Source organism: Bradyrhizobium cedriense, from assembly GCF_054602315.1.
Genome location: NZ_JBTSWB010000009.1, coordinates 230687 through 288357 on the forward strand (window position 1 = coordinate 230687; position 57671 = coordinate 288357).

Annotated in this window: 42 protein-coding genes, 3 pseudogenes and 2 riboswitches (2 of these 47 running past the window's edge); of the genes and pseudogenes, 35 read left to right on the forward strand and 10 right to left on the reverse strand. The window is 58.9% G+C overall.

Going from position 1 to position 57671, the window contains the following annotated elements; translation table 11 throughout:
• From ACYCVF_RS31540 to ACYCVF_RS31560, 5 genes and pseudogenes are all read left to right on the forward strand, one after another.
• A protein-coding gene (locus tag ACYCVF_RS31540; protein ID WP_459606800.1) for an NADPH:quinone oxidoreductase family protein crosses the window boundary here: on the forward strand, positions 1-857 show its 3' portion. 121 nt of this gene lie to the left of the window's left edge; only the last 857 of its 978 coding nucleotides appear in the window; its start codon lies off the left edge, out of view; the stop codon is at positions 855-857.
• Positions 858-892: 35 nt separating this feature from the next.
• Entirely contained in the window at positions 893-1564 is a 672-nt protein-coding gene (locus ACYCVF_RS31545) for a nitroreductase (RefSeq protein WP_459606799.1), read from the forward strand.
• Between the two features lie 1173 nt (positions 1565-2737).
• Positions 2738-4564, forward strand: a complete 1827-nt coding sequence (glmS, locus tag ACYCVF_RS31550; RefSeq protein ID WP_459607001.1) for a glutamine--fructose-6-phosphate transaminase (isomerizing) — start codon at positions 2738-2740, stop codon at positions 4562-4564.
• A gap of 252 nt (positions 4565-4816) precedes the next feature.
• Positions 4817-5388 (forward strand): annotated as a pseudogene (locus ACYCVF_RS31555) (efflux RND transporter periplasmic adaptor subunit); the annotation flags it as partial.
• A 43-nt stretch (positions 5389-5431) separates the two neighbouring features.
• Positions 5432-8542 (forward strand): multidrug efflux RND transporter permease subunit, encoded by a 3111-nt coding sequence (locus tag ACYCVF_RS31560; protein WP_459606798.1) that lies wholly within the window; start codon positions 5432-5434, stop codon positions 8540-8542.
• Between the two features lie 240 nt (positions 8543-8782).
• Here ACYCVF_RS31560 and speD read toward each other — a convergent pair whose 3' ends face one another.
• A complete protein-coding gene (speD, locus tag ACYCVF_RS31565; RefSeq protein WP_459606797.1) occupies positions 8783-9175 on the reverse strand; it encodes an adenosylmethionine decarboxylase in 393 nt (130 codons plus the stop codon).
• 698 nt (positions 9176-9873) lie between these two features.
• Here speD and ACYCVF_RS31570 point away from each other — a divergent pair.
• Entirely contained in the window at positions 9874-16338 is a 6465-nt protein-coding gene (locus ACYCVF_RS31570) for an amino acid adenylation domain-containing protein (RefSeq protein WP_459606796.1), read from the forward strand.
• Between the two features lie 40 nt (positions 16339-16378).
• Entirely contained in the window at positions 16379-17758 is a 1380-nt protein-coding gene (locus tag ACYCVF_RS31575; RefSeq protein WP_459606795.1) for an MATE family efflux transporter, read from the forward strand.
• Between the two features lie 467 nt (positions 17759-18225).
• On the opposite strand, the gene ACYCVF_RS31580 is transcribed toward ACYCVF_RS31575, so the two are convergent.
• The 3 genes from ACYCVF_RS31580 to ACYCVF_RS31590 all read right to left on the reverse strand — a co-directional run bounded on the left by ACYCVF_RS31580 (position 18226) and on the right by ACYCVF_RS31590 (position 22603).
• The gene (locus ACYCVF_RS31580; protein ID WP_459606794.1) at positions 18226-19908 is read right to left on the reverse strand and encodes an outer membrane beta-barrel protein; all 1683 of its coding nucleotides are present in this window, start codon (positions 19906-19908) and stop codon (positions 18226-18228) included.
• A gap of 380 nt (positions 19909-20288) precedes the next feature.
• Complete coding sequence (locus ACYCVF_RS31585; RefSeq protein ID WP_459606793.1) at positions 20289-21242, reverse strand: methyltransferase domain-containing protein; 954 nt, start codon at positions 21240-21242, stop codon at positions 20289-20291.
• Positions 21243-21250: 8 nt separating this feature from the next.
• Positions 21251-22603: a coproporphyrinogen-III oxidase family protein gene (locus tag ACYCVF_RS31590; protein WP_459606792.1), complete on the reverse strand. Its 1353-nt coding sequence runs from the start codon at positions 22601-22603 to the stop codon at positions 21251-21253.
• 1173 nt (positions 22604-23776) lie between these two features.
• Between ACYCVF_RS31590 and ACYCVF_RS31595 the strand changes: the two genes are divergently transcribed.
• The 6 genes from ACYCVF_RS31595 to ACYCVF_RS31620 all read left to right on the forward strand — a co-directional run bounded on the left by ACYCVF_RS31595 (position 23777) and on the right by ACYCVF_RS31620 (position 29130).
• On the forward strand, positions 23777-24388 hold the full coding sequence (locus ACYCVF_RS31595; RefSeq protein ID WP_459606791.1) for a hypothetical protein: 612 nt from the start codon (positions 23777-23779) through the stop codon (positions 24386-24388).
• Positions 24389-24414: 26 nt separating this feature from the next.
• A complete protein-coding gene (locus tag ACYCVF_RS31600; protein ID WP_459606790.1) occupies positions 24415-24816 on the forward strand; it encodes an SxtJ family membrane protein in 402 nt (133 codons plus the stop codon).
• A 7-nt stretch (positions 24817-24823) separates the two neighbouring features.
• Positions 24824-24976, forward strand: a complete 153-nt coding sequence (locus tag ACYCVF_RS31605) for a DUF5989 family protein (RefSeq protein ID WP_459606789.1) — start codon at positions 24824-24826, stop codon at positions 24974-24976.
• A 3-nt stretch (positions 24977-24979) separates the two neighbouring features.
• On the forward strand, positions 24980-26815 hold the full coding sequence (locus ACYCVF_RS31610) for a carbamoyltransferase family protein (protein WP_459606788.1): 1836 nt from the start codon (positions 24980-24982) through the stop codon (positions 26813-26815).
• A gap of 96 nt (positions 26816-26911) precedes the next feature.
• On the forward strand, positions 26912-27919 hold the full coding sequence (locus ACYCVF_RS31615; protein WP_459606787.1) for an SGNH/GDSL hydrolase family protein: 1008 nt from the start codon (positions 26912-26914) through the stop codon (positions 27917-27919).
• On the forward strand, positions 27916-29130 hold the full coding sequence (locus tag ACYCVF_RS31620) for an SGNH/GDSL hydrolase family protein (RefSeq protein WP_459606786.1): 1215 nt from the start codon (positions 27916-27918) through the stop codon (positions 29128-29130). Before ACYCVF_RS31615 ends, ACYCVF_RS31620 begins: the two co-directional genes overlap by 4 nt.
• A gap of 472 nt (positions 29131-29602) precedes the next feature.
• Here ACYCVF_RS31620 and ACYCVF_RS31625 read toward each other — a convergent pair whose 3' ends face one another.
• Positions 29603-30451 (reverse strand): AraC family transcriptional regulator, encoded by an 849-nt coding sequence (locus ACYCVF_RS31625; RefSeq protein ID WP_459606785.1) that lies wholly within the window; start codon positions 30449-30451, stop codon positions 29603-29605.
• A 127-nt stretch (positions 30452-30578) separates the two neighbouring features.
• On the opposite strand from ACYCVF_RS31625, the gene ACYCVF_RS31630 reads away from it, so the two are divergent.
• From ACYCVF_RS31630 to ACYCVF_RS31655, 6 genes and pseudogenes are all read left to right on the forward strand, one after another.
• A complete protein-coding gene (locus ACYCVF_RS31630; protein WP_459606784.1) occupies positions 30579-31898 on the forward strand; it encodes a tetratricopeptide repeat protein in 1320 nt (439 codons plus the stop codon).
• Positions 31899-33125 carry an MFS transporter gene (locus ACYCVF_RS31635; protein ID WP_459606783.1) on the forward strand — a complete coding sequence of 409 codons (1227 nt, stop codon included), beginning with the start codon at positions 31899-31901 and terminating at the stop codon, positions 33123-33125.
• A 160-nt stretch (positions 33126-33285) separates the two neighbouring features.
• Positions 33286-33501, forward strand: a pseudogene (locus ACYCVF_RS31640) (c-type cytochrome); the annotation flags it as partial.
• 73 nt (positions 33502-33574) lie between these two features.
• Positions 33575-34501, forward strand: coding sequence for a LysR substrate-binding domain-containing protein (locus tag ACYCVF_RS31645; RefSeq protein WP_459606782.1), 927 nt, complete (start codon positions 33575-33577; stop codon positions 34499-34501).
• Between the two features lie 147 nt (positions 34502-34648).
• On the forward strand, positions 34649-34804 hold the full coding sequence (locus ACYCVF_RS31650) for a hypothetical protein (RefSeq protein ID WP_459606781.1): 156 nt from the start codon (positions 34649-34651) through the stop codon (positions 34802-34804).
• Complete coding sequence (locus ACYCVF_RS31655) at positions 34797-34931, forward strand: hypothetical protein (protein ID WP_459606780.1); 135 nt, start codon at positions 34797-34799, stop codon at positions 34929-34931. Before ACYCVF_RS31650 ends, ACYCVF_RS31655 begins: the two co-directional genes overlap by 8 nt.
• A gap of 7 nt (positions 34932-34938) precedes the next feature.
• On the opposite strand, the gene ACYCVF_RS31660 is transcribed toward ACYCVF_RS31655, so the two are convergent.
• Entirely contained in the window at positions 34939-35460 is a 522-nt protein-coding gene (locus ACYCVF_RS31660) for an Lrp/AsnC family transcriptional regulator (RefSeq protein ID WP_459606999.1), read from the reverse strand.
• A gap of 93 nt (positions 35461-35553) precedes the next feature.
• On the opposite strand from ACYCVF_RS31660, the gene megL reads away from it, so the two are divergent.
• The 7 genes from megL to ACYCVF_RS31695 all read left to right on the forward strand — a co-directional run bounded on the left by megL (position 35554) and on the right by ACYCVF_RS31695 (position 43068).
• Positions 35554-36744, forward strand: a complete 1191-nt coding sequence (gene megL / locus ACYCVF_RS31665; RefSeq protein WP_459612950.1) for a methionine gamma-lyase — start codon at positions 35554-35556, stop codon at positions 36742-36744.
• Positions 36745-36784: 40 nt separating this feature from the next.
• A complete protein-coding gene (locus tag ACYCVF_RS31670; protein ID WP_459606779.1) occupies positions 36785-37591 on the forward strand; it encodes a CoA transferase subunit A in 807 nt (268 codons plus the stop codon).
• On the forward strand, positions 37588-38334 hold the full coding sequence (locus tag ACYCVF_RS31675) for a CoA-transferase (protein WP_459606778.1): 747 nt from the start codon (positions 37588-37590) through the stop codon (positions 38332-38334). The genes ACYCVF_RS31670 and ACYCVF_RS31675 overlap by 4 nt, the downstream gene beginning before the upstream one ends.
• A gap of 116 nt (positions 38335-38450) precedes the next feature.
• Positions 38451-39596, forward strand: coding sequence for a flavin monoamine oxidase family protein (locus ACYCVF_RS31680; RefSeq protein WP_459606777.1), 1146 nt, complete (start codon positions 38451-38453; stop codon positions 39594-39596).
• A gap of 25 nt (positions 39597-39621) precedes the next feature.
• Positions 39622-40662, forward strand: a complete 1041-nt coding sequence (locus tag ACYCVF_RS31685; protein ID WP_459606995.1) for an alcohol dehydrogenase — start codon at positions 39622-39624, stop codon at positions 40660-40662.
• The gene (locus tag ACYCVF_RS31690; protein WP_459606776.1) at positions 40649-41326 is read left to right on the forward strand and encodes a cupin domain-containing protein; all 678 of its coding nucleotides are present in this window, start codon (positions 40649-40651) and stop codon (positions 41324-41326) included. The genes ACYCVF_RS31685 and ACYCVF_RS31690 overlap by 14 nt, the downstream gene beginning before the upstream one ends.
• 116 nt (positions 41327-41442) lie before the next feature.
• Positions 41443-41531: riboswitch (glycine riboswitch) on the forward strand.
• A 109-nt stretch (positions 41532-41640) separates the two neighbouring features.
• Positions 41641-43068, forward strand: coding sequence for an L-serine ammonia-lyase (locus ACYCVF_RS31695; RefSeq protein WP_459606775.1), 1428 nt, complete (start codon positions 41641-41643; stop codon positions 43066-43068).
• Positions 43069-43177: 109 nt separating this feature from the next.
• On the opposite strand, the gene ACYCVF_RS31700 is transcribed toward ACYCVF_RS31695, so the two are convergent.
• Positions 43178-44101, reverse strand: coding sequence for a LysR family transcriptional regulator (locus tag ACYCVF_RS31700; protein ID WP_459606774.1), 924 nt, complete (start codon positions 44099-44101; stop codon positions 43178-43180).
• A 224-nt stretch (positions 44102-44325) separates the two neighbouring features.
• On the opposite strand from ACYCVF_RS31700, the gene ACYCVF_RS31705 reads away from it, so the two are divergent.
• The 3 genes from ACYCVF_RS31705 to ACYCVF_RS31715 all read left to right on the forward strand — a co-directional run bounded on the left by ACYCVF_RS31705 (position 44326) and on the right by ACYCVF_RS31715 (position 48450).
• Positions 44326-45309, forward strand: coding sequence for an ABC transporter substrate-binding protein (locus ACYCVF_RS31705; RefSeq protein ID WP_459606773.1), 984 nt, complete (start codon positions 44326-44328; stop codon positions 45307-45309).
• 340 nt (positions 45310-45649) lie between these two features.
• Positions 45650-47329: a methyl-accepting chemotaxis protein gene (locus ACYCVF_RS31710; RefSeq protein ID WP_459606772.1), complete on the forward strand. Its 1680-nt coding sequence runs from the start codon at positions 45650-45652 to the stop codon at positions 47327-47329.
• A 155-nt stretch (positions 47330-47484) separates the two neighbouring features.
• The gene (locus tag ACYCVF_RS31715; RefSeq protein ID WP_459606771.1) at positions 47485-48450 is read left to right on the forward strand and encodes a PDR/VanB family oxidoreductase; all 966 of its coding nucleotides are present in this window, start codon (positions 47485-47487) and stop codon (positions 48448-48450) included.
• 67 nt (positions 48451-48517) lie between these two features.
• Here the strand turns inward: ACYCVF_RS31715 and ACYCVF_RS31720 are convergent.
• The 3 genes and pseudogenes from ACYCVF_RS31720 to ACYCVF_RS31730 all read right to left on the reverse strand — a co-directional run.
• A pseudogene (locus tag ACYCVF_RS31720) lies at positions 48518-48889 on the reverse strand (IS66 family transposase); the annotation flags it as partial.
• A 192-nt stretch (positions 48890-49081) separates the two neighbouring features.
• Positions 49082-50101 (reverse strand): Rieske 2Fe-2S domain-containing protein, encoded by a 1020-nt coding sequence (locus tag ACYCVF_RS31725; RefSeq protein ID WP_459606770.1) that lies wholly within the window; start codon positions 50099-50101, stop codon positions 49082-49084.
• 215 nt (positions 50102-50316) lie between these two features.
• Positions 50317-50622, reverse strand: coding sequence for a hypothetical protein (locus tag ACYCVF_RS31730; protein ID WP_459606769.1), 306 nt, complete (start codon positions 50620-50622; stop codon positions 50317-50319).
• An 80-nt stretch (positions 50623-50702) separates the two neighbouring features.
• Here ACYCVF_RS31730 and ACYCVF_RS31735 point away from each other — a divergent pair, with 80 nt between their 5' ends.
• The 6 genes from ACYCVF_RS31735 to ACYCVF_RS31760 form a co-directional block, all read left to right on the forward strand.
• On the forward strand, positions 50703-51926 hold the full coding sequence (locus ACYCVF_RS31735; protein ID WP_459606993.1) for a mandelate racemase/muconate lactonizing enzyme family protein: 1224 nt from the start codon (positions 50703-50705) through the stop codon (positions 51924-51926).
• A 36-nt stretch (positions 51927-51962) separates the two neighbouring features.
• The gene (locus tag ACYCVF_RS31740; protein WP_459606768.1) at positions 51963-53141 is read left to right on the forward strand and encodes a M24 family metallopeptidase; all 1179 of its coding nucleotides are present in this window, start codon (positions 51963-51965) and stop codon (positions 53139-53141) included.
• Positions 53142-53262: 121 nt separating this feature from the next.
• Complete coding sequence (locus ACYCVF_RS31745) at positions 53263-54702, forward strand: amidohydrolase family protein (RefSeq protein ID WP_459606767.1); 1440 nt, start codon at positions 53263-53265, stop codon at positions 54700-54702.
• 51 nt (positions 54703-54753) lie between these two features.
• Positions 54754-54856, forward strand: a riboswitch (glycine riboswitch).
• Positions 54857-55004: 148 nt separating this feature from the next.
• Positions 55005-56270 carry a D-amino acid dehydrogenase gene (locus tag ACYCVF_RS31750; protein ID WP_459606766.1) on the forward strand — a complete coding sequence of 422 codons (1266 nt, stop codon included), beginning with the start codon at positions 55005-55007 and terminating at the stop codon, positions 56268-56270.
• A gap of 127 nt (positions 56271-56397) precedes the next feature.
• Entirely contained in the window at positions 56398-57486 is a 1089-nt protein-coding gene (locus tag ACYCVF_RS31755; protein ID WP_459606765.1) for an NAD/NADP octopine/nopaline dehydrogenase family protein, read from the forward strand.
• A protein-coding gene (locus ACYCVF_RS31760) for a dipicolinate synthase subunit DpsA (RefSeq protein WP_459606764.1) crosses the window boundary here: on the forward strand, positions 57483-57671 show its 5' end (the start). The gene runs 702 nt beyond the window's last position; the window shows 189 of its 891 coding nt (coding positions 1-189); the start codon lies at positions 57483-57485; the stop codon falls past the right edge of the window. Before ACYCVF_RS31755 ends, ACYCVF_RS31760 begins: the two co-directional genes overlap by 4 nt.

Consider the following 57671-nt stretch of genomic DNA (forward strand, 5'->3'; position numbering starts at 1 on the left):
TCGTGGACGGCTTAAAGGTGCAGGGCTTGTACCAGACCAAAGACCCTTTGCCGTTTACGCCCGGGTCGGAGTTTGCGGGCCTCGTCGACGAAGCGGCTGCAGATGTTGAGGGTTTTGCGCCCGGCACGCCAGTCATAGGCATGGTGAGAAATGGAGGCTTGGCCGAATATATTTGTGCACCGGCTGCGGACCTTTTCGTCATGCCAAAGGATATGGAGCCGGAGGTCGGCGCCTCGTTCTTCGCCAATTACTTGACGGCACTGTACGCACTCAGCGCTCGGGCAAAGCTGCAATGCGGCGAGACACTTTTGGTTCTGGGAGCCGCCGGCGGCGTGGGAATAGCGGCTGTTCAGGTTGGGAAGTTGTTGGGAGCCCGCGTCATTGCAGCCGCCTCGACTGAGGAGAAGCGACAATTTGCGGTTAAATATGGGGCAGATGCGGGCCTGGATTACACGCGTGAAGGGTGGCGTGACGAACTCAAGGAGCTTACTGGCGGTCACGGGGCGGACGTGATCTATGATCCCGTCGGTGGAGATCTGAGCCTGCAGGCATTCCGTTCGATCGCCTGGAATGGCCGGCACCTGGTGATCGGCTTTGCTTCCGGAAATATTCCAGCGCTGCGGTTCAATCTGCCTCTTCTAAAAGGCGGGGCGCTTTTGGGTGTCGACCTGGCGCAGATTGGTCGTCGTGAACCGGATGTGCGAGATCAAGTCATCGCTCAGCTATTCGGTTGGTTGAGCGAGAAGACACTTGTTCCGGTCGTAGGAAAGGTCTTTGCGTTCGAGGAATTCCACGAAGCGTTCAACGCGATGACGACCCGCTCGGCCCTGGGAAAGATGGTCGTCAGGATCGACTGACGATGCTCCTCGATTAGGTCTTCAGAGAAATCCTCATGAAAGTATCAGACGCGCTGAACTCAAGAACCTCTGTGCGGGCATTCTTGGACTTCCCGGTCCCTATGGAGACCGTCCACGAGATCCTGCTCACGGCCAGCCGCTCACCCTCCGGCGGAAATCTACAGCCGTGGCATGTCTGGGCGCTAAGCGGCCAAGAGCTCGCACGCTTCAAGGCGTTGATGGCTGAGCGGATCAAGATCAACCCGATGGGCGAACAGCCAGAATACAACATCTATCCGCCAGAACTGAAGGAGCCCTATAGAACTCGACGATTCAAGAATGGCGAAGATCTCTATCGCACCATCGGGGTTCCGCGCGAAGACAGGCCTGCACGTCTCAATCAGCTTGCAAAGAACTTTACATTTTTTGGTGCGCCTGTCGGCCTGTTTTTCGCCATCGATCGCCAGATGGAGCCCGGGCAATGGGCCGATCTCGGCATGTACATGCAATCCATTATGTTGCTCTCTTTGGAGAAGGGATTGAATACCTGTCCGCAAGAGGCGTGGGCGCTCTGGCACAAGACCGTTGCGGAATTCATCGGGTTGCCTTCACATCTGATGCTCTTTTGCGGCATGGCTCTCGGCTATATGGACCCGGAACATCCGATCAACCGTCTGCGCGCAGATCGTGCTGGCCCAACGGAATTCATGACGTTCCGTGGATTTTGATTAGGCGGGCTCGGCCACGACGGAAGTCGCCCGATATCGAGCGTCCGTAAACTAATCAGCGGCTTCGCCAGGACTATGCAATATCCATTTTTAGCAACCGTTTAATGTACTACGCCACATAAGACGGCGAAGCACTCTGCATGAACATGGGAGGCAGCCCCGTGAGGGACATTATGCAATCATCGCAATCAACAGGGCAAAGCCGCACAACACCTTGAACGAAGCTCGCCATACCGAACCTCAAAACCTCTTTGATTGATTCGCGGCCTTACCTAGCTCGCACGGAGGTCGGCGATCTCGAAACCGCGACATCGCCATGGCAACCGGCCGTGATCCGCATTTTGACAGCTATCCATGGTGTAGATGCGGCCCATCAACATAATCGATTTTACCAATCCTAGAAGATCACGCATAAGCAGTCGTCTCGGTTTAGAGAAAAGCCTTCGGCCAATCAGAATGGTGCTCGATCTTTGCCTAGAGCCGAGGGAATATTTCGGTGATTGCCGAGCATCAACTCAAGCGCATTTTCAGTCCGGTCAGGTGCTTGGGCGGTTACATCGGTTGGCCGGCCCTGCCACTGTCGACGGGAGCCGGCGAAATGTAACAGCGTCGTTCCTCCGAGACTGACTTCTGTCCGGTCACCCCAGGCGGCCGGGGTTCTTTTGTGTGCCATATGCGAGCGACAGCTTTGAGATGGAAAATCCTCTATCCAGCTATCCGCTTTGCGAACCTCTTGAGAAGGGGGCAGGGCCATCGTGCTTGGCACTCAATCCAGCCGACGATGATGAAGTTCATGCCGAAAGATAGCTGGACTCCCCGCGAATCATCGATCTGCATCGAGTGTCATCGATCTGTGAGTTGCAACTTACGTGATGTGTCCACACGCCGGCCCTGCCGCGACTACGACGTTGTTTCCTTGCCCGGAGAAGAGTCTGCGCATGCGATGGCGCTCTGTTCACCACGCGCTCGCGCCTTACTACCTCCTGCTGCCGCAACATGCTGGCATTCGATGGTGCTCGCCCTAACCGCGCCTCGGCTGGGGATGCTTGTTCTGCCCCGCAGAATCCGAACGACCCAGATCCACAGCAATCTGAGAACCTTCAATCGAAGGTCTCAAGAGAAGCCTAGCTGTTCTAAAAGTATTTTTCTTGAACTTGGGGGATGTTGACCCGCATGTGTGGGATTGTAGGCATTTTAGGGCGCGAACCCGTTGCGGAGCGGCTGATCGAAGCGCTCACTCGGCTGGAATATCGCGGCTACGATTCAGCGGGAGTCGCAACGCTCGACGGCAATCATCTTGAGCGCCGGCGCGCCGAGGGCAAGCTGAAGAACCTTGAGGCCAGCTTACGCCGCAATCCGCTACCGGGTCACACTGGTATTGGTCATACCCGCTGGGCCACGCATGGCAAGCCCACGGAGTCCAACGCGCATCCGCATACGACGGAGAATGTCGCGGTCGTCCATAACGGAATCATCGAGAATTTTCGTGAGTTGCGCGCCGAACTTGAGCAGAATGGCGCTAGATTTGTTTCCGACACTGACACCGAGGTGGTGGCACATCTGGTCGAATCCTATCTGAAGATGCGCTACTCGCCGCAAAAGGCAGTGAAAGAATCCCTACCGCGACTGCGCGGTACGTTTGCCCTGGTATTCCTGTTCAAGGAGCACTGCGATCTCATGATCGCTGCCCGGAAGGGATCTCCGCTCGCGATCGGCTATGGCAATGACGAGGTGTATATCGGTTCGGATGCCATTGCGCTCGCGCCGTTCACCGACACCATCACTTACCTTGAAGATGGGGACTGGGCCGTGTTTACCCGCAAGATCGGCGTCATCTACGATTCCGAAGGCTCAGTCGCACACCGCGAGACGCTGAAATTGGGTGTGTCGTCGTTCCTGGCTGACAAGGCGAATTATCGACACTTTATGGCCAAGGAGATCCATGAGCAGCCGGAGGTGGTCGGACAGACGCTGGCGCGCTATATCGACACAGCCTGCGAACGCGTTGCGCTGCCGGTCGAGCTGCCGTTCGACTTCAGAGACGTCCGGCGCATCACGATCACCGCTTGCGGCACAGCGAGCTACGCAGGCAACGTCGCAAAATACTGGTTCGAGCGCTTTGCGCGCGTGCCGGTTGAAGTCGATGTCGCCTCCGAGTTCCGCTACCGCGAATCTGCCGTGCGCAAAGGTGATCTCGCGATCTTTGTTTCGCAGTCGGGCGAGACCGCGGATACGCTCGCTGCGCTCCGCTACGCCAAGGCGGAAGGCGCAAGCACGCTTGCCGTCGTCAATGTTCCAACATCGACCATCGCTCGCGAGAGTGAAACCGTGCTGCCGACGCTGGCCGGCCCGGAGATCGGCGTTGCCTCGACCAAAGCCTTTACCTGCCAACTGATAGTGCTAGCCGCACTTGGAGTCGCGGCCGCCAGGGCGCGCGGCGAATTGTCCGAGGATGAGGAGATCGAGTTGGTGCGTGGCTTGGTTGAAATTCCTCGCCTGATGTCGGTAGCGCTCAGCACCGAGCCGCAGATCGAGAGGCTTGCATGCGACATCGCCAAAGCGCGGGACGTACTCTACCTCGGTCGCGGCACGAGCTTCCCGATCGCGCTAGAGGGCGCATTGAAACTGAAGGAAATCTCCTACATCCATGCAGAGGGGTATGCTGCAGGCGAGCTCAAGCACGGGCCGATCGCGCTGATCGACGAGACCGTCCCAGTAGTGGTGATCGCACCGCATGACCGCTTATTCGAGAAAACGGCCTCGAACATGCAGGAGGTGGCAGCGCGCGGCGGGAACATTGTTCTCATGACCGATGCCAGGGGCGCTGAAGAGGCGACACTGGATACGTTCGCCACCATCGTGCTGCCCGACATGCCGGCCGCCTTCACGGCGATGGTCTACGCGATCCCCTTGCAGTTGCTCGCCTACCACACGGCCATCGTGAAGGGCACTGATGTCGACCAGCCGCGGAATCTCGCCAAATCCGTGACCGTCGAATAGGGACCCGGTCGGTCGCTTCTGGTCCTCAAACTGGCCTAGACAATTATGCCCGAGCATTCACGACTGGCCAGTGCCGCCAAGGTTGGTGCTGACAAAGACGCCAGCGTCTCACGCTCGCGGGTTGGAAGCTGCGGCGATGTCGGACAGGTCCGCGACACGCGCATTCAGGAAGCCATCCGCATGCTAGGTGCGCTGGCATCCCGTTTTGAACGTCCGCCGATAAAACTGGCGCCCCGCCAAATTATCACTTCGCTGACGTCGCGCCAGTTCAGTCCGCAGGCGACGGTCGACCAGGCGCAGGCGGGCATCGCCAAGCTGTTAGGTGTCGTGCTCGGGCGATCTCCGCCTGCGCCAGGCCGCGGTTGGCCAGTACCTCACCGCTGGCACCGCGATCGTCTCGCTGACCGATCTCTCGCAGCTGTCGACCAATTTCACGGCGACGCGAAAGGATGCCGTCAACCTCGAGGTCGGCCAGGTCGTCCGGCTCAGGTCGGTTGCCTGTCCGGGCCGCGTCTTCGAGGGCAAGGTCACGACCACCGAGCCGCAGATCGCCAGCGAGACGCGCAACATCCGTGTGCAGGCGACGATCGCGAACCGCGACAAGATCCTGAGGCCCGGCATGTCCGTGACCGCAACGGTCGTGCCGCCCGGCAACCATGTTGAAGGATGTGCCGAAGGGCCTGAAGCCGGGCGACAATGTCGTCGCCGTCGGCCAGCTCAAGCTGCATTCGGGGGCGGCTGTAGCGATTTTGTTCGATTCGGCGCCGTCCATTCCAGCCCAACCGGCGCGTTACAGATTAATGCGCTCGCGTCATCCGGCGTGAGGCCGGTCACACCACTCAAGCAAACGTATTCGAGATCGCAGCGATGACCTTTACCGATATCTTCATCAAGCGACCGGTTCTGTCGGTCGTCGTCAGTCTGCTGATCCTGCTGATTGGCCTGCGCGCGGCGATGGTACTGCCGATCCGGCAATATCCGAAGCTTTCGAACACGGTCATCAACATCACGACGGTCTACCCCGGCGCGTCTGCGGACCTGGTCCAGGGATTCATCACGACGCCCATTGAGCAGGCGGTCGCTTCCGCCGAGGGCGTCGACTACATTACCTCGTCTTCGGTGCTCGGCACCTCGACCATCCAGGTCTACATCAAGCTTAACTTTGACCCGAACCAGGGGCTCACCGAGGTGCTAGCCAAGGTGAATTCGGTCAAATATCTGATCCCGAAGGAATCTAACGATCCGGTCGTCACCAAGACCACCGGCCAGACCACGGCCGTGATGTATATCGGCTTCTCCTCTGAGGAGCTCTCGGGCTCGGCAATCTCGGACTATCTGACACGCGTCGTGCAGCCGGTGCTGTCGACCGTCGATGGTGTGGCGTCCGCCGATATCCTGGGCGGCCAGACCTTTGCGATGCGGCTGTGGCTTGATCCGGTGAAGATGGCCGGCCACAACGTGTCCCCGGCTGACGTCGCGGCCGCGATCACCGCCAACAACTTCCAGTCCGCGGCCGGCCAGACCAAGGGCTACCTCATCCTCTCAAATATCACGACGAACACAGGCCTGACCGATGTCAACGAGTTCAAGAAGTTGATCGTCAAGGCCAAAGACGGCGGCTTCGTACGGATGGAGGACATCGCGACTGTTGAGCTTGCAGCCCAGAGCACGGATGCGAGCGTAGTCTTTAACGGCGAGCACGCGATCTTCATCGGCGTGAACGCAACGCCGCAGGGCAACCCGCTAACCCTTGTGAACGGTGTGCGCGCGCTGTTCCCCGAGCTCGAGCGCAATCTGCCACCGTCGATGAAGATGAAGGTCGCCTACGACTCGACCAAGTTCATCCAGTCCTCGATCGACGAGGTCGAGAAGACGCTGGGCGAAGCCGTGGTCATCGTCATTATAGTGATCTTCCTGTTCCTGGGCTCGTTCCGCTCGGTGATCATCCCGGTCGTCACCATCCCGCTGTCGATGATCGGCGTTTGTACGCTGATGCTGGCGTTCGCATTCAGCTTCAACCTGCTGACGCTGCTCGCCATGGTGCTCGCGATCGGCCTCGTGGTCGACGACGCCATCGTGGTGGTGGAGAACGTCCATCGCCATCTGGAGGAGGGTGAGACGCCGGTGCAGGCGGCGCTGCAAGGCGCACGCGAGATCGTCAGTCCGGTCATCTCCATGACAGTTACGCTCGCCGCGGTGTACGCTCCGATCGGCTTCCTCGGGGGCCTCACCGGCTCGCTGTTCCGTGAGTTCGCCTTCACGCTGGCAGGTTCGGTGATCGTGTCGGGCGTCATCGCGCTGACGCTGTCGCCGATGATGTGCTCGGCGCTGCTGAAGAACACGGAAGAGAGCCGGTTTGCAAAGCTGGTGAACAGGTTGTTCGGCGCCGTCACGCGCTGGTATGGCCGCAGGCTCGACCGCTCGCTCGACTATAAGGCCATCACCGGGCTGGTCGCGGTGACGATCCTTGGAGTCGTCGGGTTCCTCTACATGCACACATCGAAAGAACTCGCGCCCGAGGAGGATCAAGGTATCGTGTTCGCGGTGGTCAAGGCGCCGAAATATGCGAACATCGACTATCTCGATTTCTATGGCGACAAGCTCGACAAGAAATTGCAAGGCTTTCCTGAGACCGATCTGCGCTTCGCGCTGAACGGCATCAACGGTCCCCAGAACGGTATCGCCGGCATGCTGCTGAAGCCGTGGGAAGAACGGAAGCGCTCTTCGATCAAGTTGGTTCCGCTGGTTCAGGCCGAGCTCTCTAAGATCGATGGCGTCCAGGCGTTCGCCTTCAACCTGCCGCCGCTGCCCGGTGGACCCGGCGGGCTGCCGGTGCAGATGGTGATCAATTCGACCGCAGGCTTCCAGGCCGTCTATGAGCAGATGGAGAAGCTGAAGGGCGCCGCGCGCCAGAGCGGCATGTTCATCGTCTCCGATAGCGATCTCGCCTTCAACCAGCCGACCGTGAAGGTGAACGTCGACCGCGCCAAGGCTCAGGATCTCGGCATCAACATGCAGAACATCGGCAGCGCGCTCGCGATCCTGGGCGGCGGCAATTACATCAATCGCTTCAACCTGGAGGGCCGTTCCTATCAGGTGATCCCGCAGGTACCACGCGCCCAGCGGCTCTCGCCGGAAGCGCTCGGCAATTACTACGTAGCGACCAGCAACGGCCAGCAAGTGCCGCTATCGACGGTGGTGTCGATCGAAACGTCGACCGCTCCGAATGCATTGACCCACTACAACCAGCTCAACTCGGCGACTTTCTCGGCCGTGCCGATGCCCGGCGTGACGGTCGGCCAGGCTGTCGACTTCCTTGAAGGCGAAGCCAAGAAGCTGCCGCAGGGCTTCAGCCACGACTATCTGGCCGATAGCCGGCAGTACGTGCAGGAAGGCAACCAGCTCGCGATCACCTTCGGCTTTGCGCTGATCATCATCTTCCTGGTGCTGGCGGCGCAGTTCGAGAGCCTGCGCGACCCGCTGGTGATCATGATCTCGGTGCCGATGGCGATCGTGGGGGCGCTGATCCCGCTGTTCTTCGGCGTGGCCACCATGAACATCTACACCCAGGTGGGGCTGCTGACGCTGGTCGGCCTGATCACCAAGCACGGCATCCTGATGGTGGAGTTCGCCAACGAGCTCCAGGTCAACCAACGGCTGGATCGTCGCTCGGCGATCGAAATGGCGGCTCGCACCCGGCTGCGGCCGATCCTGATGACGACGGCCGCGATGGTCACCGGCCTGATCCCGCTTCTGACCGCGACCGGCGCCGGGGCGGCCAGCCGCTTCTCGATCGGGCTCGTGGTCGTCGCCGGCATGTCGATCGGCACGCTGTTCACCCTGTTCGTGCTGCCGGCGGTCTATGTGGTGCTCGCGACCGACCACCGTGCCTCAGGCCAGGTCAGTGCGGAACAAGCGGCTCAAAGAGCTGATTCTCGGCTCGAAGGTGGTGCGGCTGAGCTGAGGGCGCTCGATTGAAGATTCAAAACGGCAATGGTTTGCCAACGCGCATCCGCGCCAAAGCAAGTGCTAACTGTAGGAGAGGGGCCGCTACCATCGGGCAGGCGTTGCGCCATAAGTCCGTGCAATCTTTCATGATGGTCGATATTGACGGCCAACAAGTAAGCATATGTGAGGAAGCCCCGCGGTCGAGCTTTGATATTTCTTTAATTGAGGCAGCGAGCTCGATGCCCTCACCCAAGGAATCGACCATCTGCTTCAACCGGTTGGCTTGATTGACACACCTCTCCGGAAGCTGCGAACGTCCGACCGTTCGGGCTGAAAGGCCTCAACTAGAACTGGAACCGCGCTCGCAGGATTGCTGTCGCCACATACGAATACATCAACAGCTGCATAGGACCTCTCAGGCCAAGTATGTAAGGTCATGTGCGATTCAGCCAACAACGCTATTGCCGAGACACCGTGGCCCGGACAAAACTTATGAACATGAAGGTGGAGCAATGTCGCACTCGCCGCATGGATGGCTTTTCGGATGGCGCCTTCCGCAACGTCCGGATCGTCGAGGTTTTTCGCTCCCCATAGCTCGATGAGCATATGCGTCGCACCGGTTGACAGAACCGGTGGTACTTCCTCTTCGTTATCGATAATCATTAAGCAATCTCCGTTGAATTGACGGCTCAATAAGATGAGCTATTCGGGGGTTAGGTAACGAGGCGATCAGGCCGGGTTTGTTGCCGGACGTGCATGACCTCAATACCGCCGTCGTATCCGACAACTGCGATGACCTTCAGCAACTGATTTGTGCCTTTGAGCCGAGGTCAAGTCCTTGATGTGGCGATCAGCAGCTTGAGCACCATCGGCCTGGCAGTGACCGGCGACTGTCCTTCGTCCGCCTTTGAGCGCTCGACGACTGCTCTCCAGAGGCTGTGAAAACGATGCTGGTCTCGTGGAAACGGTAACACGTGTCTGTATTGGTTCTTGCACAACCGATGTTACCGCTTGAGCGCCATAGAAATCCCGCAGCCCAGCGAGGGTCAAGTCCGCTTTCATGAGGAGACGACCAAACCATAGTCCAGGCACCCGTTGGTTGCGGGTGCCATGCAGACCCACGCGTGTCGACTACAAGATCCGGTAGGTGCCAACGCCAAATCGGGGACCTAGGGTCCGGCCGCGTTCCCCTGACGATCATCGAGATAACAGTAGTGAACGCAAAGGACGGCAGGTTAAGAAACGGACAAACCGGCACACTATGACCGGCCGATACCGGGGGCTACGCACCGCATACCCTCAATCAGGATCGTCGGTGTTCTGATTTAAGGGCCCCAGAAGGCGATCAATGGGGGACGCGTATGCCTAGCCGAGATCTATCCAAAAAAAATCAGTTTGTGGAACGTGAGCCAATTGAGGCGATCACGGCGATCGATCGCCTTGCAAAATCGGATCCGGAGAGGATTGCGCTGAGAAGCGGCGCAGACGAACTCACCTACGAGGCGCTGCGACTACGATCGGATGCCCTCGCAAGGAGGCTACGAGCGCATGGCGCTCAGGGTGCGGTCGTCGGATATCGGGGCGAGCGCGGCTTCGACTGGGCGACAGCGGTCGTCGCAATTTTGAAGGCCGGATCAACGTACCTACCGCTCGATCCATCGTTACCGGCTTCACGCACATCGTTCATAATTGAGCAGAGCCGCTGTGCTCTGATTATTGGCTCAGACCAGCAGCATTCGCTTAGCATGGCCCCGAGCCGCAAAACCAACACTCAATTGATGCCAATAGAGGCGGCACTGCGTGAGGGCCGGCCTTCATCTTTCGTGCCCTCATCGAGCGCGGATGGACTCGCCTACATTCTGTTTACGTCTGGTTCGACGGGCCAGCCTAAGGGCGCAATGATTGCGCATGCAGCCTTAAACAATCATTTGGCAGCAAAAATTGATGCCCTAACCCTCACTCGGGCGGATTGCATCGCGCAGACGGCATCGCATTGCTTTGACATCTCGTTGTGGCAACTTTTGGCAGGGCTTTGCGTCGGAGGCAGTATCGCGATCATTGATGATGCGACACTGAAATCGCCAGTATCTCTTCTTAAAGCAATTCAAGGGCACGGCGTGACGGTTGCGCAATTCGTCCCTTCAATGCTTGCAGTATTTGTTGAATATCTTCAGCCCCTCGCGGCGGCAGAGAGAGCTCTGGACGGTTTGCGCGTTATTTCTACGGTTGGAGAACCCCTGACACCCGGACTGGCGCGCGCATGGCTTGCCTTATATCCGCAGGTCGCCATTCTAAACCACTACGGGCCGACCGAGTGCGCCGACGGCGTTACGCACAATCTGGTTTCAGTACCGCCCGCGATGGCTGACACTTATGTGCCGATCGGCAAGCCGATTACGAATCTTGAGGTCTATGTCACCGATGGATCTCGTCTGTGCGACACGGGAGAGGTCGGCGAAATCTGTGTGAGCGGCGTTGGTCTCGCTGTTGGTTACGTCAACGACGATGTTCGCACCAAGGATGCCTTTGGGCCAAACCCCTTCTCCAACAACCCGGGGTTCCGGCGCCTATACAGGACAGGTGATCTCGGGCGCGTCCGTTCCGATGGCCTCTTGGAATGCCTCGGTCGACGGGATCGTCAGGTCAAAATCCGTGGGCACAGAATTGAGCTGGGAGAAATAGAGGCCCGCCTCTGCGCTCATCTTTCGGTACATGGCGCTGTCGCGGTCGCCTCCGTCTGCGCAGGCGTAAAGCTTATGGCGCGAAACATAACAAGTGCGGAGCGGGAAACTGGATCGAGACGGCTAATCGCGTATGTGTCAGCTCCGGCTGAAGTGACGGAAACCGAGCTCCAGAACTTTGTTGCCGAAACGCTTCCTACCTACATGCTCCCGGAAAGGATCATCCACGTCGGCGGTATTCCGCGGACCAGAAACGGAAAGGTCGATTTTGGAGCATTGCCGGACCCGACCAGTGTTCGTCCTTTATTGCCGACGCCATTTGAGGCGCCGCGAACAGACCTCGAAGCCCAGCTGTGTCAAATTTGGGCAGGCGTTCTGCGCATTGAGAACATTGGCGTGAATGACCAGTTCGTAAGCCTCGGCGGCGACTCGCTCCGAGCAATGCTCATATTGGGTCAATTGCAGACCGAGCTCGGAGCGAGAACGGATTTCAGGCTGGTCCTGAATGGAACGATAAGGTCTCTTGCGGCTTCGATCGCATCCCGAGGCGAATCCAAACCGTGCACAGCCCCAGCGCACGGAAAGCTTGCGCGAGCACCCCTGACGAGAGTTCAGGAGCACCTCTGGTTTCTTTCCCAGCTCGATCCGTCTGCCAGGAACTACATCATTCAAGGCGGCCTGCGAATAAGAGGCTTCATCGATCCGGCCGCATTCAACCGTGCCTGGACCGATGTCATTCATTTCCATCAGGCACTTTCTGCGCGCTTTATCGACGAGGATGGTCCGGTTCAGCTTTTTGATGATCCGCAAAGCGAAAATCTTGGATTGACTGATGCATCTCATCTCACGGCGCAGCAAGCCGAGGAGCTGATCACAGAGTTACGGCAGACAGAGCTGAGCGGTAGCTTTGATCTCAGCCAAGGTCATCTGTTTCGCGCGCGCATGATCCGTTTTCGCCCTGACCACCATCTGATACTGATCACCGCTCACGAAATCATTATCGATGCCTGGTCGATCTCTGTTCTGCTCAGAGACCTTCGAAAAAGGTACCTACATGCTGAAGGGTCGTTGCCAAAGAACCGCGCCTCCCTTTCGACCTACGCGGTCTGGGAAAGGCAGCACGCGACCCCAGAGGCGATGGCCAACCAACGCAGCTATTGGCGCCGTCAGATTGGTGATGATCCGCCGGTGCTTTCGCTTGGAACGGGACAAGCGCGACCGCGGGCAAATTCTCACCGCGGTGCCTCGCATGCGGTGCTGCTAGGCAGCGAGCTCTCCAATCAGGTGCGGGAGTTTGCGCGCCGACATAGGTGCACCACGTCGACAGCCCTCCTCGCGTGCTTCAAGCTGCTGCTACGGATGTACAGCGGTCAGGACGACGTTATCGTCGGCATACCGCACGTTGTACGGGATCAACCCGGCAGTGCCGACATTGTCGGCTTTTTTCTGAATATGCTGCCAATCCGTTCCGCGATCGATGTCGGTCAGTCCTTTGCGGTTTATGCCTTGCGCGTTCAGGGTTTGGTCAGCGATGCCATCGCAAATTCGGCATATCCGTTCGGCTGGATGGTCAGGGATAGCCGGCTATATCGCGAAGCGGAACGATCGCCGATCTTCCGGGTCATGTTCAACATGTACTCCGAGGCCGCGGAGCCACCGGGTCAGCATGAGCTCGATCTGACTTTCCGCGAGTACGATACCGGTTACGTAAAATTCGATCTTACCTTGTACGCACAGGATCACGGCGATGAAATCGCCCTCCAGCTAGCATATGCCGAAGACATCCTTTCCAGCGATCTCATCGCCCGTATGGCTGATAATCTGCGCTGTCTGATTGCAGCCTGCGTTGAGAATCCACTTGCGCCCGTTAAGGATCTGAGCTGTCTCAGCGGGGCGGATGTCGTTATGCAGGACTCGCTGCACGGCTCGGCGCAGTCATACCCGACTGAATGTCCACTTGTCGAAGCGTTCGAGCAAATCGGCGCCTCTCATCGCAACCAAGTGGCATATTTTGGTGATTTCGGTGAGATCACGTTCGGCGATCTGCGTGAGCGCGTAGCAGCAATTAGGTCCTTGCTGGAGGCGTCTGAGGTGGGGGCTGGCGACAGAGTCGCCATGGTGGTCGACCGGTCGCCTGACGTGGCCGCTGTTATTCTTGCGGCACGAGCCTTGCAATCCATCGTTGTCCCCATATCGCCGGATTATCCACGTGACCGGATCGACCATATCCTGCGAGATAGTCGGGCAAAGCTTTTGGTTCACGCAACTACCACTGACGTTGGTTTTGACCTGCCGTCGATTTGTCTGTTGACCCTAGAACGGTACGGCACGCTCGCGCGCGAGTCTGAGTGTGGCGACAAACCATCAGATCAGGGAATTACGAGCCTTATATACACGTCATCCTCGACCGGAAAGGCGAAGGGGGTTCTCATACCTGAGTCGGCAATTCTTAATAGACTGAACTGGATGTGGCGAACCGCTCCGTTCGAGAGCACCGACGTGATGGTCGTCCAGAAGTCCGCATCACTCGTTGCGTCCGCTTGGGAATACTTCGGTGGACTTCTAAGAGGTGTGCCCGCGCTGATCCTGACCCGAAGGCAGTTGCTCGATCCAGATCTGCTGTTGAGCACGTTGGCGGAACGTCGTACGACACACTTATTTGCCTCGCCGGCGCTCCTGGCCGGCCTCATTGCCTCCCAAGAGCGGCAGCCAAGATCCACTTCCTTGCGGTTCGTCACAAGCAGCGCTGAACCGATGCCACCTTCGCTCCCAGTTCGCTGGCGTACCCATTTCCGGGACGTGCCGTTGTGGAACTTCTATGGCGCTACGGAATGTGCGTCCAACGCCGCAGTCTACAAAACGTCGGATGCCGACGACGGCGTGTCGCTCGTCCCCGTTGGGCGCCCAATCGATAACGTCAAACTCTACGTGCTCGATGCCGCGTTGAAGAGAGTCCCTGTCGGAGCCGCCGGTGAGCTCTGCATCGCGGGACGCTGCGTAAGCGCTGGGTACTGGAGGGATCAAGAGCGGACAAAACGTTGCTTCGTGCCAAATCCTCATGGTGATGGACAGTACAGCGTCCTTTATCGAAGCGGCGATATTGCCCGCATCTCAACCAGCGGCCTTCTCGAGATTTGCGGCCGATCGGACAACCAGATCAAGGTACGGGGCTATCGGATTGAGCTGGAGGAGGTGGAAAAGGCTCTTGAGTCTCATCCCGCAATCACAAAGGCCGCGGTCGCTGCAGATGGCATGGTTGGCGATCGTCGTTTGATCGCCAGCGTGATTCCCGCGCGCGACAATCTAAGATCGGAAGAGATTGTCGCCCATCTTAAGCAGTCATTGCCGTCCTACATGATTCCCGCCGTCTTCCGCTTTGTTGACAATATCCCCCTCACGACAAGCGGAAAGACAGATCGTGCGGGCTTGTCGTCCGTTCCTTACCGCGAGGTCGGGCCTGCTCCATCTGCCGAGCCCAGCACGAGGAAGGAGCGTATTCTTGTTGGGATCTGGCAGGATCTATTGGGCATCGAGCGGGTCGGAATTGATCAGGCCTTCTTTGATGTGGGCGGAGATTCTCTTCTAAGCGTGCGCTGCGTCACGTTGGCGCGCAAAGCCGGGCTGAAACTTACTGTTGACCAACTCTATCGAACGCCGACAATTAGGGAATTGGCGGCAGATGCAGCGACGATTGCACTCCATGCCGCCCCTTCGGTGGACGGGGCGTTGCCGGTTACCCCCGCAATCGCATCTTGGAAGCCTCTTGTCGGCTTCGATGAGCATTACAACATAGGCGATCTGTTCTTCGTGCCCGGCGGGATGCTGGATATCCGGCTGCTGGAGCGGGCCCTTGCTCATGTCATGGAGAGGCACGAAGGCCTCAGGCTCCGCATCGGCCGAACCGACGATGGTCTACGTCTGACGATCGCAGCTTCCGTGGCCGGATGCCTCGTGGAGGAGATCAATCTCGGCGGAGTGACCAGCCTGCGGCAGCGTAAGGCAATCGAGAACATCTCAGCAAGACGTCAGCATATGTTTCGTTTTGACGGCCAGACGCCTCTTGTTAACGTCACCGTGTTCCGCACGTCGGAAAGCGGCGATTACTATCTGCTGGTCCTGATGCATCATTTTGTAGCGGACGGGATAGGCTATCGACTGTTCCTCGAAGCATTGGATGCGGCCTACGACGCCCTTGCCTCAGGCCACGCCGTCAGTGGCCCCGAGAACATGCAAATGCTCTCTCCATGGTTGAGGCGCCTTGAGCACTACGCGAACAGCGAGGCGCCAGCCGAACTCGAATACTGGGAGAGGATCGACTACGATCAGTTCAATTTGCATGTCAGCCCCACGTCGGCGGGTCGCGCTAGCTTTTCGCAAGTGACCGCGAAAGAGCTTCACTATGCACGCCTTGAAGGTCGCGCGGATGACGCGAATTGCCGGGTGTTTTGGGAGGATCAGGCCAAGCATCATCTGGAGATTGGCAAAGAAGCGACAGCTGATCTGCTCAATATTGCAGCCAGATCGACGCATTGTAAGGACATCGACGTATTTCTTGCCGCGATATCCGGGGCCTTTGGGCGTGTTTTCGGCAACTATTCGCTCTGGATTGATAGCCTTACCTCGACCCGAGGTCGGCTGTTTGGAGATATCGATCCATCGCAGATCATTGGCCATATCAGCGAGCTCGTTCCGCTTTCCTTGAGTCTCGCCGGAACGGAGACTCGTCCCGATCGTGCTCGTTCAATAAACCGCCAGCGCAATGCCCTGCCGCGCAGGGGAGTAGGATTTCGGGTTTTGAAATTTGTAAGCCGAGATCCAGCCGTGCGGAGCCGGATCGATCGTCTGCCCTTACCTAAAATCGGACTGAATTATCGAGCGGGTTTGCAGCGCCATTTTCCGCGCCGCCTCCTAGCCCAGGCCCCGTCTCCAATCTGGATCGGCGAAGACATGGATGAAGCCGCCGCGAGCCACCTCTTCTGGTTCGACGTCGGATATCAAGCCGGCCGTCTCCAGATTGAAACAAGGTATGATCCAACCCAGATCGGTTACGAAGTGACCCGAAATCTTTGCACGGTCTTGCAACAGGAGCTGTTGCTGACGATCAGCGAATTCGGAAGAGAAGGCGACACCGTCATCCATGGATGAGCGGGATGCGGAAGTAGCGGTCGGGTGCGATCGAGATGTGATGGCAAAGAAGAAGCAGAACATCGATCTATCGGATCCCAATCTGGCGAGCCTTATCTTGCGGCTCGCAATTCCGTCTATTGTTGGCCTATCGATCAACGCGGTACAGCAGGCCGTCAATGCGATCTTTGTTGGTGCACTTGGTGCGCAAGCGATCGCAGCTGTCAGCATGACCTTGCCAGTCGTCGTCCTGCTGACGGCAGTCGGTCAGGGAATTGGTGTTGGAACAGCCTCGTTCATATCTCGTCATCTTGGTGCCGGTGAGTACCTGGAGGCAAGTAGGGGCGCGAGTACCGCACTGGCCCTGGCCGCTCCGATCGGGATCATGTTTACGGTTCTCCTACTGCTAAACTTGCGACGGATCTTCGTAACGCTCGGGGCAACTCCAACCATCATGCCCGTGGCGCTCGACTATGCGGCGACGCTATTGTTCGGGTACACGCTGATGCTTCTAAACATCGTCAACGGCTTCATCGTGAGAGCCGAGGGCAACACACGTTTCAGCATGTGGACGATGCTTACCGCCTTCATACTGAACGCGGTGCTCGATCCGGCCTTCATCTTCCTGCTGGACCTCGGTGTGCGAGGCGCAGCCCTCGCAACCCTGGTATCTCAGATCGTTGCCATTAGTCTCTATATCACGCATTTTTCGAAGCTGAGCGGGATAGTCCTCATCAAGATATCTTACGTCTCATTGCGAACTAGTCGCATCAGACAGCTGGCGTTCATAGGAGCGCCAGCCACCATGACCGGCATTTTGTCTGCCATTGCCTCTATGCTCTTGTACGGAGCTGCTGCGCCGTTCGGGGACGACTGCATCGCGGCCATAGGAATAGCTGTGCGATTGCTGACGATCGGCGCACTGCCTGTCACCGGCTTTTGTATGGGCTCTCAAGCTGTCCTGGGTTTCGGTTGGGGCGCACGCGATGTTCCCCGCGTATGGAAGGCCGCAAAGCTCATGCTGTCCATGACTATTGCGCTCTCGGTTGCGTATTCTGCGGCCGTTGTGACTTTTGCCCGACCTTTGGTCAAACTGTTCAGCGATGACGAGAACGTCACGGAAATTGCCGTCCTGACCTGCATCGTTTTCCATCTCTTTTTTGGGCTCTTTGGTATTGAGAGTTTCGTGACGATGATGCTTCAGTCGTTCGGGAGAGCACGCCTCAGTGTGATTGTGTCCTTGGCGAGGCACGGCTATTTCTTCATACCGGCCGTACTGGTGTTGCCAGTTATATCGGGTTTCAACGGACTGTTGGCCAGCCAAGCAATCGCTGAGCTGGGGGCTGGACTGATTTCAATGATTGTCATGTTCCGGCAGTTTTCTGAGCTCAGACGAGCACTCGGGCGGCCTACTTCAAGCGGGATCGATATCGCGGGTTGACCTGACCACGCACATGATCGCGGTCCGGAGGATTGAGGCTACAGAACTGTGGAGGTGGTGCTCTCCAAGAAGTGACGCTCGTCATGTGCGGGAGCCATGCAGCATGGTGTTGGCGATGTCGTCTTCTCCTCTCAAGGATGGCGGATTTGAAGCGCGATGCGTCTGATGACGGACACAAAACGCGTGCCGCATGCTCGGCGATTCCGAATTGAATACGTCGCCGCTCTCTTGCGAATTGGTTCTCAAGGCCGGCGGGCGCTCTGACAACAAAGATCGGTTGGAATAACGCAGCGCCGCCCCAATGGCGGCTTGGCCGTCACCTTCAGTAAATCGATGCAAGCTTGCGGGCTTGAAAGGCCCGAAAGCTTGCAGCTTTATTCCTGGTCTCCACCTGAATCGAATCCTGGGATCAGCGATTTCGTCATGTATAGTCGCGGCTTCCGAAGCTTAGAGCGGTGAGCGAACAGTCAGTCAAACCTGTAGGAGGCCTGCATGAACGTGCCCCATCGCTCCATGCGATAGTTCGCAGGAAAGACCCCCAAGGCAACAGGAGAGCTGCCCTCCTGTTGGGCTTGATTGGGGAGTACCTCGCTGGGTTTTGGAGTCCACATGGCCCAATACCGGGCGCCGACGCCGACGCTGAAATTGTTGGTGAGGAAATATGAGAGGGTACCTTCGACCTGCACACCACCGCCACCGCTCCCGCGTTGATCGCTGAAGTACGTCAAGTCTCGCAACAGATGGTTGTCGCGCCCCTGGAAATCTGTCCAGGGCAGGTAAGCAACATCGGCGGTCACGCGCCAGCGGTCGAGCAACATGGTCTCGGCGCTGAGGCCGATGCGCAACGCATTCCAATCAGTGTCTTGGCTGCCGATAATCCGTGTATCGCCCCGCGCAAGGCATGGAAAGTCGGGGGAGGCGATCTGCGTGCATCCTGTTGTGTCAGATTTCTGACCGTAGTAGGTCCAGCCCATAAACCCACCGACCTTGAAGGTGGCGCCGCGCAAGAAATCGTAGCCCGCGTCGGCCGTGTAGTACATGAACCTTCCGTTCGTTTGGCCCGATGTCGTGTTGGAATAGGCGAAGGCCGCGCCCCAATCTTCATCGTTCATAGTTCCGTTGTTGAAGCGGCCGAAGCCGATATTGCCCTTCAGGAATATCCCCCACGGGCTGTCCACGCGTTCGAACAACTCACCGGAGATCCCATCCAGTTCGTGATAGGTGAGCCTTGACACGAGCTCCCTCCCGGCGCCCCATTGAAGCTTTCCTCGGCTCAGCCATAACCGTGTGCCGCTTTCCAGTGACCAACCCCGAGTGAAGGCAATCGGCGACGCGCTGACAGTCGGCCTTGCCCCGTATGGCGGCGTATCGAACCAGCCCGGCGTCCTTGGATCGGCATCGAAATGATAATTCAGAGCAATTTTACCGATATGATAGCTGCTGGACGGGTGGGTGATGTTGGCTGGGACCGTTGCCAACGGAAGCCGTGCGGTCGGTGGGGTTGCCACACTTGGTCCACCAAACCACAGATAATTGTACTCAAGTCCAACGGACCATGCAGGCGTGATCGCCTGCTCGACGCCGGCGCCGATTGTGCCACCGACCCGACCATACTCGAAATGAGTTGCATTCTGCGGTGCGCAGCTAAATTCGTGGTTGTTGACGACATCGCCCTGATTGTGTTGCCAAGCCACGCCTCCCTTGAGATACACCAGCGTATGGCCGTGCGGGCCAAACGCATAACCCAGGCGACCGGTCCCGGTGATAAAGACGTTTGGATTCGCATTGCAGTTTGCGCTTACGACAGATCCGGAGGCGGCAAGACAGGTATTTGTGCCGTCCGACGCGGCGCCACTGGCATCCACTTCAACGCCAAAGACCCAGCGGTCCTTCTGCCAATTGTAGCCGACCTGGCCTCCCAGCAGGAACGCCGGGGTATCGACGACATCCCCGTAGAGTGACGGACCGTACGGATCACTGAATGATGTCCGGCCGTAGCCCCCACCAACGTGCGCGCCGAAATATCCACCGGTCCAGCTCCACCGCACCGGGGGGACTTTTACTGCCGGCTTAAGATCTGCCGAATTGACAGCTCCGCTTGCAACGAGCGCTGCTGTTGCGGCCCCCCAAGAAAGAACTTCAGATCGCATGTCACCTCACGAAACACAACGCGCGCGCCAGCTTGGAACGAGGCCCGGTTGGCCAATGTTGTTGGCGCCGCTTCCGCGCTGCTTGTAGTGTGCAGGATTGAGGCCAGAAGACGCGATGCGCACCGCCTGCGGTTTTCGCTGGTGATGTCGTATTCTCCTCTCAGGGATGGCGGATTTGAAACGCGATGAGTCTGATGACGGACACAAAGCGCACGCCGCAGGCTCGGCGATTCAGGATTGAATACGCCACCGCTCGCTTGCGAAATAGTTCATCGCTTGCTCCAATGGCCTCGCAAGCTTGCAATTACTGTTCTTTGAGGTGGAAGGGCAATGCGAACGCTCAGCGGCCAAGGCGGCCAGTGAGAACTTACGTTCGAGGATCACGCATCTCGAATGATTAAGCGCGTCAGGGGCGTAAAGTATCGATACTTGCCGGCGAGAGTGCCGTTAACGAACTGCAAGCCGTGATTGCCATAAATCAAATCCTCACGCACGTATCCGTCGGAGATGGCTTCTTGATTATTGCCTCCAACTGTCTTCTGGGCGATTGTCATCATCTGCCCGCCTGATGGCCAGCCAAACATTTCAATTGCAGCAGCGCGTTGTGTGCCAAGTTTCAAGTTATCAAACTGTTTGACCGGGATTACTCCGGCTGCCTTAACGGGCTCAGCTCTCATTCGCGAGAGAATTTCAGATCCAATTGGCCTACGAGCCACAACTTTCTCGATGCAGTGAGAATGAATTGGAATGCCGGGGTGCGAGTCCCATTTGATGTAGTGATCGGACCGTAAGATCTCCCAGCCGCCTTGCGCATAGATTTCCGCAAGCTCTCCACGCGAGAACGATTTCTTGTGACCGCATGCCAAACTCTCCTCAGGGATAGGATGATCTGCTTGATCAAGCGTATTGGTGAAGCAGTGGAACCCTCCAGGCCGTGTCCGATCCATCAATTCCGTCAGGAGCGGCCTCCAGATGGTCCGTTCCGTAAAATGCAACACGCAGTGCGCTATAAAGACGTCGAGGTAAGCAGGCGACTGAAATGTTTCAACAGGAGCGACAGCGCTCGTTATATTCACGCCAAGAGCGCCTGCGAGCCGATTCAGTTTGCAGATAGCGGCTTCAGATATATCGCTCGCGACGACCTGATGACCAAGCTGGGCCAAATAGAGGACGTTGCGTCCCTCGCCGCAACCGAGCTCGACAATCACGCTCTTGGGGCGCAGAGCCGGGGTTATCTCGAAGATTTCGGGACTCGGGCCACCCATGCACGACACAGCGTGGTCGGCGTAGCCCGAATCCCACCAAAAGGGTGAGTCCTCCGCCATCTTTTGCATGCCGGGCCTTACGCTGCCTGATATTGCTGCTCGAGGGCCGCCATCCTGGCGGAGTAAAACATCCGAGCTATGATGCTGGAGTACTTGAACCCCGTTCGAGTCAGTTGATAAGCGTCACCCTCTGCCAAATTCACGAGTTGCAAAGATTCAAGCGCCTCGAGTTCTTCGCCAAAATCAGCCGCGAGCGCTCGTCCGAATTCTGCAGCGTAATTACTTCTGCTCAAAGCTGACAACGTGAGGCCAAGCAGAACGTAACGACACCGAAGATCTTCCTGCGTCAGCCTGATTCCGTGCGAGGCTATCGCGTCGGGATCGAAGGGGCGAGCCGAGAAGGCGTTGATGATGGGCGAAGCCGCACTCGAGCCTACGGCGTAGTCCGTGCTACAATGATATTGGCCAAAATGGCTTCTGGCGCCGGCCCCCAGTCCTAGCAGGGGCGTTCCCTTAAAATCCGACACCTCCTGCCGGTAGGCATGATCGCCAGCAATCCTGGTGAAGCGTGTGAAAGATTCCTGGCGGTAACCTTTGGACGCCATCAGTGCAACGTTCTGATCGTAGACCTCATACTTTTCGGCCTCAGAGAGGAACAGTTCAGGATTGTGCGCCTTCGAGATAGTGATGCTCGTCATCGGACGAACAACAACGGGATACAGAGAGAGTGTCTGCGGCTCATAGTCGAGCACCCGGCCAAGCGAAGAGATCAAAGAGTCACGGGTTTGGCCACGCAAGCCGTAGATCAGATCAAGATTGACGTGAGAGAAACGCGCGATAAGGGCGCTGATTGCCGATTTTGCAGTCTGGAGCGAATACGGCCTGCCAGAGTGCGCAAGCTCGCCTGGCTCCATGCTTTGGATACCCATGCTCATTCGGTCGACGCCAAGTGCCTTCAGGCAATCCAGGAGGTTGTTGTCGAAGGAGTCTGGCGTGCTCTCGACCGTCGTCTCACATCGCGGGCTTCGTTTTGGAAAGGCTGCATCGAGGGCGGCGAAAAGCGCGCCGAATTGATGCTGCGTCAGAAGAGTTGGAGTGCCGCCGCCGAAATAGATACTCACAACCTCCCGATCTCCGAAGTATTCTCCATATCGAGCGATGTGCTCCACCAGTCGAGCAACGTAAGACTCCCCGGTCTCTCCTCCATGGCGCGTTGTAAGAAAGAGCGTGCAGTAGGTGCAGCGATAGCGACAGAACGGAATATGGATATAGATGTTGATTTGTTTTGAGCGATTGGCCTGCTCGACGAGATCAGTTATGCGGAGTGGCTGGGAAAAAGCCCGATATGCTCGCTTCGAAGGATAGCCGTAGACATAGGTTGGCAGCTCCTTGTTCGCTATGTTTGTCCGAAGAAAGTCTAGACGATCCATGACTTAACCCGTTGATTGCCAAGCAGATGAATGCCCGAACGCCGTCTTCTCGAACGCCGTGGAAGCTTCCAATCCGCATTCATGATGGCGTTTAAGCAACTTATGTTCTTCAGATCCAACCGTGCGGCTTAGGTGCAAGGGACCAAGCGCGCGCATATGTGGCTACAGCGGCTGCTACACCAATCCTTCAGCAGCGCCCACAAACGGTCAAAGACCCCTTTCGAAGTTGCGATCGCATTTTTCAGGAGTTAGTTCGGTCACACCATCGGGTGGCATATCGGTCTTCATTGTTAGCTCCTTTTCAAATGCGAAGGTCAGTAAGTGAGGCCGGTTGGCAGCTTCTGCCGCCGCGCAATGAGCGAAACTCAAGAGTCGTGCCAATTCCGCAAGACGAGCCCCCAAAAAAAAGTCGTTCTGTATTGTGCTAAGCAGATTAGCTGCGAGCGCAGCGGCACGCCGGCCGAACATCACTGTCGTGGATGCGGCGCGATCGGATCTACTTGGCCTCAGGATTAAGCACCCAGGCACTCCAATCACCCGACGTAGCGGATCATGTACGATTTGCCCGAGAAGTTCCGTCGCTCTCAAGCTGCCGCCTTGAGATATTGAGTGCGGTAGGTCCAGGTCGGTAGCCGGTCGACGCGATTTGGCCGTCCGTTGATGATACCTATCAGTACATCGATGAACCAGGCCACAGGATAGGCGCCGAGCGCCTCAGGTTAAGCGGTCGTCCTTGTTAATCGCTCTTAAGAACAACAGTCGATTCCGCGTGCCGCCCGCCAGGGGCGGCGCGATGCCGGCGCTCCTGCGGCTGCTTTTGCTGGATGAAAAGCTGAGGCATCCGTCTTGTCCATTCACATTCGAGCTTTATCGGGCGACCTCGATCCGAACAGATCGTTTCTGCGATCGCGGACTCGGTGCTGTCCTGGTGAGCGCGCGCTGGTGACTGTCATCACGACCAGCAAACGCAGGCTCCTGTTGATGTCCGACGTTGTCGGGTTTGTAACAGCGGTCTGCGGCCAGGTCGGGATTACAACAATGTTCGGAGAGGCCGCTCGCGCGCACTATCTGCTTTCAAACGCACGGATTTGTTTCCCTTACGCAGTCTTGGCACGATCATTGCCAAACCTTGGCTGAGCGTCGCCAACGCCAACAGGGAACTCGGAGGGGAGCATGAGTACCGTCACCGCTCGCAAGGTCGCAGACGTCACAGGCTGCGCTAAGCAACCTATCCGGAATAAGCTGCGTCTCGCGCGGGCGCTAAAGGGCGACCCGGAGAAGACAGCGAAGATGCGCGCTTGGCATGTCCGCTTCAGTCGCATGCGCGTGAACGAGCCAGGCGGCGGCCCCAGGTTCATCCGCTGCAAGGACGCTAGGCAGTGCGACCTCTCAAAAGAGTTCGCCGCGGCATTTAGAACACAGCATTGTGCGGACGCACAAACGAGAGCTTCGGTGAAGAATGCTCTGCTGACGATTGGTTTCGGATTTCATCGTTCTCCGTCCGCGACATTCAAGCGATTGGTCAGGACATGCTTCGGAACCGATCCATTGAATTGGCGCTCTGTCGCGCCTCTCGTCAACATCATCCATATCCTCAGGGCGGCGGCGTTGTGGCAACCGGTCGATGACCTCGCGCGGTATCTACCTGTCCACGTCACAGCGAGTCTGCAGCCATCCAGCACGGGCTGGCTGGAGACGAACGGAACCGTCGCGAGAGCAGTCGTTCTTGGAATGATGTCGTCCGGAAGTCTGGCTCAGATCGCGACAGCGCGGCCATTCTTGTGAGTTGGCTACGTAGCTGGAGGCATAGCATGAGAGTGCCGGCCAAACTGCCGTCCAGCCGACGCTTCGGCCTGACATTTTGCGCCGTATTTCTCGCGTTGGGCGCATGCGCGGCCATCAAGGGAAGAGTCGCCGCCGCTTACGTGCCGCTCTTTGCAGTCAGTGTCGCTTTCGGCGGCGTAGCATTGACCGCCCCGCGAATTCTTGCGCCGCTCAACCTACTCTGGTTCTACTTCGGCGAGTTGCTTGGACGAATAGTCAGCCCGCTGGTTCTGGGCATCGTTTATTTCGGGCTTCTAGTACCGATCGCCTTCGCCGCCCGCTTGCTCGGGCGCGACGAGCTTCATTTGAAGCGGCGACCGGTCGCAAGTTACTGGATCAATCGTAACCCACCAGGTCCGACAGGTCAGTCCTTCACACACCAGTTCTGAGGCGCATATGGTTCTCTTCATCAAAGAGCTCTGGGCTTTCATGCGTGTTCGCAAAAAGATGTGGCTCGGGCCCCCAATTCTTCTCATGGTTGTCATAGCCGCTTTGCTAGTTCTGGCGCAAGGCTCTGTCATGGCGCCGTTCGTTTACACGCTGTTTTGACCAGTGAATATCCTGGGTATCTCAGCCTATTACCATGACTCTGCCGCTTGTCTCGTCTCAGATGGCGAACTGGTAGCTGCTGCGCAGGAAGAGCGCTTTACGCGGAAAAAACAAGATCCAGGCTTTCCTGCCTGTGCGGCTCGTTACTGTCTCCGCGCTGGAGGGCTATGTCCAGCCGACGTCGACTACGTCGTCTTCTACGACAAACCCTTTAGCAAATTCGAGCGGATATTTGAAACCTATCTAGCTTTCGCGCCAAAGGGATTTAAGAGCTTCGCAACGTCGATGCCGGTTTGGCTAAAGGACAAGCTGTTTCAAAGGATGTTGATTGCTGAGGCCCTGAAAGAGCACCTCGGAAGCGACGTTGATTGGTCGAGGCGGCTCCGCTTTTCAGAGCACCATCTCAGTCACGCAGCGTCGGCGTTCTTCCCGTCGCCATTCCACGAAGCCGCAGTGTTGACGATGGATGGTGTCGGAGAGTGGACGACAACCTCGCTTGCGATCGGCAAGGGGAAGGACCTGTCGGTCTACAAGGAGATTCACTTTCCGCATTCGCTCGGCTTGTTGTACTCAGCATTCACTTACTACATCGGTTTCAAGGTGAACTCCGGTGAGTACAAGGTAATGGGACTGGCGCCCTACGGCGAGCCAAAGTATGTGCCTCTGATAAAGGAGCATCTGATCAACCTCAAGGAGGATGGGTCATTCCACCTCGACATGAGCTTCTTTGACTACTGTACCGGACTAACAATGACCAATGGCCGCTTCGAGACGCTATTCGGTGGTCCGGCCAGACGCCCGGAAAGTGGGTTGACGCAGAGGGAGATGGATCTAGCGGCCTCCATTCAGTCCGTTACCGAGGAGGTCGTCCTAGCGCTCGCAAAAGGAATCCGGACCACAACCGGCCAGAGAAACCTCTGCCTCGCAGGAGGAGTGGCGCTCAATTGTGTTGCGAACGGAAAGCTCATGCGGGAAAAGCTCTTCGACAACATCTGGATTCAGCCGGCGTCTGGCGACGCCGGCGGCGCAGTGGGCGCAGCACTCGCTGCCTACCATCTCATGCTTGAAAAGCCCAGGAGGATCCATGCGGGCGACGGCATGAACGGCGCGTACCTCGGACCGGAGTTCAGTCAGCGCGAAATCGAAGAGCGTCTAGGAAAGGTCGGCGCGGTATTCACGGCCGAATTCGATGAAGCACTGATTGACAATGTCGCACATGCTCTCGTCGACGGTAAGGCGGTTGGGTGGATGCAGGGTCGGATGGAGTTCGGCCCGCGTGCGCTCGGCGGACGTTCCATCATTGCTGATCCCCGCTCGCCGACCGTCCAGAGGCAGCTGAATCTCAAGGTGAAATATCGCGAGTCCTTCCGCCCATTTGCGCCAAGTGTTTTGCGAGAGGAGGTGTCGCAATGGTTTCAGCTTCATTCCGACAGCCCCTATATGCTCCTTGTGGCCGACGTGCTCAAGACGAAGCAGTTGCCGATGTCGGAAAAACAAAAGCAGCTCTTCGGCATCGATAAATTGAACGTCGCGCGCTCGGAAATTCCGGCTGTCACACACGTGGACTACTCCGCGCGCGTGCAGACAGTGCACAGCACCACCAATCCGCGGTTTCACAGGCTGATATCGAAGTTCAAGGAACTAACCGGATGTCCTGTTGTCGTGAACACCTCATTCAACGTGCGAGGAGAACCGATCGTTTGCACTCCAGAGGACGCGTTCCGCTGTTTCATGGGAACAGAAATCGAAGTGCTGGCCGTCGGCAATACGCTCTTACGGAAGGAAGACCAGAGCAGATCGTTGATGAAGGATTATCGTAGTTGCTGTGAACTTGATTAGAAAGCGAGGCCTTCAGGCTGTGCGCCAGGCAGCGGTCGTGATGTTTATTTCCTGTACGAACGATTTCGGGCGCGCATTTCGAGGAAAACCATCCACATGGATGTCAGAATAAACAACGCAATCTTCGGAATACTTTCAATAGCGACTAGCCTGATTATGGCTGCCGCCCTACTGGAGTTCTATGTGCGCTTAACGCAAGCAGACGGCACCAATTTCGACATCGAAATGTGGCGTTACGCCAAAGACCTGAAAGTGGTTAGCGAGATACCGGGTGCAGGGCACGAACACACCCCTGGAAAGGGTGGGGTTTACATGGGGGTCCCCATAACGATCAACTCAGCAGGTTGGCGCGATCGCGAGCATTCGATGGCGAAAGAGAATGGCACTGTTCGGATCATGATGCTTGGCGACTCCTTGACGCTTGGATGGGGCGCAAGACCTGAAGACGTCACGTCATACCGATTGGAAAGGCTGCTGAACGCGAAGGAAAAAAAATTCGAGGTCATAAATACTGGGGTTGGAAATGCGAACACAGCCATGGAAGCAACGTACTTCATGAAGAAGGCGTACGTATACAAGCCTGACATCGTCGTACTGAACTATTTTATCAATGACGCAGAGCCCACACCGCGAAGAACGGAGAATTTCTTTCTAGAGCACTTCTATTCAGCAGTATTCATCGCGGGTCGTTTCGATGTCCTTATGCGAACATACTTCGGCAAGGCAGATTGGCGGCACTATTACCGCGGTCTCTACCAAGAGAATGAACCCGGCTGGTTGGGTGCACAGGGTGCGTTGAAAGAACTTGCGAGCTATTGCAAGGCTCGAGACATCAAACTGATTGTAGTTAACTACCCGGACCTGCACGAGCTGTCCCCCTACCCATTTCAAGATATAACGAGTCTCGTAGCCTCCAGGGTGAAAGCTCTCAGTATACCATTTCTGGACCTTCTTCCGGCTGTGGAAAATCAAGCCCCACAATCCCTCTGGGTCACGAAGACAGACCCCCACCCCAACGGTAAAGCGGCCGGACTCTACGCGGACTCAATTGCGAGAGTCCTAGTGACCCAAATCCCGGAAGATTTTCGAGGGTCTGTAAATTGAAAGAATTCTCTTCCACGGAGAACCCTATCGCAGCAGATGATGCGCTGCCGAGAACATCTGTTGCGAGGACGAGGGTCAGGCGCCTGACGGCCCGATTGAATGAAATATGGGTCATCCTTGGTGTTGCCCTTCTTTTCCTGACGATTCTGGAAGTATCGCTGACCTCTTATTACGAGAGAGCTGACAAGAGAGAGCGTCAAGGTGCCACCAAGGCTGCAGCCAATTCCGGGGTATATGCGAATGCCGACCTCGCGGAAGAGTACTTCAAAGAACTCACCGATGCTAAGCTTCGGACGTGGGCTCCATATACGCAAACACGCGAAGCGGACTACAGGGGGAAGTTTATTAATGTAAACGACGGCACGAGAAGAACTTGGGATTCCGAGGCAATCAACGATGATAGGAGTACCAGGTTAAAGATATTCTTTTTTGGCGGGTCGACTTTGTGGGGGCTTGGATCTAGCGACGACTTCACCATTCCCTCGCTTGTCGCCAAAGTGTTAGCCGAAAATGGAATCGGCGCCAAAGTCACAAATTATGCAGTCATTGGGGATGTAACTACCCAAAGCTTGATTCGCTTCGTTATCGAATTGAGAAAGCGGAATGTTCCTGATTTGGTGGTCTTTTACGGCGGATCGGTTGAGGCTTTCTCCGCTTGTTATGAAGGTGAACCGGGCGTTCCGCTTGGCAACTCAAACTTCGAAAAAATATCTCCTAAAAGGGAGGCAAAGGCGCGCATAAGTATGAGGTTAGAAAATTTCGCGCTGATAAGATTGCTCACCGGCAAAACACAGCTCGCGGGCTGCTCGAAAAAAGTGGACGTGCTGTCCGACGGAGCTTTGGATGTCTATCTAGGGAATGTTCGGTTTATAGAGGCTCTTTCAAGGAGCTTATCCTTTAAAACATTATTCTACCTTGAGCCCCAGTTGGCCGATAAGACACACAGGACAAACTATGAAGAGGATCAGCTTTTAAAATCTGAGAAACGGTTTCCAGGAAAAAACGATCTTTACTCTCTGATGAGAAGCAAGTTGGTCAAGAGAGAAGATGAGAGTTTGCAGCAAAACGTGATTCATGACTTAGGTACGATCTTTTCCGACGTTGCTAGCCCAATTTACATGGACGGCGGGCATTATGGCCAGGGGGGGAATGAGCGGATATCTCGAAAGATCGCAGCCGACATATTGGCACTATATGCTCCCGTGAAGTGAACAACAGAGCTAATCCCGGTTGTCTGAACAGAGTTTTCAGCGCACCGCTCCGCGCACCGTCCCGTTGCATCACCTGGCCACACAGGCTCAAAAGCCGGACGCTAGTCTAGGCGGGATAGACGATGGATGCGATCGGGCCAGAATTGCTACAGCCGACACACAAGGGCCAGGGACGTCATGCTAAATTCCATAGGTGCGACCGCCGTCAACCCGTACGCGTAACGCCCGCCTTCAATAGTTGCGGAATACGTCTTCGTGACCAGCTCGCGGCTCCTGGAACTTCCGGCAGAACAAAACGCGCGCCGTAACTGGCTACGGCCGGCCCGGCCGCAAGTATCGCGCTCGAACTTGGCGAGACATTCCTCAAAGCACTCGGCGCCGAGGCCGAAATCATACATCTGCCGGGCATTCGTCATTGGATCCTCCGCGAAGCACATGAAGCCGTACTCACGCATCTCCAGCGGTTCGTGGTTTAACTTGCCGCGGAACGTGAATCTTGGCGACGTAGTCTCGGCGGCATCGGCGATGATGCGCGACGCCTTTTAGTTGCTTTTCGCATGTAGACGTGCGGGCTTGATCCCATTTCCGTCCGGAATGCGAAGATGAAAGCGGAGGGGGAACCGTAACCGAGTTGCAAGGCCGTCTCGGTCACCCCCGTCCCGCTCCGCAACAGCTCGATCGAACGCAGCAACCGCACGCGTCGTCTCCATGATCGGAGACTCAAACCTATCTCCGCTTCGAACTGTCGCGTAAGTGTTCGGGTCGACGTACCGAGCACCTTGGCCCAGTCGTCCAAACCGCGCTCATCGGCGGGATCTACGTAGAGCGCTTGGCAAAGACGCAGCAAGCGCTCACTGCGCGGCCACGGCAATCCCGCGGTCTGCGCAGGGGCTCTGGCGAGTTGATCGAGAATGAGCGTCGTGACGCGGCCCGTGTATCCGTCGTTGTCCTTCCGCGCTTCGATGGCGGCGGCCTCGACGATCAACTGCTTCAATAATGGTGAGACGGCCAGCACCGTCGGAGCCGCGGGCAGGTGTTGCCCAGAATCGACGGAGATCCAGAGACTTCGATATTCGGCCCCCAGCAGTGAACCGACCCGGTGACGGATGCCGCTCGGCAACCACACCGCCTGTTCCGGCGATATGACGTAGGACCGGTTCTCCGCGATCGCCATAAGCACGCCGTCGACGGCGTAGACGAGCTGATGCCAGTCGTGCGCGTGCTCCGGGAATTCGTGCCGCGGAGGAATCGATTGGGCCCGCATGGTGATCGGTCGCGGGGGAAGGGCGTCCGGTGGCGCCGATAACGCAGTCCAGGACATGTCGTCTCCGATTGGCTGTTATTGTACATAAATTGGCAAAACGTCGAAAGACAGCCTGCTTTCGCTCTGATAGCGGTCGAAATCAAGGGCTGCCGATTGGGCGACCCGTCCGCTGTAGGAGCCGAGCATGGCCGAGTTCGACAGTCGCGGCCTTCCTATTCCGACGAACTCGCCGCAAGCGGCGGCAGGCTACCGCGCTGGCGTGGACCTTCTCTTGTCGGCTTGGCCAGGGGCCGAGGAGGCGCTGCGCCAGGCGATCGATCTCGATCCGCACTTCGCGCTCGCGCACGCCGCCCTCGCACGGCTGCAGGCGATCAAGGGGCAGCCCGCCGAGGCGCGCGCCAGCATCGCGAAAGCGCAGGAGATCGTAATTCGAAGCCGCTCACCGCGTGAGATCAGTCACGTATTGACCATCTCGCTTGCAGTGAGCGGGCAACCGGTCAAGGCGTTGGAGAGCGCGCTCGCTCATCTCGACCAATGGCCCCGTGATGTTCTGATCCTCTCGCTGCCGCTGGGCGCATTCGGCCTGTTCGCCTTCTCGGGGATGGCCGATCACGACCAGGCGCGCGTCGATCTGTGCGAGAAGGTCGCGGACCGCTACGATGCGGACGATTGGTGGTTTCTGACCTACCGGGGTTGGTCCCACGCCGAGAACGGCGCAGTCACCAGGGGGCGGGAGCTCGCGCAGCGCGGGCTCGAGCGACGGCGCGCTAACGCCAACGCCGCCCATGCTGTCGCGCACGCCATGTTCGAGCAGGGCGCGGGCGAAGAAGCCGAGTCGCTGATCGAAGGCTGGCTGCCGGAATACGATCGGGCTGGCATGCTGCACGGGCATCTGGCTTGGCACGCCGCGCTGTCCGCACTCGAGCGCGACGATCCGCAAGCCGCGTTTGCGATCTATACGAAACATGTGCGCCCTTCGGTCTCGCTAGGACTTCCGATCAACGTCGTGAGCGATGCGGTCTCGCTGCTGTGGAGGCTGCAGGCGTACGGCCATGAGGTGCCGTCCGGACTGTGGGAGGAAGCCGAACACTATGCGGGTTCGAAGTATGCGACCCCCGGGCTCGCCTTCGTCGAGGTCCACATGGGTCTCCTGTCGGCGGCGACAGGACGGCACGTCGCCGCGATCGATCGTATCGATGCGAACTTGCGGCGCGTCGCGGACGGCGCGCTTCCCGCTGGGTCCGTCGTCCCGGCGATCGGCTCAGCCGCGCTCGCATTCGCGAACGCCGACTACGCGGAATGCGCGCGGATTCTGGAACCATTGACGAGGGATTTCGCTCGGGTGGGTGGCAGTGGCGCGCAGCGGGAAATCCTCGAAGACATGCTGCTGCTCGCAACGATGCGCAGCGGTCAATCCGCCAAGGCGCGCGACCTGCTCGATCGCCGTCTTCACCGGCGTCCCTCGCAGCGCGACTCGCGCTGGGGCCAGCAAATCGAGGTCTGAATGTCCCAAGTCGTGATGGAAGAGCTGGCCAACGCCGCGCCGGCTACCCAATTCGAGCGCGCCAACGTGGTGAGGCTGGCGATCGCGCAGGCGCTCGCCGGCGCAAACTCGACCGTCATCTACGCCACCGGCGCGGTGATCGGAGACATGCTGGCGCCGACAAAGGCGCTCGCGACCCTTCCGATCTCGATCTTCGTCGTCGGGATGGCCGCATGCACGTTGCCGGCTGGCGCGATAGCGCAACGTCATGGTCGTCGTGCGGCGTTCATGATTGGTACCGGCTGTGGCGTTATGGGCGGCCTGATCGGAACATTGGCCGTTCTGCAAGCCTCGTTCTGGCTGTTCTGCATCGCGACATTCTTCGGCGGCGTCTACGCCGCGGTGGTGCTCTCCTTTCGCTTTGCTGCCGCCGACTGCGCCACTCCTGAGCGGAGGCCACGGGCGCTGTCGGCCGTGATGGCAGGTGGCGTCTTCGCGGGCGTGATCGGGCCGCAACTCGTCACGTACACGATGGACCTCTGGCAGCCGTACCTGTTCGCTGCGACGTATCTCGGGCAGGCTGCCGTCGCGACAATATCGCTGCTCGTTCTCGCCGGCGTGCGTCTGCCGGCGCCGACCGCCGCGAACGTCGGCAAAGGGCGTCCTCTGGGCATCATCGTGCGACAACCGCGCTTCATCGGCGCGGTCGTCTGCGGCGTGGTTTCGTACCTTCTGATGAATTTCCTCATGACCGCTGCGCCCCTGGCGATGAAGTTCTGCAACCTTCCGCAGCAATCCGCGAACCTCGGTCTGCAGTGGCACGTCATCGCGATGTACGGGCCGAGCTTCTGGACCGGCCAACTGATCACACGGTTAGGTGCGTCGAAGGTCGTCGCGATGGGTCTCCTGCTTACTGCAGCTTCGTCAGCGGTAGGTCTTCTCGGCATCCAAGTCGCACACTTCTGGGCGACCTTGATTCTGTTGGGGCTCGGTTGGAATTTCGGTTTCGTCGGAGCGTCTGCGATGGTTCTCGAATGCCATCGGCCGGAAGAGAAAGCGCGCGTCCAGTCGCTCAACGACTTCATCGTCTTCGGTACGATGACTTTTGGCTCGTTCCTGTCGGGAGGACTGCTCTTGGCATACGGCTGGGACACGGTGCTCTGGCTCTCGTTTCTGCCGCTCATCTTCGCTGTGGCCGCGCTTTTCGCGGCTTCGCCCAGGCGATCGAGGGGAAATGGCACGGTCTGACGCCGTGGGATAGTTCGAAGGGAATTTCCGGCGGCGGCACATCCGCCCGCTGGTGCCCCCCCGAAACGAACATGGGGCGCGGCGGATCAATGGATTCGCCGCGGCAAGTTCGGGCAATCCTGTGAAGCATGTTCGCAAGGAGGAAGCATGAAGAGAGGATTACGCTCCGACGCTCTTCGACTACATCCGACGTGCCATGCCGGTGAACGCTCCGCAATCGCGCTCGGATGATGAAGTGTACGCTCTGTCGGCCTACGTGCTGAACATGAACGGCATCGTGCGCACCGACGCGACGATGGACGCCAGGTCGCTGAGTGCCGTCAAGATGCCGAACCGCGACGGCTTCGTCGGAGCTCCGAGGCCTGACGTTCCATGAAGCTGTGACTGAAGCGTGAAGCGGCGAACTGCCCGCATCGCGCTTCGGTCTCGCACAGAAGCGAACCAATCGCATGAAGTCTCCGGTCCATCTCAATGCCTTGCGGGCCTTTGAGGCAAGCGCGCGGCACGGCAGCTTCTCCGGAGCGGCGGAGGAGCTGAACGTCACCTCTGCCGCGGTCGGGCAACTCGTCCGGACCCTTGAGGAGTGGCTGGCCGCGCCGCTCTTCCATCGTGCCACCACTGGACGATCCCGCCTGGTAGCGACCGAGACGGCGCTGCGTGCATTGCCCGACATCAGGGCCGGGCTGGATCGCCTTAGTCTAGGTCTTGAGACGCTCAAGGTCGGTGGTATTCGCGCTACCCTCACAGTGACCGTCAGTCCGGCCTTCGCGGCGATGTGGCTCCTGCCGCGTATCCATCGTTTTCAGGCGAAAAGTCCGGACATGGACGTTCGTCTCGACACCAATCTCAAACTTTCCGATTTCGTCGCGCAAGGCATCGATATCGGCGTCCGCTACGGCGCCGGCGACTGGCCCGGCCTCGTGGCGGAGAAGCTGATGGACGAAGAGGTCTATCCCGTCTGCTCGCCCGGCCTGGCGAAGTTCGAGAGTCCGCGAGAGCTTATGGGAGGGACGCTGATCCACGATCTCTCGGTCGATCGGCAGTCCGGGTTCATCACTTGGGACCAGTGGCTTGCGAACGCAGGCGCGGGAGTCGTCAGCCCGTCCAAACGCGGACTCCACATCAACAATTCCGCTGCCGTGCTGCAGGCGGCGATGGAGGGGCAGGGCGTCGCTCTGGCACGGAGCATCATGGCTCGCGACGATATCGCGTCGGGTCGCCTTGTCCGCCTCTTTCCCGAGATCACGATGCCTTCGTCGCTTTCCTACTACGTGGTCTACCGGTCCGAAAGCGCTGGTCTGCCAAGACTGCTCGCGTTTCGCGACTGGCTCTTCGAAGAGGCTGCAGCGAACATCGCGGACGAGCGAGAAGAGTGATGCGGACGGTCCCGCCCAAGTTTTCCCTCGCCGGATCTCAAGATCTTCGCGTTTGCGAAAGTACGCCGGGTCTCGCACGGTCTTCCCATAGCACTCGGCGTCGGACTTACCGCTGCGTCGCTGTCTCATCGAAACGAGAGGGGAAGAATGATGGCCTATCTGGAAATCACGCTGAAGGTCGAAGAACACAGCCGGGCGAGAGCTGCCGCGGTCTACGGTCGCTTCAAGGAGCCATTCCTCACGAACGTATCGGGAGCCAAGTCGAAAGCTGCTGGTGCGGGGAGAGGACGTGCAGATGCTTGACGGGTTCGACACGGTCGAAAATGCCGTGGCCTATACGAAGAGCCAGTTGTTTCAGGACGACGTCGTCGCGGCGCTGAAACCGCTGCTCGCGGCTGCTCCGGATATCCGCTTCTATCAGGCTGCATGACCCGAGTTCAGGCGTCCGGTCGACGACCGGGCGCCTGCTCGCTGCCCGGCGAAAGGGGGAGTGGTCCCGAAGACCGGTAGGTCCGCATGGCGAAGCTCGTCCGGATGTCGCGCAGCTCGGGCAGCGACAGAAGGCGATTGAGAACGGTCGCCTCATAGGTCGCCATGTCGCGCACGACGACTTCGATGAGGAAATCGACATCGCCGGAGACGAGATGACAGGCGATCACTTCGGGCATGGCGAGCAGCATCTTGATGAAGTTGTCCTTGCTCTCGGCGGAGTGGCGGCCGACGCGGATCCCAGCGAAGACCGTCAGACCGAGGCCGACCGCCGAGCGGTTCAAAATCGTCCGATAGCCCTCTATTGCGCCCGAGTCCTCCAATAGCTTGACCCTTCGCGAGCACGGCGAAGGGGACAGGCCGACCCGGTCCGCGAGCACGTTGTTCGGCAAGCGGGCATCGGCCTGAAGCTCCCGGAGGATCTTTATGTCGATCGCGTCAAAGCTGTCAATTTTAGCAGAAATGGTCATATGGGGCCTGGAAGCGCGATTGTCTGCCAAAGATTCAATCCCGGAGATGCATCTTTGGCAAGATTGAATCTGACGCAAGGCTATGCTGGCGCCATGAAGAACTCCGAAATGGGATTTTCAACCCGGGCGATCCACGAAGGATACGACCCGCTTGACTACCACGGCGCACTCAACCCGCCTGTTTTCCTGACCTCGACGTACGCGTTTGAGCGCTCCGAGACGGGCAGCGACCGGTTTGCAGGGACGACTGACGGCTACATCTACAGCCGCGTAGGAAATCCAACCGTGTCGGTGCTCGAAAAGCGAATGGCGTCCCTTGAAGGGGGCGAGGCAGCCTTGGCCACGTCGTCCGGTATCGGAGCGCTCACCGCCGTTATCTGGACGCTCCTGAAGTCCGGCGACGAAATCATCGCCGACAAAACGCTCTACGGGTGCACGTTTTCGTTGCTGCATCACCAACTAGAACGTTTTGGCGTCAAGACAAAGTTCGTCGACCTGACCGAGTACGCGAATTTGTCGGACGCTCTCACTCCTCGTTGTTGCATGGTGATCGCCGAAACGCCCTCCAACCCGAACATGCGTTTGGTCGATATCGCGGCTCTTGCGGACATCTGCCACAGGAAAGGAGTTCTGCTCCTCATCGATAATACCTTCTGCACACCCTATCTTCAAAAGCCTATTGCACTGGGAGCGGATATCGTCGTGCATTCGGCGACGAAATATCTTGGCGGTCACGGCGACCTGCTGGCCGGCATCGTTGTCGCGCGGAAGGATGTGATCGATTACTGTCGCTTCATTGGGATCAAAGAGATGAATGGCGCCTGCCTCTCCGCCTTCGACGCTTTTCTGGTCCTGCGCGGGTTGAAGACACTGAGCATCCGGATGGATCGTCATGGCGAGACGGCGCTGAAGCTCGCACACGACCTTGCGGCGCATTCTGCAGTGGAAGCGGTCTATTTCCCTGGGCTGCAGTCTCATCCGCAGCACGAGCTGGCATTGCGACAGATGAAGAACATGGGCGGGATGATCTCGCTGGAACTCAAGGGCGGGCTCGGAGCCGGCCGCGCCTTCATGGACAACGTCAGACTTGCGATGCGAGCTGTCAGCCTTGGTGACGCGGAGACGCTCATCCAGCATCCGGCCAGCATGACACACGCGACCTACTCGCCTGAAGAACGAGCTGCGCACGGCTTCACGGACGGCTTGATCCGGATATCGGTCGGCCTTGAAGATTACGACGATCTGCGGGACGATTTTCGAGGGTCGCTTGACCGCCTGAAATAACGAAGCGCCTGACGATCGATTGAGCCGGACAAGGGGGACTATGACTGAATTCGTGTCGCCGGAGGCGATGGCCGAGATGATCCCCTCGGGCGTTAAGCTCGGCCTGGCTCCGGACGGTTCAGGGTCCTGTCCCGCGATGATCCGGCTTTTGATAGAACGCGGCATCCGCGACCTTCACGTCGTGTGCGCGCCCATCGGCGGCATGCAGGTCGACATGCTGATTGGTGCCGGCGCCGTGTCGGTGCTCGAGACGAGCGCCGTTAGTTTGGGCGAGACCGGCGGTGCCCCTTGCTTCGGGCGCGCGATCCGCAGCGGCGAAATCCGCATACTCGATGCGACCTGTCCTGCAATATTCGCCGGTCTTAGCGCGGCGGAGAAGGGCGTACCGTTCATGCCGATCCGCGGCATCATCGGCAGCGACGTCCTGAAGAACCGCTCGGACTGGAAGATTACGACCAATCCATTCGACGAGAACGAGAAGATCGTGGTGGTCTCGGCCATTCAGCCGGACATCACGCTCATCCACGCGCCGGAAGCCGACCGCTTCGGCAACGTCCGCCTAGGCCGGCGCCGCGAAGTCATGCTGCTCGCCCACGCTTCCAAGAAGACTTTCGTCACCGTCGAGCGCATCTCCGAGATCTCGCTGCTCGATGACGAGAAGCTCGCCGCCGGCGTGCTGCCGGCGATGTACGTCTCGGCCGTGGCCGAATACAAGAATGCGGCCTGGCCGACGGGTCTCTACGCCGAGTATGAACTCGACGCCCGAGAGGTCGAAAACTATGCCCGTGCTGCGCGCACGCCAGAGGGCTTCCAGGCCTATATGACCGGTACACGGAGCGTTGCGTGACGACCGAATGCACCAACCGCGAGCTGCTGATTTATACGATCTCGCGCCTTCTTAGTGGAGTGCAGCACGTCGCCGTCGGAATGTCGTCGCCGATGCCGGCGGCCGGCGCGATGTTGTTGCGAGCTCTGAACAAGAGGCAGGGACTTGGCGACGTGCAGGTCTCGATCCTCGGCTCGGTCAAGCACAACTCCTTCACCAGCGGGTCCGAAGAATTGTTCGACTGCGCGGCGCAGGGCCGCATCGACGCCTTCTTCCTCGGCGGTGGCCAGATCGACGGCAAGGGCAACGTGAACCTGGTCGGTGCCGGCGGGTATCCGAACTCGCCCGTCCGATGGCCCGGATCGTACGGTTCGGCCTATCTCTACTTTCTGGTGCCGCGCGTGATCCTCTTTCGCGAAGAGCACAGTCCCCGCACCCTGGTCGACCAGGTCGATTTCATCTCTGCGCCGGGCGCGACCGAAGAAGGGGTCTACAGGCGAGGCGGCCCGCATGCGCTGTTGACGAACGCCGCGTTGTTCAGTTTTCAGCGGGACACCGGTCGCTTCCGGCTCGAGAGCGGGCATCCGGGGCGCAGCGCGGCCGAAATCCGCGAGATGACCGGCTTCTCGTTCGACAACGACCGCTGTGGGGTCGAAACCCCCGGTCCGGACGCTGAGACCCTCGCGCTGATGAGAGGTCAGATCAGGGCCGAACTCGCGGAGACCTATCCGCAATTCGCGGCGTCTCTTCCGGAGGCGGCCTGAAGGTATAAGTCGGGCGGTCGCTAAAGATTTTCTTTCGCGGCCGCCAAGATCATCCCGTTTGAAGAAGCGCTGGTGGGCGAGCATGTTCTTCGGTGTCCACTTTTCGGGTTTCTATCGTGCCGAATTCTGATCATCCCGTCGTCATCGTCGGAGGAGGCGTCGCCGGCCTGACCGCGGCGCTGCGGATCCACCAGGCAGGGATTTCCTTCTATTTGCTGGAAGCGCGGTCGCGGCTCGGCGGTCGCGTTCTGTCGGCGGACGAGACCGGCCAGTCCTCAAGCGATGGGTTCGATCTCGGTCCTTCCTGGTTTTGGCCCGACATGCACCCGACCTTCGGCCGACTGGTCGACGATCTCGGGCTTGCCGGCTTTGCTCAACATGACGAAGGCGACGTTGTCCTTCAACGGATGCCGCACGGACCGCCGCAACGCTACGGTGGCTTGACTCAGACGCCGCAGGCCATGCGGCTCGCCGGTGGCACCGCTTCCATCGTAACTGCGCTCTCCGATGCGCTTCCGAGGGGGAGCGTGGAACTCGATGCCCGTGCAACGTACGCGAGGCTTGTTGGCGAGGACGTCGAACTCTCGTTCGTGGATGTCACGGGCTCGGTGCAGACTTGTCGTTCCGCCCTTGTCGTGTTCGCGATGCCGCCGCGACTTCTTGAGGCGACCGTCTCGTTCATTCCTGCCATCGACGGCCCGTCGGCAAGCCGCTGGCGAGGGACGCCGACGTGGATGGCGCCCCATGCGAAGTTCTTCGCCGTCTACGATCGGCCGTTCTGGCGCGAGCAGGGCCTCTCGGGCGCGGCACAGAGCATGGTGGGACCGCTCGCCGAGATACACGACGCCACGACCGCGAGCGGAAAGGCCGCTCTCTTCGGCTTTCTTGGTATTTCCGCGGAAGACCGCGCCGCGGCGGGGGAGTCCGCGATCATCGGTGCCTGTGTGCGGCAACTGGCCGACCTCTTCGGTCCCGAGGCAGCAAAGCCGCGAGCGACGCTCTTCAAGGACTGGGCGGCTGACCCGTTGACGGCGACGGACGGGGATAGATTGGCAACCGGACATCCGATGGCCGATCGGCGTCCTTGGGTCGGCCCGGAATGGCACGATCACATCGTATTGGCGGGTAGCGAGACGAGCTCGCGCGACCCCGGTTATCTCGCTGGCGCCGTCGACGCAGCGGAGCGTGCTGCAGCATTCGTGATCGCGCGCTTACAGAAGTCTGCACATGGCAAGCGGCTGTCGTCGGCAGCGAACAGCTGATGCCGCAAGTATCGGAGGTACTGAAATGAGGCGTCCCTATCGCGTCGCGCAGGTCTCGAAGCCGGGCACGCTCGAAATCGCCGAACGCGAGACGCCGTCTCCAGGTGCTGGTGAAGTCCTGATCTCTGTCGAGGCCTGCGGGATCTGCGGCGCCGACGCAGGCGACATCGATCGCGCCGATCCGCAGATGCGCCCCGCCCGCGTGCCCGGTCACGAAGTCGTGGGCCGCATCGCCGAGTTGGGAGCTGGAGCGCCGTCGATCTGGACGATCGGTCAGAGGGTCGGCATCGGAAGGCTCGGCGGCCACTGCAACCAATGCGTCGAGTGCCGCCGGGGTCAATTTCAGCTCTGTCTCAACCAGCCGGTCGTCGGATCGTCGTGCGACGGCGGATACGCGGAGATGATGATCGCCCGCGCGAGCGCGCTGGTTTCGGTGCCTGACGAATTGCACTCCGAAGAGGCCGCGCCGCTTCTTTGCGCGGGCATGGCAACGTTCAACGCGCTCAAGAAATCGGGTGCGGAAGCGGGCGACACGATGGTGGTGCAGGGAATCGGTGGCCTTGGACATCTCGCGCTTCAATACGCGAGGAAGATGGGCTTCAGGGTTGTAGCTATCGGACGGGGCGAAGACATCGCGGAAGATGCGCTCGATTTGGGTGCGCATGTTTACATCGACGCGAAGAAGGAAGATGTTGTTTCCCGTTTGCAGAGCTTGGGCGGTGCCAGAGCGATCGTTACCACGATAGGCGATGTTCAGGCGGTCGGGGCGCTCATGAGCGCGCTCGCGCCGCAGGGAAGGCTGGTGCTGCTGGGCGCAGGAAAGGACCCGCTGCCCGTATCTGCAGGACATCTCGTTCGCGGCGAGCGCAGCGTGTTGGGATCGATCACGGGCACGCCTTTCGAGAACGAACGGACGCTTGATTTCAGCGTGCTCGCGGGTGTCCGCCCGCGCATCGAGATCATGCCATTGGAGGGCGCCGCGGCGGCGGTGGCACGGATGAGGTCGGGCCAAGCAAAGTTCAGAATGGTCTTGACCATGACGGAGAAGAGCCATGCGCATCAATGACGACCTGACCCTTCCTGTGATCGTTCACGCCGCGCAACTCCCATGGGCATCAAGCCCGGCGGCCGGCGTCGACCGGCGCATGCTGTTTCGCATCGGCGAGGAGGTGGCGCGCGCCACGTCGATCGTACGATACGCCCCGCGCAGCGCGTTCCCCCGCCACACGCATGGCGGCGGGGAGGAGATCGTCGTTCTCGATGGCGTGTTTCAGGACGAACACGGCGATTACCCGGCGGGCAGCTACTTCCGCAATCCTCCCGGCACCTCGCACGTTCCCGCATCGAAGGACGGTTGCACGATCTTCGTCCGCCTTTGGCAATTCCGCGCGGACGATCGCGCGCAGATCGTGCGGCGGCCCGCGGAGGGTCGTCCGCTCGATCTGAGATCGGGCGCGGGAAGCGCAATCGAATTGTTCGACGACGGATTCGAAAACGTGCGTTTCGAGAGCTGGTTACCCGGTAGTCCCATCACCGTCGAGAACGCGCGTGGGCTCGAAATGCTCGTTCTCGCGGGCAGCTTGTCGATCGGCGATCAGACGTTGATCTCGCAAAGCTGGAGCCGCTTGCCGGCCGGACAGGAGCTGCGCGCTGTCTCCGGTGCGGAAGGTGCGAAGATCTGGCTGAAGGACGCTCCCCTGCTTCATCCGGACGTCGGCCGACTGCCATGAACGCGATCGGCAGATCGGTATGAGGTGGGAATTGTTGACCCGGGCTGCGTAGTAGAATACTGGAGAGGTGCAGCCACGAATTTGATGTCGTGACTCAGGAGGTCGAGTACTTAAAGACGTCGCTTGCGGAAGAGATCGGCTTCGGCCGACGCCGAAGGAGCAACCGCCCCGGAAACTCTCAGGCAACAAGGACCGCGGGTGACGCAACAACTCTGGAAAGAGGTGCCTTGGCACCCGCCGACGGGATAATACTCTCAGGCAAATAGACAGATGGGGCGCATTTGAAATCAATCACTGGATTGAGATGCGCGCCCATGTCCAAAAATGTCGACCAAGTCACCACGCCCAGTTTGTCGCCCCGGCGCCCAACCGGTCCGATCAGTGCACTCGATCTCTTCACGATCGGAATCGGCCCATCTAGCTCGCACACCGTTGGACCGATGCGCGCCGCCCATCGATTCATCGAATGCTTGGGCGATGATCTGTTGCGCTGTCGCTCCGTTGTCGTCGAGCTTTACGGGTCATTGGCGCTGACTGGCAAAGGTCACCGCACCGATATTGCTATTTTGCTGGGGCTGTCAGGCTGGCTACCAGAATCCGTCGATCCCCAAGCTATACCCATCATAGCCGGGCTGATCCGATCGCGTTGCGAGGTCATGCTTGGCGGTCGCCATGCGATTGGCTTCGATGAGAGTCAGCACCTGGCCTTCTGCACCGGGAAGTTCCTGCCGGGGCACTCAAATGGCATGAAATTCGCGGCGCATTCAGATACGGGCGTCCTGCTTCGCCAAACCTATTACTCTATTGGTGGTGGAGCGATCGTGTGTGAAGGCGGTCAACCGAGCCATCCCGCTGTTCGAAACGCCGGATGTGAGCCGTACCCATTCACGACAGCGCGTGAGCTTCTTGCGGTAGGTGAGCGTGCCGGCTTGTCGATTGCCGAAATCGTCGCTGCCAACGAGCTATCGCATAGGGAGGAGACTGAAACCGACGCATTCTTGGATAACGTGCGCGACGCCATGATGCGCTGCATCGATCGCGGGTGTGTCAACGGAGGCATTCTGCCTGGTGGCCTGAATGTTCCGCGCCGTGCGCCGGGTCTGTTCGGCAAACTCACGGCAACGTCGAAGGGCGGCGCTGCACACCCATTTCACGTGATGGAGTGGGTCAGCCTCTTTGCTCTCGCGGTCAATGAAGAGAACGCGGCCGGGGGGCGCGTCGTCACCGCGCCGACGAATGGAGCTGCCGGCGTCATACCCGCGGTCCTGAAGTTTTCCGAAATGTTCTTCCCGGATCCGAACCCGGCAAAAGCCCGCATCTTTCTCCTGACGGCGTCCGCGATCGGTATGCTCTACAAACGAAACGCTTCGATATCCGCCGCAGAAATGGGTTGTCAGGGCGAGGTCGGCGTCGCTTGCTCCATGGCGGCCGCAGGTCTTGTGGCCGTCTTGGGCGGCACCAACCGGCAGATTGAGAACGCCGCCGAAATCGGCATGGAGCATAATCTCGGTCTCACGTGTGACCCGATCGGAGGCCTCGTGCAGATCCCGTGCATTGAGCGCAACACAATGGGTGCGATCAAGGCGATTAACGCAGCGATGCTCGCCTTGCATGGTGATGGCCGACATCATGTGTCCCTCGATGCCGTCATTGAAACGATGCGCCAGACGGGGGAGGACATGCGCGCCAAATACAAGGAAACGAGTCTGGGTGGCCTGGCCGTCAACGTGGTCGATTGCTGAAGGCGAGGTAGCCGATGGAATCGTTCTTCAAGACGGTCGTTTCGGACAATGTCATTATCGTGCGACGCATTCGGCGGAGCAGCGCCGTTGGTCGGGACCTACTACCTCTTCACCCCGCAAACGGGAAGCCAATCTGTCGAGAATTCCGTCGTCGATGGGCAACGTCTAGAATGAGCGTTCGCAGCCATTGCAGCCCGGGATCCCGTTCATGCGAGATGCGCCACTGAAGAACGTCGGTCATGAGGGGGAGGGATATTGGAGCTTCCACTTTCCTTATCGGCAGCGTGGCCGCGGCCCGATCTGCCAGGTCTGCGGGGATGAGCGCGAGGAACTGGGTCCCGATTAGGGCTTGCGGAAGCAGGGTGAAGCTTGGTGCCGTTATGCCGGCCTGCGGAGCGCGGCCAAATTGCTTGAAGAACCAAGCTTCTATGAACGTCGCTCGCTCGCTATAGGCCTGAGCGTGACGCATCTCGAGAAACTGTTCGAGCGTCAAGCTATCCCCGACACTTTCATTCTCCTTCCATATGATACATTCGTAGCTGATCGAAGGGAGGGCGGCGAACGGACAATCTTCCAGCATGAATCGATCCGGGACGATCAGGAAATCGATTTCGGTGCGAAAAAAACGGGTGCTTGGACCTTGGTAGAATATATTCACCGAGGGGGCGACAGCGCGCAATTCGGCAAGGATATCGACGATGAGAGTTGCCCAGACATAGTCAGAGCAAGCGATCGTAAAATGTCGCTCGGAGGTCGCTGGGTCGAACGAGGTACGCATTGCCAAGAGTTTTTCCGTTTCGGTCAGGATGGCGCGGAGCGGCGCCACCAATTCCTCTGCGAGAGGGGTGAGAGCCATTCGGCGGCCGTTCCGAACCAGCAACTCGTCTTCGAAGTGCTGACGCAGCCTGGATAGAATCCCGCTGGTCGCCGACTGGCTGAGCAGCAGTCGCTCGGCCGCCCGCGATATGTTTTGATGGGTCAGGATCGCGTCCAAGGCGACGAGCAGATTCATGTCGAGGTGCCGGAACCGCATGGGTGTTCTCTTCGAAGTTTCCATGTGTCTGTCGGGAGCCCTTTCGCTCCCTTCCCTGGCACGAGTGTACCCGAAGCGCATTTGGCGACTGGGGGCGTTTGTGCTTGGCCCCGGCGGGCAAGCCACTTGACATTAAGTCGAATGTGATCACAATACGAGATCAAATTTATCGGGGCATCTCGGTCACGGGCCCTTGCCCGCAGACGCCAGAAGAGGAGGAACTTATGCCAAAACTGCACCAAGTTTTTGGGGTTCTTGCGGTCGCGATCGCCGCCTCGTTCTGGACAACGACCGCGTCCGCCCTGGACACTTTGAACGTTCGGTTTAGCTGGAAGCTAAAAGGCGAGTATGGCTTCCTCTATCTGGGTAAAGAGAGAGGCCTCTACCAAAAGAAGGGAATCGATATCGTTCTCGGAGAAGGCGCGGGTGCACAAGCCGCTCTCGGAGGCCTTGTACGCGGCAACGAAGATGTCGTGATCGTTCCGGCCATATTTGCCATCTCGGCAATCGGAAAAGGAATGCCAGTCAAACTCGCGGCGATTTATCAGGAGCGAGCGCCCTTCGCCCTCATTTCTTGGCCCGACAAGGCCGTGACAACACCCGCGCAGATGGAAGGCAAGTCACTTGCGATCTCTGTTGGAGACCCCGCCACGACCTATCTAGACGTCTTCTGCGCGATCAACAAAATCAACTGCGACAAGATCAGCAAGGTTCAAGTCGATCCGCAGGTAAAATTTCCCCAATTCATGCAAAGGCGCGTCGATCTCATCAGTGTTTATACCAACGTTGATCTGCCCCTTATCGAAGAGCGAAGTGGCACCAAGTTTCCTGTGCTGGACATGCCGAAGTTCGGCCTCGGCCTACCTGGGCTTGCCGTCGTGGTGAGCGACAAGGGAATCGCCGAAAAATCTGAACCGCTCAAGCGCTTCCTCGCCGCGACCGAGGAGGCAATCGAATTGACCAAGTCAGAACCGGCGGCGGCGACGGCAGCGCTGAAAAGCGCTTGGAGTGCGGCTCCCTCGGACGAGCTGATCAAGGCGCAGATCGTTGCAACTTCAGCCACGCTGAATTTCGAGAAGGGCCGGCCAGCCGGCTGGATCAGCGATAAAACGATATCGGACGCGTTGAAATTGATGTCCGCAACCGAGAGTGTCGACCCGAACAAGCCGGTTACGGACTTCTACACCAACGATCTACTGAAGAAATAGCTCACGCCAAGTTGGTAGTGACGGTCGATATACAGCTACTTGAATTTCTGCTGCGGTCCCGCCGTCTCTTCGAGCCGACCGGCATCGCGTGACTGTCGTGGACGAGGTGAAGCGCTGCGGATCGTCGTGGATTTCGTCCTTGGATGTGTCTACCCAGGTCCGCCTTCACCTACGGAGGTGCATGGTCGGGTGCCTGAGTGGAGCAAATGCTTTGCTCGCACACCGTGCGAGCGTCAGTGTCCTCAAGGGCAGGCGCGAATGATCGTGCGGTATGCCTCATCGACTGCGAACTACTGAACGCATGTGCTCTTAGATCTGCCAGCGCGGGAAGAATGGTTACATGTTCGGATCTCTTCGCATTTCCACCAAGCTCTTGATCGTCGTCTTGTTGTCAATTCTCGGGATGGTCGGCACCGCCGGCATCGGCCTATCGACCCTGAAGAATACCCTGCTCGAGGATCGAAAAGCGAAGGTGAAGGAGCTGGTTCTGCTCGCTCGCACCGCGGTCGAAGCCGACTACCAAGCCGCGCGCAAAACCGGCCTGTCAGAACTCGACGCGCGTGAACGATCGAGAGCGCTACTTCGCATGCTGCGTTACGACAAGGATAACGCCTTCTACGCCGCGACCAAAGAAGGCATCCTCGAAGTGCATCCAAAGCAGGCTGTCGAGGGCAAAGATATGACGCAAACGAAAGATGCGAATGGCGTTTACTTCTTTCGTGATGCGGTCGCAGCCGCTGCCCGCGGCGGCGGTTTCGTTACTTTCAGCTTCCCGCGTCCCGGCGGCAGCGAGCCGGTGCAGACCCTGACTTATGCCACTGAAGTTCCAATATACGGGTGGGTTCTGACCAGCGCCCTTTATATCGACGATATCGATCAGATCTTCTGGACGGAAGCGCGCCGCCTGGGAGGGATCGTCTTCTTCATCCTCTTGCTCGTGGCCGGGGTATCTCTCCTGATCAGCCGCAACGTGGCCAACCCTATTGCGGCGATGACGACGGCGATGCTCGAACTCTCGAACGGGGGGACTGAGGTGATAATTCCCGCTCAGGACAGAAAAGACGAAATTGGCGCAATGGCGAGATCCGTCCAGGTTTTCAAGGAGAGCATGACCGAGACCATTCGTTTGCGTCACGCTCAGGATGAGTTGAGGCAGCAGAGCGAAGCTGAGAAGAGGCAGTTCATCACCAAGACGGCCGATGAATTCGAAAGCGAGGTCAGGAGATCGCTCGATACGCTCGCCAAGGCTGCGCGCGAAATGCATATCACGTCGAAGCACATGTCGACGTCATCGGAGGAGGCGACCGAACAGGCGACGACCGTCGCGGCAGCTGCAGAGCAAACCTCCGCCAATGTGCAGACAGTCGCTGCCGCAACGGAGCAGCTTTCCGCATCCGTTCATGAGATCGGTCGCCAGGTAGATCAATCGACCACGATTGCTTCAAAGGCCATGGATGAAGCCAAACGCACGAACGAGGTTGTGCATGGGTTGTCGTCCGCGGCCCAGAAGATCGGGGATGTCGTGAAGTTGATCACCAATATTGCCGGTCAGACTGATCTTCTGGCTCTCAACGCAACTATTGAGGCCGCGCGTGCTGGAGACGCTGGTAGCGGCTTTGCGGTGGTGGCCAACGAGGTGAAGTCGCTCGCAGGCCAAACAGCCAAGGCGACTGAGGCAATCTCCGCGCAGATAGAAGCCATGCAAGTCGCGACCACGGAGGCCGTCGAGGCCATCGAGGGTATCGGTAGCACGATCGTCTCGATCAACGAGATCACGGTGGCGATCGCCGCGGCCATTCAGCAGCAGGGCCTTGCGACTGGCCAGATCGCGCGCAACATACAGGAAGCGGCGCGCGGCACCAACCAGGTCTCGGATAACATTGTTCGCGTCAATCGAATGGCAGGCGAAACCGGCGCGGCAGCGCAGCTCGTGTCCCGTTCGGCCGAAGAACTCAGCAAGCAGTCTGCAGGCCTGCTTGTCGACGTTGAACGCCTCGTCGCCGACATTCGCGGCGCATAGGCTCCCTGAACCGCGGTGCTTCGGGTGTACTATCGATCGGGCCGATAGTTAGGCTCCAGGAAACCGATTTCCGTGTTGTTCTGGAATTGAATAACATCCAGCCCTTGGGCGGTGATTGCGGCCCAGTCGCCTTTGGCATGCGTCGGATTGGAACGATGGTCGATTCAGGACTTACGATGGAAGTGAGGATTCGCAAGGTATATTACGTTGCTTGCGACATAGTGAGCATCGAGCTTGAATCCGCAACGTCAAATGAACTCCCGCCTGCCTCCGCCGGATCGCATGTTGATGTCCATGTCTCCGACAAGATCGTTCGTCAGTATTCTGTGTGCAATGACCCCTCCCAATCAGGCTATTACAGGCTTGCAATACTCAATGACCCCGGCTCAAGAGGGGGATCCAGAACGCTTCACGAGACCTTTCGCGAGGGAATGATTGTCAAGATCGGGCGGCCGCGTAACAATTTCGGGCTTGTTGAGGATGGCGGGCGCGCGATACTTCTAGCCGGCGGAATCGGAATCACTCCACTGCTCTCGATGGCCTATCGGCTTCAGACGATCGGTCATGATTTCGACTTCCATCTGTGCGCTCGGACCCGGGATCGCGCGCCCTTCGTCGATGAAATATCGGCCTCGCCGTTCGCTGGGCGATTTCGGCTCCACGTTGACGACGGGCCGGCGGAGCAGCGATTTCGGCCGGAGCAGGATCTCAACGGAGTGTGTTCGAGCACGAGCATCTACATATGTGGACCGAGAGGTTTCATAGATTTTGCCGTCTCAGCTGCGAGAAGGGCTGGCTGCCTCGAGGAGAGGATTCACACCGAAAGCTTCTCGGCAGGCGACGTGAAGGGCGGGGCGTCGTTCACGGTTGTGGCGTCACGGAGCGGCCAACGACTTGTTGTGCCTGGCGACAAATCGATTGCGTCGGTTCTTGAGGCGAACGGAATTAGCGTCGAACTTTCCTGCGAACAAGGAATATGTGGAACGTGCCTTACGAGAGTCCTTGCGGGCCGACCTGAGCACAGAGATTCCTTTCAAACCGACGCCGAGAAGCAAAGGAACGACAGGATCGCAATCTGTTGTTCCCGGTCCTTGTCCGAGGAACTGGTTCTCGACGTCTAGCCGAGTCCGGGTCGCGCGTCCGAGTCAATCCGCCTGCGCCAGTACCCTTGGACGAGCGGCCGATCTGGCAGCCGCGCATGGCGCGTCGGCACTGATAATGAGGCGTTGTTCGACATGTAAAGCGTCCACCTTCGGGGAAGTGGGCAAATGCATCCCACCGGCTGAGGCAGTCATTGATCGCTTGGCCGTAATCGTGGCTCCTGGAGAGCTTGGCGCGCTGCGCGCACAACCACGCCGTCAGGTCGACGGTCAGGGGGCGGCTACACTCCTGGCGCACACGCAAACGCTCCTGCGCAGTAAGACGGTTGAGCTCGCGCTCGATGGCGGACAGAACTTCGACGCGCTTGACCGGCTCGGCCGCGATCGGCGCCTCGCTGAGCCGGGCGAGATCAAAGAACTTGCGCCTGCCATGCGTCCAGACTGTAACAGACGTTCGCATGGCCCGCCCTTGCCACAGTCGGCCGGTTCTCGCGCTGCGCGATGCAAAAAAAAGCCGCCGATCTGATGCGGCGGCCAAGTCAGGGAGGAGCAGACGCCCGGTCTGCCAGCGGAAGCGATCGACCTTGCTTACGGGGTAGCTTGAGAAACGCGTCGCCCGTTGTCTGGCGAGCAGGTGTCAAACGCTACGCCGTTACGACTGCTCGGCTTTGAGCTGAGCCTCCACGATCCGCCGTGCCCTGACCGCCGGGCCGTCGGTCTGTAGAAGAACCGGCTTGAGCGACATCAAATCCTGGGTGTTCACCATGCGCTGCTGAGCCTCGATGACTGGCTTGTCTTCGTCGTCGAAGAGAGCCACGCCGGCCTTTAGCAATTCTTGGCTGAGGTCATCTTCATCCTGGCGGAAATCACGCGACATAGCCCAGAAGTAATGTGTCGACGTTTCTGTTTCCGGAGTGAGCAGGTGAGACGTTGGAATCGAAAGGCCTTCTTCTACCGGCCTGTTGACCCCCGTCATGCCGACGTCAAGCAGAAGGAGCGAGGGAGCGTTCCAACGCATGAAGTTGCGATGGTCGCCCCTTTGGTCCCCTGGAAACCCCAGCATCTGAAAATACTTGTTCGGCAGTTGATTAGGACGCGAGAATTTCGCCCAGACTTCATTGGGTTGCGGTTCCTTTTCGGCCTCGAATTTGGGCGGCCCCTCCGCATTCTTGAACATCGGATGAAGGTACTGCCCATGGCTCAGATCGAGCAGGTTGTCAGAAACCAGTTGATAATTCGCTTGGACGTGGAGGTAGCTACTGACTGTGCGAAACTTCGGATTGGTCAAAACACTGAAGTCCGCAATCAGAGACTCGTCCGCCTTGGTTGCGTCGCCAAGCCAAAGCCACGCGACGTCATGTTTCTCCACGACCTTGTAGCTCTTGACTTTAGCTGCCCTCGGGATTGTCCCATCGCCGTGCGGATTGAGTGTACATGCGCCGGTCGGATCGAAGCACAGTCCATGATAGCCACATTCGACGATATCGCCTTTGAGCTTCCCGAGGTGAAGCGGGACAAAGCGATGCGGGCATCGGTCGGTAAGAGCGGCGATATCGCCGGCTTCCTTGCGGTAGAAGACAATGCTCTCGTTTGCGATGGTTCGTGACAGCAAGCTGCGTGTGATTTCACACGACCATGCTGCGGCGTACCAAGTATTCTGGATGAATGACATCGACTCCCCTTTGCTCCGTTTTGTCGGACGGCTGTCGGAGGAGCCTCTCACCATTAGAGCAGTTTTAAAAATCGGCATTTTCAATGCAAACTATCGGGATCTCCGATAGTTCGCTGACCGAGCCGGCCCTTCGCGATGCCAAGGTGAGGATATCGAGATGCGCCAATGAACTCGGCGTCCTCCTCGCTGACGCCAAGGCGCGTCGTCCCGGCGCTCTAGCGACTCTCGTCCACCTCATAGACGTGCCGCTCGAACCGGTCCAGCAGCGTGTGCATCACACGGCGTGCTTGGCTGAATGCCTCAGAGCCGGCTCGAGCCGCCATATCGGCCTCGTATGCTGCGCGAGTAGCAAATTTACACTCCCACCTGACGTCGGGCCCGTTTCCCTCGCGCAGGACAAGGATCTCGCCAGGCTCCAGGCCGAGTTCGCGCCGGATGACGCTTGCTTGGCGGCGCTGTTGCAGCACCGCCGGTCCTTGACCCTGCTTGGCGAAGTAGTTCGTTGCTTCGACGATCGTCAATTTTTCCTCCTCTGACCCGCGAACCGCTGGCGCCACACCATGCGCAATGCCGTCGCTGCGGCACTTGACCGTTGCAATTTATGATCATAAAGTGTGATCACAATACTAGCACGTTGAAACCGAACGAAACAAGGCAGGCCGATTTGCCCACGATCAAATCCGTCGAAACATTGATTGTCCAACTGCCGACGCGGCGAGAGCACAAATGGGCAGGTCTGACTGAGGTGATCGGTCGATACGTCATCGTCAAGATGACCGACAGCGACGGTCGCGTTGGTTGGGGTGAAGCGCCGGCGCTCAAGGACTGGGGTGGCGAGTTCGGCCGGTATTTCGGCGAATCCGCTTTGATCACGCGAACCGTGATCGACACCTATCTGGCTCCCGCAATTGTCGGCGTCGAACTCGGCAATATCGCCGAACTACATGCGCGAATGGACGCGGTCATCAGGGGGTATCCTTATTCCAAGGCTGCGGTCGAGTTCGCCGCTTACGACCTTGCCGGCCGTTGGCTCGATATCCCCGTGCACACCCTCCTTGGAGGCCGGTCGCGCGATCGCGTGCCGGTTACGCATTCCATCGGCCTGATCTCGATCGAAGAAGCGCGCTCCGAGGTTGCAAAGCTCGTCCAGGAGGGCGTGCGAACCATCAAGGTGAAGATCGGGGTCGATCCGGATCGTGACGCAGCGATGGTCGACGCCGTACGCGAGGTCGCAGGCAATGCCGTCGAAATCTGCGTGGACGCCAACGAAGGTTACAAGACGCCCGGCGAGGCCGTTCAAGTCGTTCGCCGGATGGAAAAGAATCGACTGAAATATGTCGAGCAGCCTGTCATGGGTATCGAGCGCATTGCCGAGGTTGGCCGTCGTATCGACGCGCCCGTCATGGCCGACGAGTCGGCCTGGAATGCGCATGATGCGATTCAGATCATTCAGTCTGGCGGCATCCAAATCGTATCGATCTATACGACAAAAGCCGGTGGTCTCTACAAAGCCATGGAAGTTGGGGCGGTGTGCCGGGCAGCGGGCATCATCTGCAACGTCAACGGTTCGATCGAGACCGGCATCGGGAATCTTGCCAACGTCCAGTTGGCCGCAGCTTCACCCTCCGTGACCTTGTCCTGCGTCATTCCGATTTCGACGCCGGCGGAGTTCCAGCAGGGTCAGGTGGCCGGCATCTACTACAAGGACGATCTGCTCGTCGAGCCGATGAAGGTTGTCGACGGCGCAATCGTCGTTCCAGCCGGACCGGGAATGGGTATCGAGGTCGACCAGAAGAAAATCGAAAAGTACTGGGTGCGGGATTAAGCGCGCGCAGCAAAGAAGTTGAAAAAGGGAGCAGTCATGCGAGCGGAAATTGTCGCGAAACAAGTCAAATCAATGTCTCAGCATGGGCTGGATGCCATCATCTGCTCTTCGCCAGAGAATTTCTCGTACACTGCGGGGTTCGTGGTCCCCTCGCAACCGCTCATCCGTCACCGCCATGCAATGACCATCGTTACCGCCGACGGCCGCACGGCATTGTTCGGCGTCGACATGGAGGCGTCGACGATCAAGCGTCGCCAGCCGGACGTGCCGACGCGCATCTGGGCGGAATTCTCGGACGATCCCATGCTCGTGCTCTCCGATCAGCTCGCGGGGCTCGGGCTTGCTCGGGCTCGCATTGGACTCGAAATGGACTACCTGCCGGCGGGTGATTATGCCCGTCTGCTTGCGGCCATGCCGGCCGCGAAGTTCGAGCGTGCTGAGCCGATCCTGGCGCGGCTCCGGCAGATCAAGACCTCGGAGGAGATTGCTCTTTTGCGCAAGCTTTCTCGTATTGCCGACCAGGCCATTACCGACACTCTCGCCGTGGTCGACGAGGGTAATTCCGAAATGGACATCGCCGGCCACCTGACCCGGAATGTCTATGCTCTGGGCGCCGATCACTTCAAGCTGATGATCGTGGCGACCGGCGAGCGTAGCGTCTTGCCAAACGTCGGCCCGTCAGAGCGCATCTTGAAGCGTGGAGACGTCTGTCGTGTGGAGATATTCTCGGTCATCGACGGTTATCAAGCCGGCGTTTGCCGTACAGCGATCGTCGGCGAGGCGCCGCCCATGGCCGAGAAGATCTGGGCGCATTTGGTCGAGTGCAAGTACGAAATCATGGAGAAAGTGAAGCCGGGCGCGAGTTGTCGCAGCGTCTACGATGCGTTCATTGAGAAGCTCGCCAAGCTCGATCTGCCGCCGATCTCGTTCGTGGGCCACGGCATTGGCCTGCATCTGCACGAAGATCCCTACCTTGGATTGACGCCGGTGCTTGGCAAGCCGGGCACCGATGCGCCGCTCGAGGAGAACATGGTGCTCGGTTTCGAGCCACTTTGCTATGACACCGGCCATGGCTTCGGAATGCAGAACAAGGATATGCTGCTGGTGACTGCAAATGGGTCGGAACTGCTTTCCGACTATGCTGATACCGACCGGTTGATTCCCGTGGGTACCGCCAGGAAAAGCGGGACCGTGCGCAGGGCCGCCGTCGCTTGACGGAGGCCCCAAGCGGGGGACGAACTGATCGCTTGGTTAAAGGTCGCAGGAAACTGCCCGGCGTTATGGTGCGGCGGGTCAGGTGGGGCGGTCGTGATGGCAGAGTATTGGGTGAAGAGGCATGCGCACGCTGATCAAGGACTTGAACTTCGCTTTCACGGTCGACAAGAACGATACGGTCGTGCGCAACGCCAGTCTCGTGGTCGAAAACGACCGCATCTCGGATATCGGTCCGGCCGATGAGGTGGCCGCACGGCAGAAGAACGTCAGCTTCGACAGGGTGATCGATGGCAAAATGCTCGGCGTCTGCCCGGGCTTCGTCGACAGCCACGTCCATCTTTCGGAGACGCTGTCGCGCGCGGTCTTTCCGGATAATCTCAACACCCGCGCCTGGGTGTTCCACTGGGCCAAGCCCTTCTACGCTCACATCACCGAGGAAGACGAATATTGGGGGGCGCTGCTGGGCATCACCGAGATGCTGCGTTGTGGCACCACGTGTTTTCTCGACATGGGATCGCAATACGATCCCGGCATCGTCGTTCGCGCGATGGAAAAGGTCGGTATTCGCGGCATCACCGGGCGGCACGCGGCCGACAATCCCCCGCCCGAGCTCCCCCGCGGCTGGACCCAGGAAATGGTGGATCATCATTTCTTCCCGAACGCCGAGGCCGCACTCAAGGTGCTTGAGGATTGTGTGGTCCGCTACAACGGCGCCCTCGACGGCCGTGCGCGTTGCTGGGTCAATATCGAAGGCAAGGAACCGTGTAGCCTCGAACTCCACGTTGGAGCGGTGAAACTGGCTGAGCGGTTGGGCGTCGGCACGACCTATCATCTCGCCACCTCGATCGAGGAGGCGAGGGTTTGCGAGAAAAAATACGGCTGCTGGCCCATCACGCGCATCGATCGGGCCGGCGGCATAGGAAAGAATCTGGTCATCGCTCACGGCGCGGCCGTTTCGGACGAAGAGGTCCATCTGCTCGCCGCGCGTGGCGCCAGCGTCGCCTTCTGCCCATGCTCGTCGTTCAAGTTGGGGAAGGGTGCAACCGCGATCGGCAAATATCCGGAGATGGTGAAAGCGGGCGTTAAAGTTGGCCTTGGCACTGACGGCGTGTCGGCCGCCGGCAACATGAACCTGATGCGGCAAATGCTGATCGTCGCCGGCATGTTCAAGGACGCCCGCTTACAACCGGACATATTCACCGCACGACAAGCACTACGCGCCGCGACCATCGAAGGTGCGAAGGCGTTGATGTGGGACGACGAGATCGGTTCGCTGGAAATCGGCAAGAAGGCAGATTTCGTCCTCTTCGACCTGGACCACGTCGAATGGACGCCGTTCTACGATCCATTGCAGGCTTTGGTATTCTCCGCATCGACCGCTTCGATCGTGCAGACTTGGGTTGATGGCAAGGCGTCATATGTCGACGGCAAGGTGCAGGGTGTTGACGAGCCGCAGATTCGGCGCAAAGCCCGGCAACTGGCTGCTGCGGCGGTCGAGCGCGCTGGTCTGCATGACGAAGCGGTCGAGACCACCACGACGCTTTACGACGTCGGCAATTGACAGGCCGGCTCTAGCTGCGGAGGCGTAAGGCACAAGAACCTATCACGTTCAACAGGCTGCATGGGAGAGATCGGCCGCCGTTGCGACGGTACTGGCCGGCGCCGAAGGAGCAACCCCCAGGAAACTCTCAGGCAAAGGTGACCATGCAGCTGAACGATCTGGAGAGTGGCACTTCGAGTGCCCACCGAAGGGGACCGCCGTACCGGCCGAGCCGTCGCGGTTAATCTCTCAGGTACAGCGACAGATTGGGGACAAGCCGCGGGCCTCGGCCCGCTTCCCAACTTTGATCGCGGAGAAGTGAAATGCCACATGTTGTCGTCATCGGCGCCGGTATTACCGGCGTGACCACCGCCTATGCTCTTCTCAGCCGCGGCTATACCGTTACGGTGATCGAGCGTCAGCGCTACGCGGGTATGGAGACATCGTTCGCCAATGGCGGCCAACTTTCCGCCAGCAATGCGGAGGTCTGGAATAGCTGGTCGACCGTCTTCAAGGGAGTGAGGTGGATGTGGAGGCGCGATGCTCCGCTCCTCATGAATCCAGCGCCGACCTGGCACAAATATTCCTGGCTTGGCGAATTCATCTTCAACATCAAGAATTATCGCGACAACACAATTGAGACCACACGGCTTGCCATCGCCGCACGCAAGCATCTCTTCGCCATTGCCGAGCGCGAGGGTATCGACTTCGACCACGAGCGTCGCGGCATCCTTCACTTCTATCGGGATAAGCAGAGTTTCCAACACGCGCTCAAGGTCAATGCCATTCTCGTGGAGGGGGGCCTCGACCGTCGTCCAGTGACGGCCGCAGAGGTGAAGTCGATCGAGCCGACGCTGCATGGCGACTTCTTCGGAGGTTTCTATACCCCGTCGGATTCCACCGGAGACATCCACAAGTTTGTTTGCGGTCTCGCCAAGGCATGCGAGAGACGTGGCGTGCGTTTCATCTTTGACGCCACTGTGAGGCAGATCGCTCGGGACGAAATTTTCCGCATCCGGTATGCGCGAGACGAGCCTTCAGGCGACCCTCGTGTCAATGAGATCGATGCCGACAGTGTCGTCGTATGCGCCGGTTCCGCAAGCCGCGACCTCGCGGCGATGCTCGGCGACCGGCTCAACGTTTACCCTGTCAAGGGCTATTCGATCACCGTGCACCTCGACGACGAGCGGAGTCAGAAAGCGGCGCCTTGGGTCAGCCTGCTCGATGATGGCGCCAAGGTCGTTACCAGTCGATTGGGCGCTGCGCGCTTTCGCGTCGCCGGAACGGCAGAGTTCAACGGCATGAACCGCGACATACGCCAAGATCGGATCAAGCCGCTGGTTGATTGGACGCGAGCGCTGTTCCCCTCTGTCGACACCAACCGCGTTGTGCCATGGGCCGGCTTGCGTCCGATGATGCCGAACATGATGCCGCGTGTCGGTAGAGGCAGGACGCCGGGCGTCTTCTACAACACCGGCCACGGCCACCTGGGCTGGACCCTTTCGGCCGCAACAGCGGAGACGGTTGCCGAATGCCTTGCGGGCGAGTTTGGGCCCAGCATCACGGAATGGCTCCGACTGGCAACGTAGCCCGCCTGGTTTGGGTCCATGCGGCGGCAGCAATTCTCTCGCTTGACAATCGCGCTTGTGATCATAAAATGTGATCAAATATATGCGTTGGCGGGCGCGGTTTGCGCTTCGATCTGCGGAGAAAAGAATGAAGGTTGCAGTACTCGGAGGAGGAGCGGGGGGCGCGGCCTCGGTCGCAGAGTTGGTTCTCGCGGGCCACTCCGTTCACTTCTGGGCGCGTTCGGCCGAAACGCTTGAGCCGCACATCAAGCTTGGCGGCGTTGCATTCGATGGTAAGCTCGGCGAAGGAGTCGCAAAGCCTACTCTGATTACGACAGATCTCAAGTCGGCCATTTTCGGAGTCGATGTGGCGGTCGTCGTGCTGCCGACCTTCTCGCACTCGGCCATAGCCAAGGCTCTCGCCGGGGCCGGCTGGCCTTGGAGCAAACCGGTCGTGCTGAACCCCGGTCACACCGGAGGAGCACTGGAATTCGCCGAGGCCTATTCCCGCACCGGGCGGGCAGTGCCGCCGGTGGTTGAGTTCTCGACCCTTACATACGTCGCGCGCAAATACCGTCCCGACGGGGTCACCATTAGTGGCCGCGCCAAACAACTGAAGGCCGCCGCCCTCAAGGGAGGAGCGGAGGCGCTGGACATTGCGTCGAAATTGTACCCCGGTATTACGCCGGTTCGTGACGTGATCGCCTCCGACCTCTCTAATGTGAATATGGTCCTGCATCCCCCCGGCGCGGTGCTGGGAGCTGCCTGGGTCGAGGCGACCGGCGGCAACTTCACTTTCTACGTCGATGCCATGACGCCCGGGGTCGCTCGCGTCATGCGGCAATTGGACGAGGAGCGCTTGGCGGTCGCCCGGGCGTTCGGACATGAGTTGCCGAATTTGATTGAAGAGATGAAGCTGCTCGGCACGGTGGAGGCTGACGTGATTGACGTCACCGATTACCGCGCCGCCATCGCGGGCGGCGAGGCCAATCGCCGTATCAAGGGACCGGATTCGCTCGAATATCGCTACTACAAGGAGGATTTCGGTCACGGCCTGCTACCCTTCCTGGAGTTTGCACAGATCGCGGACGTCAACGTGCCCGTCGCAACGTCGCTCTATCGCCTGGCGCAGGCCGCGGTCGGAACTGACTATCGGATCGGTGGCCGGACCGCAGAAGCAATGGGCATCACCGGCATGTCCAGGGATCAGCTCATTGAGAAGGTAAGAGCCCCATGAGTTGGCAGAATACAGTCATCGCAATCGTAGCCGGCGACGCACGCGAACAGGAGATCGCTCGCTGTGCAGTGAGGGCTGGAGCCGCCGTTCGGGCCTACGGCTTTCCATGGCCTGATGGGGGTATCGAAGGCGTCTATCATGCTGCGGACGCAGCTGATGCATTGAAGGGTGCCGACATCGCGCTG

Excerpts from the sequence above, each read along its gene's own strand:
- speD (WP_459606797.1), bottom strand. The coding sequence starts at position 9,175 with ATGATTATCGATAACGAAGAGGAAGTACCACCGGTTCTGTCAACCGGT.
- ACYCVF_RS31710 (WP_459606772.1), top strand. The coding sequence starts at position 45,650 with ATGTTCGGATCTCTTCGCATTTCCACCAAGCTCTTGATCGTCGTCTTG.
- ACYCVF_RS31590 (WP_459606792.1), bottom strand. The coding sequence starts at position 22,603 with ATGGATCGTCTAGACTTTCTTCGGACAAACATAGCGAACAAGGAGCTG.
- ACYCVF_RS31580 (WP_459606794.1), bottom strand. The coding sequence starts at position 19,908 with ATGCGATCTGAAGTTCTTTCTTGGGGGGCCGCAACAGCAGCGCTCGTT.
- ACYCVF_RS31615 (WP_459606787.1), top strand. The coding sequence starts at position 26,912 with ATGGATGTCAGAATAAACAACGCAATCTTCGGAATACTTTCAATAGCG.
- ACYCVF_RS31660 (WP_459606999.1), bottom strand. The coding sequence starts at position 35,460 with ATGACCATTTCTGCTAAAATTGACAGCTTTGACGCGATCGACATAAAG.
- ACYCVF_RS31570 (WP_459606796.1), top strand. The coding sequence starts at position 9,874 with ATGCCTAGCCGAGATCTATCCAAAAAAAATCAGTTTGTGGAACGTGAG.
- ACYCVF_RS31740 (WP_459606768.1), top strand. The coding sequence starts at position 51,963 with ATGCGAGCGGAAATTGTCGCGAAACAAGTCAAATCAATGTCTCAGCAT.
- ACYCVF_RS31705 (WP_459606773.1), top strand. The coding sequence starts at position 44,326 with ATGCCAAAACTGCACCAAGTTTTTGGGGTTCTTGCGGTCGCGATCGCC.
- ACYCVF_RS31725 (WP_459606770.1), bottom strand. The coding sequence starts at position 50,101 with ATGTCATTCATCCAGAATACTTGGTACGCCGCAGCATGGTCGTGTGAA.
- ACYCVF_RS31655 (WP_459606780.1), top strand. The coding sequence starts at position 34,797 with ATGCTTGACGGGTTCGACACGGTCGAAAATGCCGTGGCCTATACGAAG.
- ACYCVF_RS31685 (WP_459606995.1), top strand. The coding sequence starts at position 39,622 with ATGAGGCGTCCCTATCGCGTCGCGCAGGTCTCGAAGCCGGGCACGCTC.
- ACYCVF_RS31575 (WP_459606795.1), top strand. The coding sequence starts at position 16,379 with ATGGCAAAGAAGAAGCAGAACATCGATCTATCGGATCCCAATCTGGCG.
- ACYCVF_RS31560 (WP_459606798.1), top strand. The coding sequence starts at position 5,432 with ATGACCTTTACCGATATCTTCATCAAGCGACCGGTTCTGTCGGTCGTC.
- ACYCVF_RS31735 (WP_459606993.1), top strand. The coding sequence starts at position 50,703 with ATGATCATAAAGTGTGATCACAATACTAGCACGTTGAAACCGAACGAA.
- ACYCVF_RS31745 (WP_459606767.1), top strand. The coding sequence starts at position 53,263 with ATGCGCACGCTGATCAAGGACTTGAACTTCGCTTTCACGGTCGACAAG.
- ACYCVF_RS31585 (WP_459606793.1), bottom strand. The coding sequence starts at position 21,242 with ATGCAAAAGATGGCGGAGGACTCACCCTTTTGGTGGGATTCGGGCTAC.
- ACYCVF_RS31690 (WP_459606776.1), top strand. The coding sequence starts at position 40,649 with ATGCGCATCAATGACGACCTGACCCTTCCTGTGATCGTTCACGCCGCG.
- ACYCVF_RS31715 (WP_459606771.1), top strand. The coding sequence starts at position 47,485 with ATGGTCGATTCAGGACTTACGATGGAAGTGAGGATTCGCAAGGTATAT.
- ACYCVF_RS31635 (WP_459606783.1), top strand. The coding sequence starts at position 31,899 with ATGTCCCAAGTCGTGATGGAAGAGCTGGCCAACGCCGCGCCGGCTACC.
- ACYCVF_RS31750 (WP_459606766.1), top strand. The coding sequence starts at position 55,005 with ATGCCACATGTTGTCGTCATCGGCGCCGGTATTACCGGCGTGACCACC.
- glmS (WP_459607001.1), top strand. The coding sequence starts at position 2,738 with ATGTGTGGGATTGTAGGCATTTTAGGGCGCGAACCCGTTGCGGAGCGG.
- ACYCVF_RS31670 (WP_459606779.1), top strand. The coding sequence starts at position 36,785 with ATGACTGAATTCGTGTCGCCGGAGGCGATGGCCGAGATGATCCCCTCG.
- ACYCVF_RS31605 (WP_459606789.1), top strand. The coding sequence starts at position 24,824 with ATGGTTCTCTTCATCAAAGAGCTCTGGGCTTTCATGCGTGTTCGCAAA.
- ACYCVF_RS31595 (WP_459606791.1), top strand. The coding sequence starts at position 23,777 with ATGAGTACCGTCACCGCTCGCAAGGTCGCAGACGTCACAGGCTGCGCT.
- megL (WP_459612950.1), top strand. The coding sequence starts at position 35,554 with ATGAAGAACTCCGAAATGGGATTTTCAACCCGGGCGATCCACGAAGGA.
- ACYCVF_RS31650 (WP_459606781.1), top strand. The coding sequence starts at position 34,649 with ATGATGGCCTATCTGGAAATCACGCTGAAGGTCGAAGAACACAGCCGG.
- ACYCVF_RS31695 (WP_459606775.1), top strand. The coding sequence starts at position 41,641 with ATGTCCAAAAATGTCGACCAAGTCACCACGCCCAGTTTGTCGCCCCGG.
- ACYCVF_RS31630 (WP_459606784.1), top strand. The coding sequence starts at position 30,579 with ATGGCCGAGTTCGACAGTCGCGGCCTTCCTATTCCGACGAACTCGCCG.
- ACYCVF_RS31625 (WP_459606785.1), bottom strand. The coding sequence starts at position 30,451 with ATGTCCTGGACTGCGTTATCGGCGCCACCGGACGCCCTTCCCCCGCGA.
- ACYCVF_RS31755 (WP_459606765.1), top strand. The coding sequence starts at position 56,398 with ATGAAGGTTGCAGTACTCGGAGGAGGAGCGGGGGGCGCGGCCTCGGTC.
- ACYCVF_RS31700 (WP_459606774.1), bottom strand. The coding sequence starts at position 44,101 with ATGCGGTTCCGGCACCTCGACATGAATCTGCTCGTCGCCTTGGACGCG.
- ACYCVF_RS31545 (WP_459606799.1), top strand. The coding sequence starts at position 893 with ATGAAAGTATCAGACGCGCTGAACTCAAGAACCTCTGTGCGGGCATTC.
- ACYCVF_RS31600 (WP_459606790.1), top strand. The coding sequence starts at position 24,415 with ATGAGAGTGCCGGCCAAACTGCCGTCCAGCCGACGCTTCGGCCTGACA.
- ACYCVF_RS31645 (WP_459606782.1), top strand. The coding sequence starts at position 33,575 with ATGAAGTCTCCGGTCCATCTCAATGCCTTGCGGGCCTTTGAGGCAAGC.